The organism is Streptomyces griseus, from assembly GCF_001715295.1.
In the GTDB taxonomy this organism is placed as follows: Bacteria; Actinomycetota; Actinomycetes; order Streptomycetales; family Streptomycetaceae; genus Streptomyces; species Streptomyces griseus_G.
Window position 1 is genome coordinate 2137803 of record NZ_MDKB01000002.1, and the last position, 53164, is coordinate 2190966.

Sequence of the window (53164 nt, forward strand, 5' to 3'; positions counted from 1 at the left end):
TTCTACGGTTCCTGGGCCGACCTGTTCGGGCGGCAGCAGGACCTGGGCACGGTCACCGACCACGGGGCGGGCGCCCCCGGGAGTACGGCGGCCCGGATCGGCAGCGTGCGGCCGGATGTACCGGGGGGCGGCAGGCCCGCGACCGGCGGCCGGATCGAGAAGGTCGTCGTCTCGGGCCACAGGTCCGGGATCGACTCCGCCGCCTACGTCTATCTGCCGCCGGAGTACTTCCAGCCGGCCCACGCCGGGCGCACCTTTCCCGCGGTCGTCGTGCTCACCGGCTACCCGGGTACGGCCGAGAACCTCTTCAAGGGGCTGCGCTATCCGCAGACCGCCCGCGCGCTGGTGAAGGCCGGCAGGGCGCAGCCGATGATCCTGGTGATGCTGAGGCCGACGGTGGCGCCGCCCCGGGACACCGAGTGCGTGGACGTCCCGGGCGGTCCGCAGACCGAGACCTTCCTCGCGCGGGACCTGCCCCAGGCGGTCTCACGGACCTACCGGGCCGGCAGCCGCCCCGGTGACTGGGGGATCATCGGGAACTCGACCGGTGGCTACTGCGCCCTGAAGATCGGGATGCACCACCCGGACGGATTCGCGGCGAGCGCGGGACTCTCGGCCTACTACAAGGCGGCCGAGGACCCGACGACCGGCGACCTCTTCCACGGTGACCGGGCCGCGCGCCACCGGGCGGACCTGCTGTGGACCCTGGCGCACCGGCCGCCGGCCGCCTCGTCCTTCCTGGTCACGACGTCCCGGCAGGGTGAGGGGAACCTCGCGGCGACCCGGGAGTTCATCGCCCGGGTGAAGGCTCCCGCCAGGGTCTCCTCGATCGTGCTCGACAGCGGCGGGCACAACTTCAACACCTGGCGGCGGGAGATCCCTCCGGCGCTCGAGTGGATGAGCAGCAGGCTCGGCGGGCGCTGAACGCGGGGACCACGCGGTACGGTTCCGGGCCCGTCGGCGCCGTGCCCCGGGGCCTCCGTGGCCCGCAGGCTGTGCCCGGGAGCCGTCCCGGGCCCGTAGGAAGGCGCCCGGAGACACCGAAGCCGAATTCCGCGTCCGCGGGAGCCGGCCCGGGCCCGTCGGTAGGCGGCCCGGGCCCCCGGGAGCCGCCTCAGGGACGCCGACGGCCGAACCCCGGCGTCCCCGGGAGCCGGCCGCCCCGCTCTCAGCGGGAGTCGACCGTCGTGACCGTTTCCACCGCGACCTCCGCCCGCGGGACGTCCTGCGCGTCCGCGTCGATCGAGCGGCGCAGGGCCTCGTGGAGGCGTGCCGGGGTGAGGACGCCGAGGAAGCGTCCGGCGCCCCCCTCGTCGATGACGGCGATCCATCCCGCGTCGTGCTGGAGCATCGTGGCGAAGGCCTGCTTGAGCGGGGCGCCGAGCGGGAGCCAGGCCTCCATCCGCCGGGCGTGCTCGCGAACCGTTCCCCCGGCCGCCGCCGGCCCGGTGCCGCCCGCGGGTATCCAGCCGTGCAGGTTGTCCTCGCCGTCCAGCACCACCGCCCAGCGGGCCCCCTCGGCCCGCAGCCGCTCGGTCGCCCGTGCCAGGGGGTCGTCGAGGTGCACGACCGGCGGCTGGTCCAGGTCGCTCTCCTCGATGGGTGTGACGGAGAGCCGCTTCAGGCCGCGGTCGGCCCCGACGAAGTCCGCCACGTACGGTGTGGCGGGGGCGCCGAGCACGGTGGCGGGCGAGTCGAACTGCTCGATGCGGCCCTGGCCGTACACGGCGATGCGGTCACCGAGCCGGACGGCCTCCTCGATGTCGTGCGTGACGAACAACACGGTCTTGCGCACCTGGGCCTGCAGTCTCAGGAATTCGTTCTGGAGTTTTTCCCGGACGACGGGGTCGACCGCTCCGAAAGGCTCGTCCATCAGCAGGACGGGCGGATCCGCTGCCAGCGCCCGGGCCACGCCCACCCGTTGGCGCTGACCGCCCGAGAGCTGTTCCGGATAGCGGTCGCCATGAACGGAGGGGTCCAGTCCGACCAGGTCGAGCAGTTCGGCGGCGCGCTCACGCCCCTTCGCCCTTTTCCAGCCCAGGAGATGGGGCACCGTCGCCGTGTTCTCCAGCACGGTCCGGTGCGGGAAGAGTCCCACCTGCTGGATCACATAGCCGATACGGCGGCGGAGTTGTACGGGGTCGATGGAGGATATGTCGTCCCCGTCGAGCGATATCCGGCCCTCGGTCGGTTCGATCAGGCGGTTCACCATCTTCATGGTGGTCGTCTTGCCGCAGCCGGAAGGTCCGACGAGTGTGACCAGTTCCCCCTCCGCGACCTCGAAGGAAAGGCCGTCGACGGCGGTCGTGCCGTCCGCGTACCGCTTGGTGACGTGCTCGAAACGGATCATGGTTCCCCATTGTGACGCGGGTTCTGTGAAGGACGTGTTGCCGGAATACGACAGCCTCGGCGATTGTCAGTGGTCGAGGATAGGGTCGCCGGTGATCGGATCCGCTGCGGAGCGGCCGCGGTGAACGGGGGGTGAGGGGCGGATGGCCGAGCGGAACTGCCTGGTGGCGAACGACTGGATCTGTGGAGAATATCTGCGCTCCCGGAGCCAGGAGCTGACCGATGCGACGGTCCAGCACATCTGGATCACGGCGCTTTCGGTGCTGATCGGGCTCGCGGTCGCCTTTCCGCTCGCGCTGCTCGCACGCCGCGGACGGCATTTCGCCGGACCGGTGCTCGGGCTGACCACCGTGCTCTACACCGTGCCGTCGCTGGCGATGTTCTCGCTCCTCCTGCCGCTCTTCGGGCTCTCCGCCGCACTGGTCGTCACCGGCCTCGTGCTCTATTCGCTGACCATTCTCGTGCGGAACATCCTGGCGGGCCTCGAAGCGGTCCCCCAGGAGGCCAGGGAAGCCGCGCAGGGCATGGGTTACGGTCCCGGCAGGCTGCTCTGGGAGGTCGAACTCCCGCTGGCGCTGCCTGCTCTGATGGCGGGACTGCGGATCGCCACGGTCTCGACGGTCGCGCTGACCACGGTCGGTTCCCTCGTCGGGAAGGGCGGTCTCGGCAATCTCATCGAGGACGCGCTGCCCAGCTTCTTCAAGGCCCAGGTGCTCACCGCGTCCGTGCTCTGCGTAGTGCTCGCGGTGGTGGCGGATCTGCTGCTCCTCGGTCTGCAGCGCCTGCTCACGCCCTGGACCCGGATACGGACACCCGCCGCGCAGGCGGGCCTCGCGACGACGGAGGCGGGCTGACCCATGGGAGTCATCGGGGACGCCTGGACCTGGCTCGTCACCGGCGCCAACTGGACCGGGGACGACGGGGCCACGCACCGGCTCGCCGAGCACCTGTTCGTCAGCGGGGTCGCCCTCGCGGCGGCCTGCGCCCTCGCGCTGCCGCTCGCCCTGTACCTGGGACACATCGGCAAGGGGGGTGCGCTCGCGGTCAACATCTCGAATGTGGGGCGGGCCGTCCCCGTCTTCGCGGTACTGGCCCTCTTCATGATGACCCCCCTGCGTAACTCCGGTTATCTGCCGACGGTCATCGCGCTGGTGCTGTTCGCCGTGCCCCCGCTGCTGACCAACGCCTACGTCGGCATGACGCAGGTCGACAGAGCGGTGGTGGAGGCCGCACGGGGTATGGGGATGTCGGGCGGGCAGCTCTTCCTGCGGGTCGAGCTCCCGCTGGCCTACCCGATGATCATGACCGGTCTGCGTTCCGCCGCCGTCCAGGTCGTCGCCACGGCCTCGATCGCGGCGATGGTCGGTCTCGGCGGCCTCGGCCGGATCATCACCGCCGGATTCAACACCTATGACACCGCCCAGGTCTTCGCGGGAGCCGTCCTGGTCGCCCTGCTGGCCCTGGTGGTCGAAGGCGTACTCGTGGCGCTGGACCGGCTGCTGGCGCCCGGAGGCCGGCGCCGGACCGCGTGAGGACCGGGCTTTCGACGTGCACACACCTTTTTCTCGCGGACGGAGAACATCATGAGCAGGACCTCGCGCATAGCGGGTGCGGTCGTCGGAGCGGTCGCGCTGGCAGGCTCGCTCGCCGCCTGCGGCGGCGACAGCCTGGAGAGCGGGAAGAGCGGCGCGGACGCCGGTGCGGACGCCGGCTCCACGAAGGGTTCGCTGGTGGTGGGAGCCGCCGCCTTCACCGAGTCCAAGGTGCTCGCCGAGCTCTACGCCCAGCTCCTGGACGACGCCGGATACAGCACCTCGGTCACCACGGTGAAGAACCGCGAACTGTACGAACCCTCCCTGGAGAAGGGTGAGATAGACGTCGTCCCCGAATACGCGGCGACCATCGCCGAATTCCTCAACGCCAAGGTCAACGGGGCGAAGAAGGCGGAGGCCGCGCCGGTCGCCTCCGGTGACGCCGCGGCCACCGTGGCGGCGCTGGAGAAGCTCGCCACGCCGCTCGGCCTGAAGGTCCTTCCGGCAGGCAAGGCGGTCGACCAGAACGCCTTCGCGGTGAGCGGGGAATTCGCCTCGAAGAACAACCTCAAGACGCTTTCCGACCTCGGCCGGTCGAAGCTGAAGGTGAAGATCGCGGCGGGTGACGAGTGCGAGGTGCGCCCCTTCTGCGCCCCGGGCCTGAAGAAGACGTACGGAATCGACGTCACCGGCATCGACCCCAAGGGTGTCGGAACCCCGCAGTCCAAGCAGGCGGTCAAGGACGGGAAGGACCAGTTGGTCCTCACGACCACCACGGACGCGGTGCTGGACAGCTACGGGCTGGTGTTCCTGGAGGACGACAAGAAGCTGCAGAACGCCGACAACGTCCTGCCCGTGCTCAACGCGAAGGACGCGGGTTCTCCGGAGATCGCCGCGGCGCTCGGGAAGCTCACCGACGTACTCACCACCGAGGACCTCGCGGAACTCAACCTCAAGGTCGACGCGGAGCGCGTCAAGCCCGCCGACGCGGCCAGGGATTATCTGCGGTCCAAGGGGCTGGTCAAGAAGTAGGAGAACGCGGCGAAGGGGCTTCCGAAGGACCTGAACGCCTTTCGGCGGATCGGTCCGGAGGAAGGCGCGGCGGGTCCGGCAAGATCCACTGTGCGCGTCCTGGGTAACCGCCCGGGAACAGATTGCCGGGCGGCCTCCCAACTGACCGGCGAGCACGGTAAATTTCGGGCCATGTCACGTGGACGCCACCGCCATTCGCCGCCCCTCCACAGAATCCTGCCGCCCTCCGTGGTGGCCGGGGTGTCGGTCGTCTGTGCCGCCGGAGCCTGGCTCCTCGCGGACCCCGTGCCCCTCCGGGGACTCGTGGCGGTCACCGCCGTCGCCGCGCTCTCCGGTGCGTACCTGATGCGCAGCTGGGACCGTGCCGCGGGGCTCCGCGTCGCGGAACTGACCCGGGCGAGGGCCGGCGACGAGTGGAAGGCCGAGGAGCGCATAGCCGAGCTCGAGACCGATCTCGAGGAGTCACGGGCACTGCGCACCCGGCTGGAGACGAAACTGCGCCGCAAGCGCGTGGAACTCGCCGGTCTCCGCGGTGAACACGCCGCCCTGCTCCGCCGCTACGCCAACGCCGAGACCGAGCGGGCCAGCGCCCTGGAGGGCCGCAGGCAGCTCGCCATCGAAGCGTCCACCCCGCGCGAGCTGCCCGCCGCACGGTCCACACCGACACCGGGCGCCTACCTCAGGGCCGCGCAGGCCCTCCAGGACCTGACCCGCAACGCCGCCCTCCAGGAGGCCCGCCGCACGGCCGCACCGGCCAGAGGGCGGGACCTGCCCGAGCGGACCGCGGAAGGGGACCCGGAGGGCGAGGGCCCGAGGGGGAACCACCCGGCGGTCGCCGGAGCGGGTGACCACCGGCACCGCCGTCCCTCCGCGGCCCTGCCCGCACTCCAGCCGTCGCCCACCCCCGTCCGCTTGCCCCGGGCCGTTCCGGCGGCCTCGGCCGTCGTCCCCTCCGCCGCGCGCCGCCACCTCGTCCCGCAGGGGAGCTTCGACTTCTTCGGCACCCAGAAGGCGAACGCCACCGCGCTCGAGTCCGTGCAGAACGAGGACCTCGCGGACGTGGTGGGCCAGGAGGCCCTGGCGGCGCACCGTACGGGCGCGGCCGAGAACCGTGCTGTCGGCAAGGTCATCGACCTGACCGCCCACGACGAGACCGAACAACTGGACGTCGTGCGGCTGCGCAGCGCGATCTCGTGACCACCGTGGCCGAGGGGACCGGCTACTTGTCGATGTCGCCGACGACGAAGAAGAGCGACCCCAGGATCGCGACCATGTCGGCGACCAGGGTGCCGGGCAGGAGCTCGGTGAGCGCCTGGATGTTGTTGTACGAGGCGGAGCGCAGCTTCAGCCGGTAGGGGGTCTTCTCGCCCGTGGAGACCAGGTAGTAGCCGTTGATGCCGAGCGGGTTCTCGGTCCAGGCGTAGGTGTGGCCCTCCGGAGCCTTGAGGACCTTGGGCAGCCGCTGGTTGACGGGCCCGGGCGCGAGAGCGGCCAGCCGGTCCAGGCAGGCGTCGGCCAGGTCCAGCGCGTTGTGCGTCTGTTCCAGCAGGCATTCGAAGCGGGCCAGGCAGTCGCCCTCGGTCCGGGTGACGACCTTCAGCGTGTCCCGCAGTTCCCCGTACGCCAGGTAGGGCTCGTCGCGCCGCAGGTCGAAGTCGACGCCGGAGGCACGTGCGATCGGCCCGGACACCCCGTAGGCGTGCACGGCTTCGGCGGACAGGACACCCACCCCGCGGGTGCGGCCCCGGAAGATCTCGTTGCCGAGGACCAGCCGGTCGTAGACGTCCATGCGGGAGCGGACGGAGGCCACGGCGTCCCGGGCCCGGCCGAGCCAGCCCGCGGGCAGGTCCTCCTTGAGGCCGCCGACCCGGTTGAACATGTAGTGCATCCGGCCGCCGGAGACCTCCTCCATGACGGCCTGCAGCTCCTCGCGCTCCCGGAACGCGTAGAAGACGGGGGTGATCCCGCCGAGTTCGAGGGGGTAGGAGCCGAGGAACATGAGGTGGTTCAGCACCCGGTTCAGCTCCGCCAGCAGCGTCCTCGTCCAGACGGCGCGCTCCGGGACCTCCATGCCGAGCATGCGCTCGACGGCCATGACGACCCCGAGCTCGTTGGAGAAGGCCGACAACCAGTCGTGACGGTTGGCGAGCATGATGATCTGCCGGTAGTCGCGGGCCTCGAAGAGCTTCTCGGCCCCGCGGTGCATGTAACCGATGACCGGTTCCGCCTGCTGGACGCGCTCGCCGTCGAGAACGAGCCGGAGCCGGAGCACCCCGTGCGTGGAGGGGTGCTGCGGACCGATGTTGAGCACCATGTCGGTGCTCTCTGCCGCGCCGCCGATGCCGACCGTCGTCTCCGTCATGCGGGACAGTATCCCTCCTCGGTCCGAGGCCGGGCGGCGGAGCCCGGCCTCACCCGGTGCCGGAGCCAGCCGAAGTCGCCGAGCCCGCCGCGCGCCGTGAGTTCCGCCGCCTCGCCCGCCGAGGCGAGGGCCCGCACATAGCCGGCCGGATCGGACGACGCCCGCGCGAGGGGCGGCCGTTCGCCGCTGACCCCCAGCTCCCGCAGCGCGGACCGCTGGTCGAGGAGCTCGTGCTCCCCGCCGGCCGCCGCCGCGCAGGCGTCCAGCGCCACGTGCGAGGTGAGGTCGCAGCTCCCGTCGGGCACGGGGCGCACCTCGCGCCCCGCCCGGAACCCGGTCAGTGTCCCGAACGGCGGCCGGGCTCCCCGCCCATGGGCGTAGTCCACGGCGACCGCGACCCCGCCGTCGAGCGAGCCGACCGCCCGCGCCCACGCCTCGTCGCGCGGCCTGCCGATCTCCGCCCGCTCACCCGGCCGCGACAGCGGCCACCACCGGTCCAGCCACCGCGCGTCCGCACCGGTCACCGGGTCGCCCAGCCGTTCCGCGCCGTCCGCGCGCCTGACGAGCACGTAACGGGCGACCCCGTCCTCGTCCGCCTCGGCGACGTCGGTGGGGACGTTGTCCAGCCACTCGTTGGCGAACAGCAGGCCCTGAGTGCCCCGGGGCGGCTCGGCACACCACTCGATGCCCGGATCCAGCCCCGGGGGGCGGGGCGCCACCTCCACGGCGTACGCCCGCACGGTGAGTCCCGGGGTGGCGGGCCGCTCCCCGAGCGCCGCCAGGACCCCGGTCAGCAGCTCACCTCTGCCCGCTCCGACGTCCACGAGGTCGACCGCGTCGGTCCCGAGCAGGCCGGCCGTCCTGACCAGCAGTCGCGCGACGGCCGCGGCGAACAGCGGGGAGGCGTGCACCGAGGTGCGGAAATGGCCCGCCGGACCTTCGGGGCGCCGGTAGAAGCCCTTTTGCCCGTACAAGGCGGTCTCTGCCGCTTCCCGCCAGCCACACCACTCATACGTCACGTAGGCAAGTCTCCACCTTGGGGAGTACGGTCCCAGGACCCGGATCGGCCCTTCGGCTGACCCGGGCACCGATCAGCCGTCCCTACGCTGGGTAACGTGCAGCGCCTCTACGATTTCATCCGCAGACACCCGACGGGCGTCGACACCTTCTGGGCTGTCGTCCTCCTCGGGATCTCCGGCATGTCCATCGTGCAGGACCAGACCGGTGGTGGACGGGAGCGCGTGGCCGCCGTACCCATCGCCGTCGGCCTGTGCGTGGTGGTGGCACTGCGCCGCCGGGCGCCCGAGCGGACGCTCCTCCTGGCGATCCTGATGGGCGCCGCCCAGCTGGTGTTCGGCGTACGGCCGAATGCGGCGGACTTCGCCCTGCTGGTGATCACCTACACCGTGGCCACCGTCGGGGAGCGCTGGGCCTCCCGGCTGGCCCTGGGGTGCAGCCTGGTCGCGGCCGGGCTGTCCACGCTGCGCTGGCCGCAGGAGATCTCCTCCAGCGGCTGGGCGGAGTCCGTGTTCGTCGTCGTCGTCATGACGGTGCCGTTCGTCCTGGCGTGGGTGCTGGGCGACTCGATACGCACCAGGCGCGCCTACTTCAGCCAGCTGGAGGAGCGCGCCGCGCGGCTGGAGCGCGAGCGGGAGGCCCAGTCCAAGGTCGCCGTGGCCGCCGAGCGCGCGAGGATCGCACGCGAGCTGCACGACGTCGTCGCCCACAACGTCTCGGTGATGGTCGTCCAGGCGGACGGCGCCGCCTACGTCATGGACGCCTCCCCCGATCAGGCCCGGCAGGCGCTGGAGACGATCTCCGTCACCGGCCGCCAGGCGCTCGCCGAGATGCGCCGGCTTCTCGGGGTGCTGCGGACCGGCGACTCCCAGGAGAGCGGGGAGTACGTGCCCCAGCCCGATGTCGAACAGATCGAGGACCTGGTGGGCCAGGTCAGGCGGGCAGGCCTCACGGTCGACTTCAAGATCGAGGGGACCCCGCGCCCGCTGCCGAGCGGGGTCGAGCTGACCGCGTACCGCATCGTCCAGGAGGCCCTGACCAACACCCGTAAACACGGTGGCCCGGACGCCGGGGCGAGCGTGCGGCTGGTCTACTTCGACGACGGACTCGGGCTGCTGGTCGAGGACGACGGCCGGGGCGCCGCGCACGAGCTCTACGCGGACGGCGGGGCCGACGGCGCCGGTCAGGGGATGATCGGCATGCGGGAGCGGGTCGGCATGGTCGGCGGCACGCTCGACGCGGGGCCGCGCCCGGGCGGCGGCTTCCGGATCAGCGCCCTCCTCCCGCTCAAGGCGGCCGGCCAGTGACCATGCCAGCGACAGAAGGACAGGACCCCTCATGGCGATCCGCGTGATGCTCGTCGACGACCAGGTGCTGCTGCGCACCGGCTTCCGGATGGTGCTCGCCGCGCAGCCGGACATGGAGGTCGTCGCGGAGGCGGGCGACGGGGCGGAGGCGATCGAGGTCCTGCGGGCCACCGCCGTCGACGTGGTGCTGATGGATGTCCGCATGCCCCGCCTGGACGGCGTCGAGGCGACCCGGCGCATCTGCGCGCAGCCCGATCCGCCCAAGGTGCTGATCCTGACCACGTTCGACCTCGACGAGTACGCGTTCTCGGGACTCAAGGCGGGCGCCAGCGGTTTCATGCTCAAGGACGTGCCGCCCGGCGAGCTGCTCTCCGCGATCCGTTCCGTGCACAGCGGCGATGCCGTCGTCGCCCCGTCCACCACCCGCCGGCTGCTCGACAGGTTCTCCCCGATGCTGCCGAGCAGCGGCAAGGAGCCGCAGCACAAGCACGTCGGCAAGCTGACCGAGCGGGAGCGCGAGGTCATGATGCTGGTCGCCCAGGGCTTGTCCAACGGCGAGATCGCCGCCCGCCTGGTGCTGTCGGAAGCGACCGTGAAGACGCACGTCGGCCGCATCCTCACCAAACTGGCCCTGCGCGACCGCGTACAGGTCGTGGTGCTCGCGTACGAGACCGGCCTGGTCAGGGCGGGCGGCCAGGCGAGCTGACGGGCACGGTCCCCGGGCCGGGCCGCCGGTGCTCCGGCGGCCCGGGCGGCGTACGGACCGGGGCGCGGCTGCCCGGCAGCGGGGTGTGCGCTCCCGGGCACGTGGAGACCGGTCCGGGACCGCCCGCTGCGGCGCCGGCCGACAGGAACCCGGGCGGACCTCGGGCCTGTCCCTCGGGACCGGGCCCGCCGGCGGTCAGCGCAGGACGCCCTCCAGGAAGTCACTGCCCAGGCGGGCCACGACGGTCAGGTCCAGCGAGTGCAGGACGTACCGGCCGCGCCGCCGCGTGGTGACCAGGCCGGCCTTCTTGAGCACCGAGAGATGGCGGGAGACCTCGGGCGGGGTGATGCCGTGCGATTCGGCGAGCTCCCCCGTGGAGTACGGGGAACGGGCCAGGTTGCGGCAGAGGCGCATCCGCATGGGGTGGGCCAGGGCCTCCATCCGCAGCTGGAGCAGTTCGACGGAGGCGGGGGAGGGCAGCTCGGGCGCGTGCACCGGGTAGTGGATCACCGGCCGCCAGCCAGGGGCGTGCAGCACCATCAGATGGGGCCATCCGAAGCTGGTCGGGACGAGCGTGAGCCCCGCGTCCGCCGCGGAGCCGGAGGCGTCGGCGCGGCCGACGGTCAGCTTGTCGACGCTGATCCTGCCCGCGTCCTCGTCCAGGGTGAGGGCCGCGGACACCGCGCTCATCGCGGCGGCGACGCCCTTGCGCCGTAGCAGGTCGGTCTTGTGGCGGGCGTCGGCGGCCAGCTGGACCTGGACGCGCTGCCAGGTGGCGGCGAAGAAGGCCTGGTCGCAGTCCTCGAAGAGACGGCGGATCCAGCCGCGTACGGCGGCGGGGTCGCGGAGCAGCTCCCGGGTGAACTCCGTCTGCTTGGGACCTCGGGCCGCAGCCAGGTCCAGCGCGCGGGCGCGCATGCCGGCGTCGGTGAGCGGGGACGGCCCCCCGGCTCCGTACTGGCTCGCGCAGGTGAACTCCAGGGCGGCGGAGACGAACCGCTCGTCGTCGAGCTTGTCGAGGATGTCCAGGTCCTCGGCGAGGGTGGAGCCGGTCCTGCCGTCCCCGCCGCGGACACCGGCGAACGGCATGAAGACGTCGGAGAAGGTGTTCCGCCAGAGGAACTCCGCCTCGTGCAGCCGGTCCGCCAGGTCCGGCTCCAGAGCGGCGGCCGTCGCGGTGGCCCAGCCGTGCAGGCCCGGATGGTGCCCCGGCTCGGAGAGCGCGTGCAGAGCCAGCCCCAGCTCGGCGAGGGGCGAGATCTCGAAGACGATGTGCTCGGGGGGCAGGCCGGCGATGTCGATGTGGACGCTCACCCCTCCATGGTGGGGCCTGGCCGAGCGGGTTCCGCCGCCGTTTGACGGCGGCCGTCAATCCACGGGCCGGTCCGGTGCGGACGGGTTCACGCTGGGCCCATGGACATCGTTCAGCAGCACATGCTCGACAGCTACCGCGCCGTGCGGCACGGTGAGGTGCCACCCCCGCTCCCCGGCCGCCATGACCGGGACGTCCTGCGGGAGCTGCGCAGGAGATTCCGTACCTGGTCCGAACGCCCGCGCGACGGGGACTGAACCGGGGACCGCCCGGGAGCGGGCAGGGCGCCGGGCCGGGGGCAGTCCGGCCGCGAGGGAACACCGCTGGGCGGCCAGGCGGGGGCGCCTGGGCCCGGACGCGGGCAGGGCGGGCCGCAACCGGGGCCGGCGGGGGCACGGCCGGCCCCGCGTGCCACGGCCGAGCCCCGGGACAGGCCTCAGCTCAGCCCAGCAGTCCCACGAAGGCCGCCACCGCGGCCCGGACGTCCAGCGCCGTCCACTCCAGCCCCGGCCCCGCCACCGTGACCTCCGTGCAGGAAATCCCGGGCGGTCCGGCGAACCACCGCCGGAAGAGGGCCACACCCGTCTCCTCGGCCTGCCGCACGGACGCCTCGTCCAGCACCTCGGCGCCGTACGGAAGCCACACCTGGAACTGATGCGTGTGCGGGGGCTCCGGGTGCACCCGGGACCAGGGCACGGAGGACTCCGCGAAGCCCTCCGCGAGCGCCCCCGCCACCACCTTCGCGTGCGCCACGTACGACGGCAGCCTCGGCAGCTCCCGCTCCAGGCCCAGCAGCGCGGAGAGCGCCGCCGGGTACTGCTGGAAGACCTGGCCGCCGTACCGGTGGCGCCAGACCCGCGCCTCGTCGACCAGGGTCTCGGGGCCTGCGAGCGCCGCCCCGGAGAGCCCGTCCAGGGACTTGTAGAACGACACGTACACACTGTCGGCGAGGGCCGCGATCTCCGGCAGCCCGCGCCCGAGGTGCGGCACGCACTCCCACAGTCTCGCTCCGTCCAGGTGCACCACCGCGTCGCGTTCCCGCGCGGCGGCCACGACCGCCTCCAGCTCCTCCCAGGACGGCAGGACGAAGCCCGCGTCGCGCAGCGGCAGCTCCAGCATCAGCGTGCCGAACGGCTCGGGGAGGTCGCGGACCTCGTCCGCCGTGGGCAGTCGCGGTCCGGACGCCGGATGCACCGTGCGCAGCCCGCTCACCGAGGCGAGCGCGCCCCGCTCGTGCACCTCCGGGTGGGAGAGCGGGTGCAGGGCGACCACGGGGCTGCCCGTGCGCCCCGCCCAGCAGCGCAACGCCACCTGCTGGGCCATCGTGCCCGTCGGGAAGAAGGCCGCGGCCTCCATCCCCAGCAGCCGCGCCGTCCGCCGCTCCAGCTCGGCGACGACCCCGTCGCCGTACACGTCCGTCCACCCGCTCAGGTCGTGGACCGCCCCGGCGTCGGCGGCCAGCGCGGCGAGCCGCTCGCCCAGCGTCCGGTCGGCCGACGGGCGGGCCAGCGTCCTCGTGGACCGTTGCCAGGCGGCCAGCCTGCGGTTCCGCTGCTTCTGCTCATCGCTGACTGCCATGGGACGATCATCGCGCGGCCGGCTGCCGTTCACCGCACCGGTTCCCGCCCTCCGGAAGTTACCCACAGGCTGTGGATGACCGGGGGTGCCGGGAAACCCTGGCGTAGCATGCAGAGGAATCGTCCGGTACCCCCCGCGGACTGGAACGGAAGGCCATCGCCGCGTGAACGCATCAGTTTCCAAGGAAGCCCTCGACGCGAGGGACCGCCCCGCACGCCTCACCGTCGGCGTCGTCGGCGCGGGACGTGTCGGCCCCGCCCTCGCCGCCTCGCTGCAACTCGCCGGGCACCGCCCCGTCGCGGTCTCGGGCGTCTCCGACGCGTCCCGGCGCCGAGCCGCAGCGCTCCTTCCCGACGTGCCCCTGGTCCCCCCGGCCGACGTCCTCGCCCGTGCCGAGCTCGTGCTGCTGACCGTGCCCGACGACGCTCTGCCCGGCCTGGTCGAGGGCCTCGCCGAGACGGGCGCCGTCCGGCAGGGCCAGCTGATCGCCCACACCTCGGGCCGGTACGGGGCCCGGGTCCTCGACCCCGCCCTGCGGGCCGGGGCCCTCCCGCTCGCCCTGCATCCGGCGATGACCTTCACCGGCAGCTCCGTCGACGTCCAGCGGCTGGCGGGCTGCTCCTTCGGGGTCACCGCGCCCGAGGAGCTCAGGCTCGCCGCCGAGGCCCTCGTCATCGAGATGGGCGGCGAACCCGAGTGGATCGCGGAGGAGGCCCGTCCGCTCTACCACGCGGCGCTCGCCCTCGGCGCCAACCACCTGGTCACCCTGGTCGCCCAGTCCCTGGAGCTGCTCGGAAAGGCAGGCGTGGCCTCGCCCGACCGGATGCTCGGACCGCTGCTCGGCGCGGCACTCGACAACGCCCTGCGCTCCGGGGACGCGGCACTGACCGGCCCGGTCGCCCGGGGCGACGCGGGCACGGTGGCCGCGCACATACACGAGCTGCGTGCCCACGCCCCGCAGGCGGTGGCCGGCTACCTCGCCATGGCCCGCACCACGGCCGACCGGGCCCTGGCCCACGGCCTGCTCAAGCCGGAGTCGGCGGAGGACCTTCTCGGCGTCCTCTCCGACCGCGCCGGCGCGGGGAACGGCACCGACGGAACAGACGGAACCGGCGAGCCCGGTCCGGGGGAGATTCGATGACCACCGCACCCGCCGCCCTGCTGCGCACCGTCGGGGAGCTGCGCGCGCTCCCCCGTCCCGACGGCGCGCAGCGCGCCGTCGTCATGACGATGGGCGCGCTCCACGACGGCCACGCCAGCCTGATCCGTACGGCGCGCGCCGCCGCCGGTCCCGGCGGACAGGTCGTCGTCACCGTCTTCGTCAATCCGCTCCAGTTCGGTGAGGCCGCCGACCTCGACCGCTACCCCCGCACCTTGGAGGCCGACCTCGCCGTCGCCTCCGAGGCGGGCGCCGACGCGGTCTTCGCCCCCGGCGCCGACGAGGTCTACCCCGGCGGCGAACCCCAGGTCAGGATCACCGCCGGCCCGATGGGCGAGCGGCTGGAGGGCGCGTCAAGGCCCGGGCACTTCGACGGCATGCTCACGGTGGTCGCCAAGCTGCTGCACCTCACCCGGCCCGACGCCGCGTTCTACGGCCAGAAGGACGCCCAGCAGCTGGCGCTGATCCGCCGCATGGTCCGCGACCTCGACTTCGGCATCGACATCGTCGCCGTACCGACGGTCCGGGACCCGGACGGCCTGGCGCTGTCCAGCCGCAACCGGTTCCTCTCCACCGAGGAACGCCGCACGGCGCTCGCCCTGTCCCGGGCCCTCTTCGCGGCCCGCGACCGGCTGGCGGCCCAGCAGGCGCTGCACGCGCGGGCCACGGCCGTTCCGGGCCACGAGGGCAGGGCCGCCGCCCTCGACCGCATCGGGGAGGGCCGCGCGGCCGCCGACTCGCAGGCGGTGGCACGGGCGAGGCCCGCCGTGGGACCCGCCGACGTGCGCGCCGCCGCACAGGCCGTGCTCGACGAGGCGGCCCGGGAAGCGGTGCCGCTCGCCCTCGACTACCTCGCGCTCGTGGACCCGTCGGACTTCACCGAGATCCCCGACGACCGCGACGAGGGGGAGGCGGTCCTCGCCGTCGCGGCCCGCGTGGGCGCCACCCGCCTGATCGACAACATCCCCCTGACCCTCGGAGCCCTCACGTGACCGGAATACGGCTGACCGCCCCCGCCCCGGGCTGGTCCATCGACGCGGACGTCGTCGTGGTCGGCTCCGGCGTGGCCGGTCTCACCACCGCGCTGCGCTGCGCCGCCGCGGGCCTCGCCACCGTGGTCGTCACCAAGGCGCGCCTCGACGACGGATCGACCCGCTGGGCCCAGGGCGGCATCGCCGCGGCGCTCGGCGAAGGCGACACCCCCGAGCAGCACCTGGACGACACGCTCGTCGCCGGGGTGGGACTGTGCGACGAGGCGGCCGTCCGCACCCTCGTCACCGAGGGCCCCGGCGCCGTCCGCCGGCTGATCGAGACCGGCGCGCACTTCGACACCACCGACAACGGCGCCATCGCCCTGACCCGCGAGGGCGGCCACCACCGACGCCGCATCGCGCACGCGGGCGGGGACGCGACCGGCGCGGAGATCTCCCGCGCCCTGGTCGAGGCAGTCCGCTCGGCCGCACTGCACACCGTCGAGAACGCCCTCGTCCTCGACCTGCTCACCGACGCCGAAGGCCGTGCGGCCGGTGTCACCCTGCACGTCATGGGCGAGGGCCAGCACGACGGTGTCGGCGCGGTCCGCGCCCCGGCGGTGGTCCTGGCCACCGGAGGCATGGGCCAGGTCTTCTCCGCCACGACCAATCCGCCGGTCTCCACGGGCGACGGGGTGGCCCTCGCGCTCCGCGCGGGAGCGGAGGTCTCCGACCTCGAGTTCGTCCAGTTCCACCCGACGGTCCTGTTCCTCGGCGCCGGCTCCGAGGGCCAGCAGCCCCTGGTGTCGGAGGCGGTACGGGGCGAGGGCGCGCATCTCGTCGACGCCTCCGGCACACGCTTCATGCTGGGCCGGCACGAGCTGGCGGAGCTGGCCCCGCGTGACATCGTCGCGAAGGCCATCACCAGCCAGATGCACCTGCTCGGCGCCGAGCACATGTACCTCGACGCGCGTCACTTCGGTGCCGCGATGTGGGAGGAGCGCTTTCCGACGATCCTTGCCGCGTGCCGCTCCCACGGCATCGACCCGGTCACGGAGCCGATCCCGGTGGCCCCCGCCGCGCACTACGCCTCGGGAGGCGTCCGCACCGACCTCAGGGGCCGGACGACCGTCCCCGGGCTGTACGCCTGCGGCGAGGTCGCCTGCACGGGTGTGCACGGCGCGAACCGGCTGGCGTCCAACTCCCTCCTGGAAGGGCTCGTCTTCGCCGAGCGCATCGCGGCCGACATCGTGGCCGGCGGACCCCGTGACCGGCCGCTGCCGGAGGAGGTGCCCGACGCTGCCACGGAGACCGTCCCGCTGCTCACCGCGGAGTCCCGGACCCGCATCCAGCGGATCATGGCCAGGGGCGCCGGAGTCATCCGCTCGGCGGACGGCCTGGCCGCCGCGGCCGAGGAGCTGGAGGCGCTCCAGCGGACGTCCGCCGTCCCCGGTGCCGGGGAGGACGCCGCGAAGGACGTCGTGCCCGGTGTGGAGGCGTGGGAGGCCACCAACCTCCTCCTGGTCTCGCGGGTCCTGGTCGCCGCCGCCCGGGAGCGTGAGGAGACGCGCGGCTGCCACTGGCGCGAGGACCGGCCCGACCGCGACGACGAGGCATGGCGCCGTCACCTCGTCGTCCACCTCGCCCCGGACCTGCGGCCGGTCGTCCGCCGGACCCGGAATGCCGCGTTCCCGCCCGTGGAGCCCGGGAACTCAGCAGACTTCGCAGGACCCACCAGCCTCCGGCACCACCCCGCCGACGTCCCAGAGGAGCAGTCACCGTGAGCACGCCCGAAGAGAACCCGCGCCCCACACCCGTGGACGTACCGTTGATCCACATCGGCGCACCCGCCGAGTCCGGCGGCTGCGGCGACGACTGCGGCTGCGGTGACGGCTACGACCCGGACGGGCTGGAGTGCGGACTGGATCCCGCCCTGGCCCAGCTCCTGGCGGAGGCCGGACTGGACCCCGTCCAGGTCGAGGACATCGCCCACGTCGCGATCGAGGAGGACCTGGACGGCGGGGTCGACGTCACCACCGTCGCGACCGTCGCCGAGGACGCCGTCGCCACCGGCGACTTCACCGCCCGCGAGAACGGCGTCGTGGCGGGCCTGCGCGTCGCCGAGGCCGTGCTGTCCATCGTCTGCACGGACGAGTTCGAGGTCGAGCGCCACGTCGAGGACGGCGACCGCGTCGTCGCCGGCCAGAAGCTGCTCACCGTCACCACCCGGACCCGCGACCTCCTCACCGGCGAGCGCAGCGCCCTGAACCTGCTCTGCAGGCTCTCCGGGATCGCGACCGCGACCCGGGCCTGGGCGGACGTGCTCGACGGCACGAAGGCCGAGGTCCGCGACACCCGTAAGACCACTCCGGGGCTGCGCGCCCTGGAGAAGTACGCGGTGCGCTGCGGCGGGGGTGTCAACCACCGCATGTCGCTCGTGGACGCGGCCTTGGTCAAGGACAACCACGTGATCGCGGCGGGCGGGGTCGCCGAGGCGTTCAAGCGGGTCAGGGAGGCCTTCCCGGAGCTGCCGATCGAGGTCGAGGTCGACACCCTGGAGCAGGTCCGCGAGGTGCTCGACGCGGGGGCCGACCTGATCCTGCTGGACAACTTCACCCCGACCGGGACCGCGGAGGCGGTCGCGCTCGTCGGCGGCCGCGCGGTGCTGGAGTCCTCCGGCCGGCTGACCCTCGACTCCGCCCGTGCGTACGCCGAGGCGGGCGTCGACTACCTGGCCGTCGGCGCGCTCACGCACTCCTCGCCGATCCTCGACATCGGCCTGGACTTCCGCGACGCCCCGGCCCCGACCGACGGGGCCGACGCCTGATGCTGCTCACCATCGACGTCGGCAACTCACACACGGTCCTCGGTCTGTTCGACGGCGAGGAGATCGTCGAGCACTGGCGGATCTCCACCGACTCCCGCCGCACCGCCGACGAGCTGGCGGTGCTCCTCCAGGGCCTGATGGGCATGCACCCGCTGCTCGGGGTCGAACTGGGTGACGGCATCGAGGGCATCGCCATCTGCTCGACCGTCCCCGCGGTGCTGCACGAGCTCCGCGAGGTCACCCGTCGCTACTACGGCGACGTCCCCGCCGTCCTCGTGGAGCCGGGCGTCAAGACGGGTGTGCCGGTGCTGACGGACAACCCGAAGGAGGTCGGCGCGGACCGCATCATCAACGCGGTCGCCGCCGTCGAGCTCTACGGCGGCCCGGCCATCGTCGTGGACCTCGGCACGGCCACCACCTTCGACGCGGTGTCGGCTCGTGGCGAGTACACGGGTGGGGTGATCGCGCCCGGGATCGAGATCTCGGTCGAGGCGCTCGGTGTGAAGGGCGCCCAGCTCCGCAAGATCGAGCTCGCCAGGCCCCGCAGCGTGATCGGGAAGAACACCGTCGAGGCCATGCAGTCCGGCATCGTGTACGGCTTCGCCGGGCAGATCGACGGCGTGGTCGAGCGCATGAAGAAGGAGCTGGCGGCCGATCCCGACGAGGTCACCGTCATCGCGACCGGGGGCCTTGCTCCGATGGTGTTGGGTGAGTCCTCCGTCATCGACGAGCACGAGCCCTGGCTGACGCTCATCGGCCTGCGCCTGGTGTACGAGCGCAACATCGCCCGGATGTAGCGCGGGCCTGCGGTCACCTGCGGGAACGCCTCGGCGGCGCGGTACGGAACGGCGCGCCGCCGAGTGACCAGCTAAGCGGATTTTGTCCATTTAGCACGTATTGTTGCGCTATGCCCACGCCCTACGGATCACGCGGCGGCATGGCGTTCGGCGCGGACGAGCTGCGGGTGCTCCGACGCGCTCTCGCCCATGCCCTCCACCCCACGCCCCTGCCGGAAGAGGATGTCCAGGACTGCCTGCGGCTCGCGGGCGCGGTGGACGAGGCGGTGAGCGAGGCGGGACGGCTGCGCGCGTTCCTCCTCGCCGACCTCGCCCGCTACCGCGAAGCACTCCCCGGATCGCTCAGTGGCTATCTGGAGCTCCTCCAGGACGCCCTCGCCGCCGGCTACGACCCCCGCCCCGACGATCTCGCGGCCCTGCGTGCCCTGCGTGCCGGACCGGTCGCCGCGGCGCTCCTGGAGCGCTGCCAGGTGCTGGCCGAACGCTCGGTGCGCGCACGCCTGGCCGGCCGCGCCGTTCCGGCGACGGCGCCCGCGCCCCGCAGCCGGCTGCTGGCCCTGCCCGGCGGCCTCGCGGCGGCCAAGGAGCCCGAACGCCCCAAGGAGCCGGCCAGGCCCGCGACGCCGGGTCGCCCTGCGACCCCGGGTGAGCGTCCGATGCCCAAGCCGTCCGAGGTCTTCCCGCCCCGCCGCCGCCCCGCACCCGCGCCCCCGCCCGAGGAGCGCGCCGTGTCCTGAGGGCTTCCCGCACTTCACCGCGGGCGCGCGACGACAGCTGCGGCACCTCGCCGCGTTGCCGGAACGTCCCCATGCATTCCGTATGCGGACGTCCCTCCGCCGTGCGATGCCCCGCATCCGACGCCGCGCGCTGATCCGCCGGGAATCGCGGGACAGCCCTTGGGGGTGCCGGGCGGGGCCGGAATGCCGGACTCGCTACTCTGGACGGCATGGACTACGTATCCGCGCTCGTGCCACCCGTGGTGATGGCCGCCTTCTTCATCGGTCTCGTCGTGACGATCATCAAGAGCCAGGGCGGCCCGAACAAGGCCAAGGAGGACGCCGCCGTGGACGCGGCGATCGCCCGGGCGGAGTCGGCGCGGCAGGCGCCGCGGCCCGGGGGTGCCTGAACCGGATCCACGTACGAAGGGCGCACGGCTTCCCCGGGAGCCGTGCGCCCTTTTGCCGTCCGGAAAGCGCATCATTCCGGACATCTAGCACTAAGGTGACGCTGTGCCGCGCCAATTGGGAGAGCTGGAAGACGCCGTGATGACACGGGTCTGGCAATGGAACCGTCCGGTCACCGTGCGGGAAGTCCTGGAGGACCTTCAGCGGGAGCGGTCCATCGCGTACACGACCGTCATGACGGTAATGGACAATCTCCATCAGAAGGGCTGGGTCCGCCGGGAAGTGGACGGCCGGGCATATCGATATACGGCTGTCTCCACCCGTGCCGCGTACTCCGCCGCACTGATGAACGAAGCGTGGTCGCGCAGTGACAACCCGGCTGCCGCGCTGGTCGCCTTCTTCGGCATGATGTCGGCCGAGCAGCGTGAGGCTCTCCAGGACGCGATGCGCATCGTCGCACCCACCTTCCCTGAACCGCCTCCGGACCCGGCCCACGGGGGCCCTCCGGCCGATGGGACGCCACCGGAGGCCGGGCGATAGCGTCTGGGTATGTCCTCAGAGCTGCCGCAAACCGAGCCGGATACCGAGCTGGATACAGATTTTCATACCGACCCGTCGGTAAAAAGGCCCGCCATCACTGTACGGCGGGCCAGGACCAGCGACGTGGCGTCCGTCCGCGATCTCCTTGACGGGTACGTCTCCGAAGGCATCCTGCTCGACAAAGCGACGGTCACTCTTTACGAGGACATCCAGGAGTTCTGGGTCGCCGAACGCGACGAGGACGCCCGGGTCATCGGCTGCGGCGCCCTGCACGTGATGTGGGAAGACCTCGCCGAAGTGCGCACTCTCGCCGTCGACCACGGCATCAAGGGGGCGGGAGTCGGCCATCAGGTTCTGGACAAGCTCTTGCAGACCGCGCGCTGGCTCGGCGTCCGGCGGGTTTTCTGTCTCACCTTCGAAGTCGACTTCTTTGCGAAGCACGGCTTCACCGAGATCGGCGAGACGCCCGTCGACGGAGATGTCTACAGCGAGCTGCTGCGTTCCTATGACGAGGGCGTGGCGGAGTTCCTGGGTCTCGAACGGGTGAAGCCGAACACCTTGGGCAACAGCCGGATGCTTCTGCACCTGTGAAGGGTGGAAGGTACCCGAACCCTATGTCCGAATCGCGCATGTTTCCCGTGTTCTTGCACTCCCGAACCTCTCCCGGGGGTTTGTGTTTTCCGGGGAAAAGCGGTTTCCTTTCCGCGTACTGCATTTTCGATGAAAGGAAATCCGGTGGCACAGAAGGTTCAGGTCCTTCTTGTTGATGACCTCGACGGTGGCGAGGCGGACGAGACCGTGACGTTCGCTCTGGACGGCAAGACCTACGAGATCGACCTCACCACGACCAACGCGGACAAGCTCCGTGGTCTTCTCGAGCCGTACACCAGGAGTGGCCGTCGCACCGGTGGCCGCGCGGCGACCGGCCGTGGCAAGGGCCGCGCGGTTTCCGGCGGCAACAAGGACACTGCGGAGATCCGTAAGTGGGCGCGCGAGAACGGCCACAATGTGAATGACCGCGGCCGTGTCCCGGCCGAGATCCGTGAGGCTTACGAGAAGGCCAACGGCTGATCTGCCGCGCGATCGGCCGGCAGGTGCGTCCGGGCGCGCGTCAGCCGGGCCCGGTGGCACTCCGTGGCCGCCGCGTCCAGCAGCCGTACGAGATCGGGAGTATCCCCACCCCTGCTCCCGAGGCCGGCCAGGGCCGGGAGCAGTGGTTCCACCTCCTGCCGTGGTGCGGGGGGCCGCAGCCAGAACGCGGCCCCCGGCCGGGCGGCCGCACCGCCGGGCGGCACGGGTGCGGTCATGCGCCCGCCGGCGCCGATGACGGTCAGATCGAGTGCGATGCCGCCCCAATCCAGCCAGTCGAGCAGCCCGGGCAGCTCGTCGGCGCTGCCGACGGCCACCAGGAGACGCATCCGTGGCCCGTCCAACGCCACGGGGCCGGTGCGCCCCACGCGGCGCAGCGCCGCGTGCCCGGCCTCCGCCGGCAGGTCCAGCACGTCGAAGCGCACTCCCGTCAGCAGCATCGCGGGAGGCCCGCCCGCGGTCGCCCAGTCGAGCTCGCGTGCGTACCACTGCGCGCGGTCGTCGGATTCCGGCGACGAGCGAGGAGGCGGGACGAGGGGAGCCATGCACGGTGAACCCCCGCACCGTCCGCGAGGTTACGCACCGTCGCCTCGCTGTCGCCCACCGTCCCCGTCATGGGGGCGTACAGGAGCGTGCGTCCGCGCTAGGTTGTTCGCCCGTAGCGGAGGGAACGGTAGTGCGCCGCATGGACCGTCGGGGTGTGCGGGTAGGACATCCCTAGTGGGAAGGGGCGACACGGCAGGCAAAACGTCTCACGTTCGCCATCGGCGTACTGGCGAAAGGGCTATCTGCCTGGCCTGCGGGAACATCGTCTCGCAGGATCGGGTTGGAGCAGTTGTCGGCGTTCGGGGCAGGAGGCCATCGCGGGTGTCGGCAGTTGAAATGAGCGGTCCCTGCTTGCGGGACTAAGCTGCGGAAGGACAGGGAGGGGACCGACCCCTTACTGCCTGACCGCTCTGAGGAGCGATTAACGATGTTCGAGAGGTTCACCGACCGCGCGCGGCGGGTTGTCGTCCTGGCTCAGGAAGAAGCCCGGATGCTCAACCACAACTACATCGGCACCGAGCACATCCTCCTGGGCCTGATCCACGAGGGTGAGGGTGTCGCCGCTAAGGCCCTGGAGAGCCTCGGGATTTCGCTCGAGGCGGTCCGCCAGCAGGTGGAGGAGATCATCGGTCAGGGCCAGCAGGCCCCGTCCGGGCACATCCCCTTCACTCCCCGGGCGAAGAAGGTCCTGGAGCTGTCGCTCCGCGAGGCCCTTCAGCTCGGCCACAACTACATCGGCACGGAGCACATCCTGCTCGGCCTGATCCGTGAGGGCGAGGGCGTCGCCGCCCAGGTCCTCGTGAAGCTGGGCGCCGACCTGAACCGGGTGCGGCAGCAGGTCATCCAGCTGCTCTCCGGGTACTCGGGAGGCAAGGAGGCGGCCACCGCCGGCGGCCCCGCCGAGGGCACGCCCTCCACGTCCCTGGTGCTCGACCAGTTCGGCCGGAATCTCACCCAGGCCGCTCGTGAGTCCAAGCTCGACCCGGTCATCGGGCGCGAGAAGGAGATCGAGCGGGTCATGCAGGTGCTCTCCCGCCGTACGAAGAACAACCCGGTCCTCATCGGCGAGCCCGGCGTCGGCAAGACGGCGGTCGTCGAGGGCCTGGCCCAGGCCATCGTCAAGGGCGAGGTCCCCGAGACGCTCAAGGACAAGCACCTCTACACGCTGGACCTCGGCGCACTCGTCGCCGGTTCCCGCTACCGCGGTGACTTCGAGGAGCGCCTGAAGAAGGTCCTCAAGGAGATCCGCACCCGCGGCGACATCATCCTGTTCATCGACGAGCTCCACACCCTGGTGGGTGCGGGTGCCGCCGAGGGCGCGATCGACGCGGCGAGCATCCTCAAGCCCATGCTGGCGCGAGGCGAGCTCCAGACCATCGGTGCCACGACGCTCGACGAGTACCGCAAGCACCTGGAGAAGGACGCCGCTCTCGAGCGCCGCTTCCAGCCCATCCAGGTCGCGGAGCCGTCGCTGCCGCACACCATCGAGATCCTCAAGGGTCTGCGCGACCGTTACGAGGCCCACCACCGGGTCTCCATCACGGACGAGGCGCTGGTCCAGGCCGCGACCCTGGCCGACCGGTACATCTCGGACCGCTTCCTGCCGGACAAGGCGATCGACCTGATCGACGAGGCCGGTTCCCGGATGCGCATCCGCCGGATGACCGCGCCGCCGGACCTCCGCGAGTTCGACGAGAAGATCGCGGGTGTCCGCCGCGACAAGGAGTCGGCGATCGACTCCCAGGACTTCGAGAAGGCGGCGTCGCTCCGGGACAAGGAGAAGCAGCTGCTGGCGGCGAAGGCCAAGCGGGAGAAGGAGTGGAAGGCCGGCGACATGGACGTCGTCGCCGAGGTCGACGGCGAGCTCATCGCCGAAGTCCTCGCCACGGCCACCGGTATCCCGGTCTTCAAGCTGACGGAGGAGGAGTCCTCGCGTCTGCTGCGCATGGAGGACGAGCTCCACAAGCGCGTCATCGGGCAGAAGGACGCCATCAAGGCCCTCTCGCAGGCGATCCGCCGTACGCGAGCCGGTCTGAAGGACCCGAAGCGCCCCGGTGGTTCGTTCATCTTCGCCGGCCCGTCCGGTGTCGGTAAGACGGAGCTCTCCAAGACGCTCGCCGAATTCCTTTTCGGCGACGAGGACGCGCTGATCTCCCTCGACATGTCGGAGTTCAGCGAGAAGCACACGGTTTCCCGCCTCTTCGGATCGCCTCCCGGCTACGTGGGCTACGAAGAGGGCGGCCAGCTCACCGAGAAGGTGCGCCGCAAGCCGTTCTCCGTCGTTCTCTTCGACGAGGTCGAGAAGGCCCACCCCGACATCTTCAATTCCCTGCTCCAGATTCTGGAGGACGGTCGCCTGACCGACTCCCAGGGCCGGGTCGTGGACTTCAAGAACACGGTCATCATCATGACGACCAACCTCGGGACCCGGGACATCTCCAAGGGCTTCAACCTGGGCTTCGCCGCCCAGGGTGACGTGAAGACGAACTACGAGCGGATGAAGGTCAAGGTCAACGAAGAGCTGAAGCAGCACTTCCGGCCCGAGTTCCTCAACCGTGTCGACGACACGGTCGTCTTCCACCAGCTCACCGAGGAAGACATCATCCAGATCGTCGACCTCATGATCGACAAGGTGGACGAGCGTCTCAAGGACCGCGACATGGGCATCGAGCTCAGCGCCGAGGCCAAGTCGCTCCTCGCGAAGAAGGGCTACGACCCCGTGATGGGCGCCCGGCCGCTGCGTCGGACGATCCAGCGCGAGATCGAGGACATCCTCTCCGAGAAGATTCTCTTCGGCGAGCTGCGCCCCGGTCACATCGTGGTCGTGGGTACGGAGGGCGAGGGCGACGAGAAGAAGTTCTCGTTCCGCGGTGAGGAGAAGTCGGCACTGCCCGACGTCCCGCCGATCGAGCAGGCTGCGGGCGGCGGCCCGAACCTGTCGAAGGAAGCGTAAGGCGCGCCGTAGCGCCTGAGCGTCGAAGGGGCTGCCCCGGACCGGTCACGGTCCGGGGCAGCCCCTTTTCCCGTGGGCCTGGCGTGCCGTGCCCAGCGGAGCCGGCCGGCCCGCCCTGCCTCGGGGCGGTCCGCCCAGTCACCGTGCGCCGGTGTGCCCATCCGCCCATCCGCCCATCCGCCGGTTACGCCGGGCGTAGGCCGGGCGGGCGGTGGGAGTGGGTCGACGGTGGGAGGGCCGGGCTCCGGCGGGTGAAGCGGGGCTCCAGTGCCTTCTCCGCCCGCCGCTGCCTTGATACGGCGTGGGCAAGCCCGAGAGGCGACGTTCGGCGGTCCGGCCCGCGTCACCGTCCGAGGGCCGTGCCCGTCGAGCCGAACGGCTCTGCGCGCAGCGCCACCCGGCCACACAAGAGCTGAGGAACTCCCGACCGCCGGCGACGAGGCACGAGGTACGACGTACGCGGTGCCTGCTACGCGCCTCGCGCTGCTGCTCGTCCTCGCCCGTCCGGCCTGCTCCTCGCCTGTCCGGCTTTCCGGGCGGCCACGGTGGCGCGTGAGGCAGCAGGTGGGCTGCCCGTGGGGGTGCCCGGTGGGTGGCCCGTGGTGGCGCTGCCGGACGCGCGCCCGGGGGACCGAGGTCGGATTCCCGGACGCGCGGCCTCGCGTTGCTGCTCGTCCTCGTCCGTGCGCCCTTCAGGCGCCCTACCGGTGGGGATCGGCAGGGCCGAGCCCCCCTTGCGGGGGTCCGGTGCACGGCTACGGGTTCGCCGCCCCGGCGCGCGCCTGGGGGCCGAGGTCGGGTTTCCGGAGGCGCCCCAAGGTGTGGGGCCCGGGCGTGGCCTGGGCCTGGGCGGGTCAACAGCGGCGCGTGGCCCGACAGGCCTGAGCCGGCCTTGCGGGGCCCGGTGCGCGGCTATGAGGTGCGCCCGTCCCGGTGCGGGCCCGGGGCTCTTGAGGCGTGGGCCCCGACCCCCTGACGCGTACCCGGACAGCCGGGGACAGCCGGTCGGCACTGCGGTGCGCGTGGGGCCGGCACCTCCAAACCGCCCTGGTGCCCGGAGAACGGCCCGGGCCCGGACGCGGGCGGGAGAAGGGGAGAACACCGGGGTCCCGGCGGTGCGGGCTGAAGGCTCGGGGGACGCGGTCCGAACGTGGGCGTGAGGCCCCGAGGGGCGTGGGCCCTGCAACACCCTGTCCGCGTCGGCCACCCACACCCGTACCCGCTGAGGGAGGTCCGCCTGTGCGGTCGGCTCCTGGGGCCGAAGGTCCCGAAACGGACAGCCTTCGGACCTACCGGCGGTGACAAGGCGCACAGGCGATTTCGGGCCTACTAGCGCGCATAGGAGAAAAATCCTTGATCGTTCAATGGTCCAGCGCGTGACCTAGCCCAGGAGGATGCGTCCGCTTCGGGAGTATCTGTCCGAAAAGGTGCGCACTGTTCCCCCAGTACCCCTTAAGGTGGCCTTTCGTCTGAGGGTGTACCTGGTTCGAGGAGCCTGGTGCGACCGTGTTCGGCGCAGGTTTCGCGTGGCTGCTGCGGCGCATTCCCGTGGCACCTTCTACGGCTTTTCATCGTAGATGGGGTGTTTGAGTGTTTCCGGGGGTGCGGGTTACCAAGGTGGAGCAAGCCCGGCCGGAGCGCCGGGTCCAGTCACCCCGGAGGTTCTCCCCGCATGTCGAAGCGCGTTACGTTCCAGCCTTCCCGCCGCCCGTCCATGCCCCGTGTGAGCGGTGCCGTCGTGGCCGCAGGCCTGGGTGTGTCGATGGTGTTCGGCGCGGGCGCTGCGTTCGCGTCCGGCACGACGGGTACCGCGGGCACCGCGGCCCTCGCCGGTTCCGTCACTGCCGACTCCGTCGCCCAGCAGGCGAACGCCCAGAGCAAGGCCGCTGCCGCCGCCAAGAAGGCGTCGGCGGACACGGCCGAGAAGAAGAAGGCCGACGCCAAGAAGAAGGCCGACGCCGCTAAGAAGAAGGCCGCCTCCTGGGAGGCGCCGGTCGAGAAGTACGTGCTGAGCGCCACCTACGGCACCGGCGGTTCCCGCTGGGCCCACAAGCACTCCGGTCAGGACTTCGCCGTCCCGATCGGCACCAAGGTCGAGGCCGCGCACTCCGGCACGGTCGTCAAGGCCGGCCCGAACGGAGGCGGCGACGGTCCCGCGTACGGCAACGCCATCGTGATCAAGCACTCCAACGGCAAGTACTCGCAGTACGCCCACCTGTCGAAGATCCAGGTGAAGATCGGTGACCACGTGAAGACGGGCGAGCGGATCGGCCTGTCCGGCAACACCGGGAACTCCAGTGGCCCGCACCTGCACTTCGAGATCCGCACGACCCCGAACTACGGTTCGGCGATCAACCCGGTCTCGTTCCTGAACTCCGTGCACGTCTCCATCTGACGCGTCCGGCGTCCGCCCTACGTGGCAGGCCCGGCAGGGTCCTGATCGTGGGCACGGGTCACCAGCTCGACGGCGACCTCGAGAGCAGCCTTGCGCTTCTCCTCGGGGTCGCCTTCGGCGTCCTTGAGGGCGAGCATCCCGGCGTGCATGGCGAACAGGGCCGTGAAGCAGCGGACCTGGTCCGTGAGGGGGGCGTCGGGTTCCTTGAGCAGGTCCACCAGTGCGATGGCGCGGTGCTTGATGGTGTGGCCGATGCTCAGGTCGCGGACCGTCGCCTGGTTCTCCTGCATGAAACGGAAGAGCGGGGCGGCCGCACTGAGCGCCTCGCTGTAGCGGACCAGGATCTCCTTCTTCGTCTCCAGGGTGCGCGGCTGCTCCTTGCCCCACTCGAGGAGATCCTCGATGGGCCGGTTCAGGTCCTCGAAGATGCTGTTGAGGATGTCTTCCTTGGTCTTGAAGTGGTAGTACAGCGCCGCCTTGGTGACCTCCAGGTGCTCTGCGATCTCGCGGAGCGAGGTCTTCTCGTACCCCCGCTCGGCGAAGAGCTCCAGGGCGACGTCCTGAATGCGCTGGCGGGTGTTGCCCCGGCGCGGCTGCGGCGTGCGGCCCATGCGACTCTCCCAAGAACTTACTTGACGCCCGGCTAGTACGGGTCTACTTTCCTCAGTGTAGCCAACTAGCCGGACGGCAAGTAAGTGTCGGTCCGGGGGCGGAACGAGTAGCAGGGGACCAGGGGAGCGGACGGCATGACGGAACTGACGAAAGCGACGGCGGGCGGGGAACCGGAACCACAGGAACGCAGCGTCCGGGTGGTGGTCCTCGCGCTGATGATCGCGATGCTGCTGGCCATGCTCGACAACCTGATCGTCGGTACCGCGATGCCCACCATCGTCGGCGATCTGGGCGGTATGGAGCATCTGTCCTGGGTGGTCACCGCCTACACCCTGGCCACCGCCGCCTCCACCCCCATCTGGGGCAAGCTCGGCGACATGTACGGACGCAAGGGCATCTTCCTCACGTCCATCGTGATCTTCCTGATCGGTTCGGTGCTGAGCGGAATGGCTCAGGACATGAGCCAGCTGATCGGTTTCCGTGCCGTCCAGGGACTCGGCGCCGGCGGCCTCATGGTGGGCGTCATGGCGATCATCGGTGACCTGGTCCCGCCCCGCGAGCGGGGGAAGTACCAGGGCATGATGGCCGGTGTGATGGCCATCGCCATGATCGGCGGACCGCTGGTCGGCGGCACCATCACCGACCACCTGGGCTGGCGCTGGAGCTTCTACATCAACCTGCCGCTCGGCGCGGTCGCACTGGCCATGGTCACCGTGGTGCTGCACCTGCCCCGCAAGGAGCGCAGGAAGGCGAAGGTCGACTATCTGGGCGCCGTACTGCTCACCGTCGGCATCACCGCGATCGTGCTGGTCACCACCTGGGGCGGCACGGAGTACGCGTGGGACTCGGCCGTGATCATGGAGCTCGTCGCCCTCGGCGTGGCCTCCCTCGTAGGCTTCCTCTTCGTCGAGACGAGGGCCGTCGAGCCGATCATGCCGCTGCACATCTTCCGCAGCCGCAACTTCACCCTCATGTCCGTGGTCGGCTTCATGGCGGGCTTCGTGATGTTCGGCGCGGTGCTCTTCCTGCCGCTCTTCCAGCAGTCGGTCCAGGGAGCGTCCGCGACCAACTCCGGACTGCTGCTCCTGCCGATGCTGCTCGCCATGATGGTCGTCTCGCTGATCGCCGGCCGGATCACCACCAGCACCGGCAAGTACAAGATCTTCCCGATCGTGGGCAGCGTCCTGATGATCGCGGGCCTGTTCCTCCTGGCCACGATGGACACCGCTACCACGCGCTTCACCTCCGGTGTCTACATGGCCGTGCTCGGCGCGGGCATGGGCTTCCTGATGCAGATCACGATGCTGGTCGCCCAGAACAGTGTCGAGCTCAAGGACATGGGTGTCGCCTCGTCCACGACCACGCTCTTCCGGACACTCGGCAGCTCCTTCGGAGTCGCGATCATGGGCGCCCTGTTCACCGGCCGGGTGCAGGACGAGATGACGGCACGCGGAGGCGGGGGAGCCACGGCGAACTCCGCCCAGCTGGACGCCGCGAGCCTGGCGAAGCTACCGCGCGCGATGCGCGAGGCGTACGAGTACGCGGTGGCCTCCGGCACCCACCTGGCCTTCCTGGTGGGCGGCTCGGTCGCGGTGATCGCCCTGCTGGCGTCGCTCTTCGTCAAGGAGGTACCGCTCCGGGGCGGCGCGAAGCCGGAGGCGGCCTCCGACGACGGCGCCGGTACGGCACAGCCGCAGGCCGCGGATGCCAAGGAGGCTCAGGCCGTCTGAGCAGGCGTACGGACCGGGCGTCCACGCCCACGGCGGAAGAGGGGCCCCGGAGGCGGACGAAGCCTCCGGGGCCCCTTCCGTTTCCGCACCCATGCCCTCTCCCGGACGCGATGAGCCGGAAACCGGGAGTATGTGCCGGGTGCCGGGTGCCGGGTGCCGGGTGCCGGGTGCCGGGTGCCGGGTGCCGTGACGGGGCTCGCGAACCGTGTCGGCCGGCCGCCGCACGCCCCCTCACCCCGTGGCCCGCCGGTCAGCGCCTCAGCCGTCCATCCCCTCCCGCAGGACGGGGAAGCTCCCCGTGTTCGTCGGCGCGTGCTCGGGCAGCCAGAGCACGGCGACCGCCCCGCCCGTACCCTCCGCGGCCCCGGCCGGAGCCGCGTTGCGGAAGGTCAGCCGGGCGCCCAGGACCCGTGCCTGGCCGGCGGCGATGGTCAGCCCCAGGCCGTGACCGTGCCCGGCCCGGTCGCTGCTTCCCGTACGGAACCGGCTCGGCCCCTCCCGCAGCAGCGACTCCGGGAAACCGGGCCCGTGATCGCGTATCCGCACGACCCGGCCCTCGACCGTGACCTCGACCGGACCGGCCCCGTGCTTGGCGGCGTTGCCGAGCAGATTGCCCAGGATGCGCTCCAGGCGCCGGGGATCCGTGGAGACCCACGACTCGTGGACCACCCGTACCGTGATCCCCGGATCCAGCGCCGCGATCCGCCGGCTGACGAACTCGCCCAGCGGCAGCTCCTGCAGCTCGGCCCGCTCCGAGGCACTGTCCAGCCTGGCCACCTCGAGCACGTCCTCGACCAGGGTGCGCATCGCCTGTGCCCGGTCCCGTACGAGTTCCGTGGGCCGTCCGGGGGGCAGCAGCTCGGCTGCGGTGAGCAGCCCCGTCACCGGGGTGCGCAGTTCGTGGGCGATGTCCGCGGTCACCCGGCGCTCGGCCTCGATCCGCTCGTTCAGCGCGTCCGTGAGTGCGTCGACGGCCCGCGCCAGCTCGTCCGTCTCGTCCCGGACGACGCCGCCGACGGCGTCCCGTACCCGTACGTCCGTATTGCCCTGGGCGACCTTGCCGGCCGCCGCCGCGGCCTTGCGCAGCCGGCGGGACAGCTGGCCGCCGATCAGGACCCCCAGGGCGCAACCGCCGAACACGACGGAGACGGAGCCGATGATCAGAGCCCGGTCGAGGTCGCCCGTGATCGTGGCGCTCCGGTCGGCGAACGGGGTGTGCAGGGACAGGACGTCGCCGTTGGCCAGCGGTACGGCCGCCCAGACGTCGGGCACCCCGCCCGCGTACTCGTCGACGTGGGTGGCACGCCTGTTCTGCCGCATCTGTGCGCGCAGGCTCGGCGGCAGGGCCGGGTCGTTGAGCTTGGCACCGAATTTGGGGGCCGGCTTGAGGGTGCTCGACGCCTCGTACAGCCGCTGGGCGAACAGCAGCCGCTCCAGTTGGACCTCGCGGGCGTTGTCCAGCATCGAGACGCGGGCGGCGTTGTGGACCACGAGGCTCAGTGCCACGGCGATGAGCGCACCGACGGCGGCGATCGCGATGCTTATCTTCCAGCGGACCCCGGTCCGCAAGGCCAGCCGCTTCATGCGCGGAGTTTGTAGCCGAAGCCGCGGACCGTCTCGATCCGGTCCTGGCCGATCTTGGCCCGCAGCCGCTGGACGTGGACGTCGACGACCCGGGTGTCCCCTCCCCAGCCGTAGTCCCAGACCCGTTCCAGGAGCCTGTCCCGGGAGAGCACGGTGCCGGGCGCCGAGGAGAACTCCAGCAGGAGCCGCATCTCGGTCGGCGTCAGGCCCACCTGGGCACCTCCTCTGCGGACCTCCATGCCCTCGGTGTCGATCCGCAGGTCGCCGAAGACCAGCACCCCGCCGGTCTCGTCCGGTGCCCCGCCGGACACCGTGCGGGGTTGGCCCGCCTGTCCCGAGGCGTGGCCGAAGCGGCGCAGTACGGCGCGGATGCGGGCGACGAGCACCGCTCCGTCGAACGGCTTGGTGACGTAGTCGTCGGCCCCGGCCTCCAGGCCGAGTACGACGTCGATGGAGTCGGCCCGGGCCGACAGCATGATCACGGGAACGGTGGACTCGTCGCGTATGCGGCGGCACAGGCTCACCCCGTCCAGGCCGGGCACCATCACGTCGAGCAGGGCGATGTCCGGCCGGTCCGCCCGGAAGGCCTCCAGGCCCTGCAGGCCGTCGGGCATCGCGGTGACCGTGAAGCCCACCCGCTCCAGTGCGAGCTGGGTGGCCTCGCGGATGACGTCGTCGTCCTCGACGAAGAGGACGTGGGTCTCGGCCATACGTGCGGCTCTCAGTTCTCCGGCTGGTCCTGTGTCGTGTTTCGGCGCCCGGTCGGCGCCGTCCGCCCGGCGGGGGACGGCGCTGTTTCCGGAAGACGCCCTAGTTCTGCGTCTTCTCCGGCCCGGGAACGGCGCCCTCCCCGGCGCCCACGGCACGGTTGAAGTCGTTGTGCACCCGGTCGGTCTCGGTGAACCGGCCGGCCGCCCAGTGGTACGTGATCACGTCCTCGCCGGAGGGGTAGGCCACCGCGTCCTTCGAGCCGTACACCTGCGTGGTCACCACCAGGTCACCCCGGTCGATGGTGCCGTACACCGCCGGGATCTCCGCGCTGAAGACGTTCTTGTACGAGCCGTCCCGGCCCTCCCGGTAGACGTAGGTACCGACTCCGACCGAATCACCGCAGGTCATCACGTTGACCACGACATCGGCCGTCGGCCCGTCGGTGAGCGATCCGTACGAGGTGTCGACCGGGTACTCGTCCCCCGTGCAGGGCTTCAGACCGTCCCTGAGCTGCCGGCTGACCTTCGGGTCGCCCTTGACGAGCTTCACGGCGTTGATCTTCGGGGACGGCTTCGTCGTTCCGGACGGCACCGTGTGGGAGGAGGTGACCCGGACGGCCGGCTGGCCGGCCGCCGGTCCCTCGTCCCGGGTGCCCGTACCACCGGTCGAGCAGCCGGCGCAGAACAGCCCGAAGGCGGCGAGCCCGGCGATCGCCGTGCCGCCCGCCGCCAGGCCGGCCCGGCGTCCGCCGCTTCTGACGGCCGCCGAACCGTCCGTGCCGTCACCGCTGCCCGTCAGGCCGTGCACCGCTCCCGCTCCCGCTCGTCATGGCGCCTCTTCCGCTGCGCCGGGATCCGTGCCGGAAGCGGCGCCGGTGTCCGCTCGGCCTCGCGGCTCCGGGCGGCACGGTCCTCCAGTTCCAGGCGCAGCCGCGCCAGCGCGCGGTGCAGCGTGCTCTTCACCGTACCCGCCGACATGCCGAGCGCCGCGGCCGTCTCCTCCGTGCTCATCTGCTCCCAGTGTCGCAGCACGACGACACTGCGCTGCTTCGGAGCCAGGACGCCCAGGACGTCCATGAGCAGGGCGCGGTCGGCGCGCTGCTCCGAGCCGTCGTCGATGCTCGCGTCCGGGAGCTGCTCGGTGGGGACCTCGTCGAGCTTGCGGGCCCGCCACCACTCCGTACGCGTGTTGATCATGACGCGGCGCAGATAGGCGTCGGCGAGGGACTTGTCGGCGATGCCGTCCCAGCGGCGGTAGGTACGCGCCAGGGCGGTCTGCAACAGGTCCTGCGCGTCCACGGGATCGGGGACGAGCCGGCGGGCACTGCGCAGGAGTGCGTCCTGCCTGCTGCGTACGTAGTCCTCGAATGCGAGCACTTGGCCCTGCTCCGCCACAACCGCCTCCGTCACCGTGAAATCCCCGTGGTCGCGCTGCCGGCAGGTGGTCCGGTCGCCGGCGTCGACGACGTTACGGAGGGCTTGTCACGAGGGTGTGCGGAGCAGCCGTACACGGACGCACGGCTGTCCATCGGTTGTGTAACAGCCGCTGGACAGCCCGGTCCGCCGGGAGGTGCCGCCTCAGGTCAGGGGGAGCCGGTACCGGCCGTTCGCCAGCGGCTCGACCAGGCCGTCGGCGACCAGCCCGTCCAGGGCGCGGGCCCGCTGCACGGGCTCCTCCCACACCGCGTCCAGCGCCGACTGCGGCACGGGAACGACGGAGTCGCGCAGAACGGAGAGCAGGCGACCGCGCACCTGCCGGTCCGTACCGGCGTACGTCTGTCCGCGGCGCGCGGGCCCCTGGTGGGCGGGCTTCCCGGCCAGCCGCCAGGCGCACTGCCCGGAGATCGGGCAGCGGGTGCAGTCCTCGTTCTTCGCGGTGCAGACGAGCGCGCCGAGCTCCATCGTGGCGGCCGCCCACCGGGCCGCGCGTTCCTCCTCCTCGGGGAGCAGGGCACGGGCGAGCTTGCGCTCGGCCGCCGTGGTCGCGTTGGGCGGGTACTGGATGCCGGAGGCGGCCCGGGCGAAGACCCGGCGGACGTTCGTGTCCAGGACGGCGTGGCGCTGCCCGTACGCGAACGAGGCCACCGCCGCCGCCGTGTACTCGCCGATCCCGGGCAGAGCGAGCAGCTGACCGTGCTCGCGCGGTACGTCGCCGCCGTGCCGTTCCGTTATCGCCTGCGCGGCCCCGTGCAGGCGCAGCGCGCGGCGGGGGTAACCGAGCCGGCCCCAGGCGCGGACCGCTTCGCCCGGCGCGTCGGCGGCGAGGTCGGCGGGGCGTGGCCAGCGGGCCATCCACTGTTCGTAGACCGGCAGGACCCGGCTGACGGGTGTCTGCTGCAGCATGAACTCGCTCACCATCACGCCCCAGGCGCCCGCTTCGGGGCGGCGCCAGGGCAGATCGCGGGCGTGCTGCTCGAACCACCCGATGACGGGGTCGTGGAGGGAGGCGGGGGGCGTGTGTGTCGCAGTCGTGGCAGTCATCGCACCTACGATCCTGGCACGGAAGACGGGACATCGGGCACGGCCGCGGAGGTGTCGGCCCTGCGGAGGGCTCACGGGGTGATAACGCCACCCGTTCTGACCCCTCGGCGGCGGACCGGCAGGGCCTGAGTGGGGCAAAGCGGACGGAAGTGAAGTGAACGGCCGCGCCGTGATGATGATCCGGAAAACTTGTCGATCAGAGCGGCGGTTGGGGACCGGAGTTGGCCCCGAACTCTCGTAGAGTTCTGACCGTGGGATCTATGCGCAATCCGGTCGGGCCACTTCCCTCCAGCATCTACTGGCGACGGAGGGCAGTAGCCGTGCTGGTGATCGCGCTGCTCGCGGCCGTGACCGTGTGGGCCGTCACCTCGGCCGGCGGTGACCGGAGGAAGGACGACGCGAAGTCGGGCGACTCGGGTCCCGCCCCCTCCATCACCCCCGGTCCCTCCAGCTCCGGTCCGGTCGTCGGCCAACCGCCCGGCGGGCGCGACGAGTCGGGGGATTCCGGTGGTGGCGGCGCCGGTACGGACCCGGGTGCCGGAGGTGGCGACGGCGGCACCGGAGCGGGGAGCGCGGCAGGCTCCGGTACGACGGGAGCGGGCGGCTCCACCGCGGCGGGCGCGGGCTCAGCGGGATCAGTCGCGGGCGGAACCGGAACCGGAACGCCGGCCGTGCAGGTGCCGGCCGGCTCGGCCCTCCCGAACTGCGCTGCCTCCGCACTTCAGTTGGGCCTCCGGACGGACAACAGTTACGGCCCCGACGACAAGCCCGAGTTCCGGCTGACCGTGCGGAACACCTCGGCCACCGACTGCAAGGCCGACTTCGGCCCGAAGAGCGCGGTGCTGACGGTCACCGAGGCCGGAGGTGAGGACGAGCAGGTGTGGTCCTCCGAGGACTGCCCGGCGGCGGCCGGACCGGTGTTCCTGAAGATCCCGGCGGGTGCGACGGTCGTCCACACCGTGACGTGGGACCGCAGGACGAGCACTCCGAAGTGCGCGACCCCGGCTGTGGCGAAGGCGTCGCCGGGCACGTACCTCCTGGAGGCACAGGTCCCCGGCGAACCGCTCCGGCGCGTGTCGTTCGTCCTCGCCAGGGACTGACACCGGGCGCATCGAGCACCGACACCGAGCGCGTCACGTCCTGACACCGGGAGCAAAGGGCTGCCACCGGACGGGAGCTCGGCCCCGGGATACCGGGACGGACCGGTCGGCGTCAGCGCGCGGGTCGTCCGGTGAGCGGGACCACGGCCGGTGGCCGAGGCCCGTGTCCGGCGGCGCGGGACACCGTCCGGTGCGCAGGGTGGACACGCGGCCGCCGGGTGGCTCCGGTCCCGCCCCGGCCCGATGCGGCGGGGATTCCTAGACGTACCGCTCGAGGATCGACGACTCGGCGAGCCGCGAGAGACCCTCGCGCACGCTCCGGGCCCTGGCCTCGCCGACGCCGTCCACGGTCTGGAGGTCGTCCACGCTGGCGGCGAGCAGCTTCTGCAGGCCGCCGAAGTGCTCCACCAGACGCTCGATGATGGCCCCGGGCAGCCGGGGCACCTTCGCCAGCAGCCGGTATCCCCGCGGCGACACCGCCGAGTCCAGCGTCTCCGGGGAGCCGCTGTAGCCCAGCGCCCGTGCGACCACCGGGAGTTCGAGCAGTTCCGTATGCGTGAGCGTGTCCAGCTCGGTCAGCGCCTCCGCGACCGTACGGGACCGCTTCGCGGTCGGCTCGGGGACGTAGTCGCGCACGACCAGCTCCCGCTCGGGCTCCACGCCCGCGATCAGTTCGTCCAGCTGGAGCGAGAGGAGCCTGCCGTCGGTGCCCAGCTCCACGACGTACTCGGCGATCTCCGTGGCGATCCGGCGCACCATCTCCAGCCGCTGCGCGACCGCCGTCACGTCCCGGACGGTCACCAGGTCCTCGATCTCCAGGGCGGAGAGGGTCCCGGCGACCTCGTCCAGACGGAGCTTGTACCGCTCCAGCGTCGCGAGCGCCTGGTTGGCGCGGGACAGGATCGCGGAGGACTCCTCCAGGACCCGGCGCTCCCCGTCCACGTACAGGGCGATGAGACGCATCGACTGGGAGACCGAGACGACCGGGAAGCCGCACGCCTTGGATACGCGGTCGGCCGTGCGGTGGCGGGTGCCCGTCTCCTCGGTGGGGATGGAGGCGTCCGGGACCAGCTGTACGCCGGCCCGCAGGATCTTGGTCATGTCCTTGTCGAGGATCAGCGCGCCGTCCAGCTTGCACAGCTCGCGCAACCGCGTCGCGGTGAACTCCACGTCCAGCACGAAACCGCCGGTGCACATGGATTCCACCGTCTTGTCCATGCCGAGGACGATCAGCCCGCCGGTGTTGCCGCGGAGGATGCGCTCCAGGCCGTCGCGGAGGGCCATTCCGGGCGCGACCGCGCTCAACGAGGCGCGCATCAACGCCTCGTTACCGGTGCCTTGGCCGGACTTTCCGGGCGAGGTTGCCCGGTCGTTGGCTGCCACTGCACTCCTCCGGTCACAGGTTTGCGGTGCCCTTACGTCCCTCATACCGTGTGTACGGGCGGGCGAGACCAGGGCAAAGTCTACCGGCGTGCGCCGTCCTCCTGTGGTCCGTCCGGGCGAGACCGGCGGGGCAGGACTCTGAGGGCGTCGCCCATGTCGGCGACTTCCGTGACTTTCATACCGGACGGTACCTGTCCCGGGTCCCTCGGGACGAGGGCGTGCTTGAACCCGAGACGGTGGGCCTCGGCCAGTCTCCGCTGGACCCCCGTCACCCTCCTGACCTCGCCCGCCAGGCCCACTTCGCCGATCGCGACGAGATTCTTCGGCAGGGGTGTGTCGCTGGCCGCACTGGCCAGCGCAAGCGCGATGGCCAGGTCCGCGGCGGGCTCGGTGAGCTTCACGCCCCCCACCGTCGCGCTGTAGATGTCCCGCTTGCCGAGCGCGCTGATCCGGCCCCGTTGTTCCAGGACGGCGAGCATCATCGAGACCCGGGAGGTCTCCAGGCCCGAGGTGGTGCGCCGGGGGGAGGGAATCTGCGAATCCACCGTCAGCGCCTGCACCTCGGCGACGAGGGGACGCTTGCCCTCCAGCGTGACGGTCAGGCAGGTGCCCGGGACCGGCTCGTCGCGGCGGGTGAGGAAGAGCCCGGAGGGATCGGCGAGGCCGGTGATGCCCTCGTCGTGCAGCTCGAAGCAGCCCACCTCGTCGGTGGCGCCGTACCTGTTCTTGACGCCCCGCACGAGCCGGAGGCGGGCGTGCCGGTCCCCCTCGAAGGACAGCACGACGTCGACGAGGTGCTCCAGCAACCGCGGCCCGGCGATGGCGCCGTCCTTGGTGACGTGGCCGACCAGGAGCGTCGACATGCCGCGCTCCTTCGACGCCCGGATGAGCGCGCCCGCGACCTCGCGGACCTGTGCCATGCCCCCGGGCGCCCCGTCGATCTCCGGGGAGGCGACGGTCTGCACGGAGTCCAGGACGAGCAGGGACGGCTCGACCGCGTCCAGGTGCCCGAGGACGGCGGACAGGTCGGTCTCGGCAGCCAGGTACAGATGGTCGTTGATCGCCCGGATCCGGTCCGCCCGCATCCGCACCTGGCTCGCGGACTCCTCGGCCGTGACGTAGAGGGTGCGGTGCTCGTCGCTCGCCGCCTTGGCGGCCACGTCGAGCAGGAGGGTCGACTTGCCGACGCCGGGCTCGCCCGCGAGCAGCACGACGGCGCCGGGCACGAGCCCGCCGCCCAGGACGCGGTCCAGCTCGCCGACACCGGTCGAGCGGGCCGTGGCCTGCCGGCTGTCCACCTGGCCGATCGGCAGGGCGGCGGTGGAGACCCGGCCGGCCGCGGTGGTGCGGACGGCGGGAGCGCCGCCGAACTCCTCGACCGTCCCCCAGGCCTGGCACTCGGGGCAACGGCCGAGCCACTTGGCGGTCGTCCAGCCGCATTCGGTGCAGCGGTAGGACGGCCGGTCCTTCGCGGATTTCGTACGGGCAGCCATGGCGTCACCGTATAGGGGCGGTCCGACAGTCCGGTCCGCCGGTGCGAAAGCCGAACGTATGCCCGATACGGCTCATCCTGTGGAATATGGGATTCCTGTCCCATATCACGGGATACGTTCACTCGTAAGCAGTAATTACGCAGAAGGGGCACCAGGGCGCCGCCGATTTCTGCCTACGGTCGCCAGGTGACGAGCAGCAGGCTGGAGATCCCCGGACACACCACCGGCGCACACCGCGCGCAGCGACGTGCGCCCCACCCGTCGGCACAGCGCACGCCCGCACGTTACGAGCCGTACCTCGACGGCCTGTTCACCTACTGCCTCTCCGTGCTGTGCGACCACGAGGCGGCCACCGACGCGCTCGGCTCGGCCCTCGCGATCGCGGAACGGCAGGACGGCCGGTGCCCCGCGGCCGAGGAGGAACGTAAATCCTGGCTGTACGCCCTGGCCAGGTGGACGTGCCTGCGCGCTCTCACCGAGCGGCAGCGGGGCCGGCAGGCCCATCGCCGTACGACCGCTCCGCCGCCCCCCGTGCCCGCTCCCACCGCCGGGATCCGCCCCGCCGGCGACACGGCGGCAGGCCCCGGGAGCGCGGAGTCGCCCGCGGCGGAAGCCCGTCGGCGTGAACTCGCGCGGCTGGCCTGGCCGGAGGCCGCGGGCACCACCCCGGAGCAGCGGGAGGCGCTGGAGCTGGCCGTCCGTCACGGGCTCCCACCGCGCGCGGTCGCGGCCGTGCTCGGCCTCGACCCCGCCGGGGCCCGCGAGCTGCTGGCCGCCGCGGCGTGCGAGGTGGAGCGCACCCGTGCCGCCCTCGCCGTCGTCGAGCGGGGTGACTGCGCCACCGTCGCCCGGCTCGTCGGCAGCCACCGGGTGCTTCTCTCCGCGGCCCTGCGCCGTGAGCTCGTCCGGCACGTCGACGACTGTCCGCGGTGCCGTCGGGCCGCCGAGCGGGCGGGTGCGGCCGGACCCTGGCCCGGTGCGAGCGTCACCCCGGCCGCCGCGCTGGCGGTCGTGGAGGCTCCGCGCCCCTCCGTGCGGGTCGCCCTGGCCCATGCCAGGCGGACCAGGCCGGGTGCTCCACGCTTCGGCCGGACGGGTTTCCCCCTCGATCCGAAGGACCGTGCCGCCCGCCGGGACCGGCTGCGCGCGCGGGTCGTGACGACGACGGTCGTGGCGACGGTGGTCGCCGCCCCGGTGATCGCCCTCTGGGCCGCCTACCGGGGGGCGCCGCTGACGGGGGAAGGGCGCGACGGGTCCTCGGTCAGCGCGACGGAGAGGGACGGGGAAGCGGGATCCGGCGGCACTCCCTACGAGGAGTACGAGAACGCGGGCAACGCCGGCCCCGAAGGCGACGGGTGGTTCCCCGGCGACGCCCGGCGGCCGGACGTCTCGGCGGAGGTCCTGAGTGTGCCGGCCGGTCCTGAGGGCTCCGGCACGCTGGAGGTGTCGGCCCACTCCTCCGGAGGCCTGACGGCCATCACCCTGGAGGTGGCCGGAGGTGAACCGGTCGCCTGGTCGGCCAGGACGGACGTCCCCTGGCTGAGCCTCAGCCGCTCGTCCGGCACGCTCGCCCCCGGGCGGAGCGTCACCCTGTACGTCAGCGTCGACCGGACGGCCGAGCCGGAGGGCCCCTGGAGCGCGCGCGTCCGGTTCACCCCCTCCGGGTCCGTGGTGGCGATCACGGGGTCCGGCGTACCGGCCCCGGCCCCCGGAAAGCCGGGGCCGGCTCCGGATCCCTCGTCCGGGGGTTCCCCCGGCCCGTCCGGCCCCCCCGCTCCCTCCTCACCGCCCCCGCCGTCCGGTCCGTCGGACCCCCCGGAGCCGACGGAACCCACCGCCCCGCCGGACCCCACGGACCCGACACCCCCCGCGACAGATCCCCCGGCCACCGATCCGCCCGGATCACCCGGGCCCATTCCGTCCCCCACCGGCACGTCACCCGAACCACCGCCGTCCGGGCCGGCGACGGAGGCGGGCGGGACGACGCAGCCGCCCGGCTGACGGCGCGCGGATCGACGACCCGTCCGGCGGCAAGGACAGCGGTGCCCGTCTGCGGGTGGTGCCCACCCGTGCCCGTTGCCGCCCGCGGGGCCGTGCCCGCCCGCAGACCCGTGCCCGGACCCTCGGGGAACCACGGCCCGGACCGCCGGTCCGGGCCGGGCGGCTCACACGGGGTCGGCCGGATGCGGGGCCATCGGCAGCAGTGAGGAGAGCCGCTGCTCGCACAGTTCGACCAGCCGGTCGTACGCCTCCGCTCCCATCAGCTCGGTGAGCTCGGGGCGGTAGGAGACGTAGACCGGGTCCCCCGCCCCGTGCGCGGAGGTCGCCGACGTGCACCACCAGTGCAGGTCGTGTCCGCCCGGCCCCCAGCCCCGTCGGTCGTACTCGCCGATCGACACCTGGAGCACGCGCGTGTCGTCGGGCCGGTCGATCCACTCGTACGTCCGCCGGACCGGCAGCTGCCAGCACACGTCAGGCTTGGTCTCCAGCGGTTCCTTGCCCTCCCGCAGGGCCAGGATGTGGAGGGAGCAGCCCGCGCCGCCCGGGAACCCCGGCCGGTTCTGGAAGATGCAGGAGCCCTCCCAGCGCCGGGTCTGGCGTTCGCCGTCCTCGTCGACGCCGACCCAGCCCGTCTTCGTGCCGACGTCGTGGAACTGCCACAGCTCCGGTGTGAGCCGCGCGACATGGCCGGCCACCCGCTTCTCGTCGTCCTCGTCCGAGAAGTGCGCGCCCAGCGTGCAGCACCCGTCGTCCGCGCGGCCCGCCTGGATGCCCTGGCAGCCGCTGCCGAAGACGCAGGTCCACCGCGACGTCAGCCAGGTCAGATCGCAGCGGAAGACCTGCTCGTCGTCGGCGGGGTCGGGGAATTCGACCCAGGCCCGAGCGAAGTCGAGTCCCTTCTCGTCGGGCTCGTCCGGCCCGGGTGTCTCCGGCTGCGGCATCTCCTGCTTCGTTCTCTGCTTCTTCGTGACTTTGTCCGGCTTCGCCTTTTTCGTCTTTGGCACGCGCCCAGAGTAAGGCCGGGCGGCAACCGGCGGGCGGGAGAAGGCCCGTGCCGAACCCCACGGCGCCGCCTCGCCCTGCCGGTCGGTCCGGACCCCGTGCCGCAGTAGCGTTCCGGGTATGAGACTCGGAGTCCTCGACGTGGGGTCGAACACGGTTCATCTGCTGGTGGTCGACGCGCACCCCGGCGCCCGACCGTTGCCCGCGCATTCGCACAAGGCGGAGCTTCGGCTGGCCCAGCTCCTCGACCGGGACGGCGCCATCGGCCCGAGGGGTGTCGACCGTCTCGTCTCGACGGTCGCCGACGCGCTCCAGGCCGCCGAGGACAAGGGGTGTGAGGACGTACTGGCCTTCGCCACCTCCGCCGTGCGCGAGGCCTGCAACGCCGACGAGGTGCTGGCCAGGGTCAGGGACGAGACCGGGGTGGCCCTCGCCGTCCTCAGCGGCGAGGAGGAGGCCCGGCTCACCTTCCTCGCCGCCCGCCGCTGGTTCGGCTGGTCGGCGGGCAAGCTCCTGGTCCTGGACATCGGCGGCGGGTCGCTGGAAGCCGGGTACGGGCTGGACGAGGAGCCCGACGCCGCGGTTTCGCTGCCGCTCGGGGCAGGCCGTCTCACGGCGGGCTGGCTGCCGGGCGATCCACCGGACCCGTCGGACATCCGGGCGCTGCGCCGCCATGTCCGCACCGGCATCGCGCGTACGGTCGGCGAGTTCGCCAGACTGGGGCCGCCCGACCACGTCGTGGGGACCTCCAAGACCTTCAAGCAGCTCGCCAGGATCGCCGGTGCCGCACGCTCCGCGGACGGGCTGTACGTGCAGCGCACCCTCACCCGCAAGGCGCTGGAGGAGTGGGTGCCCAAGCTGTCGGCGATGACCGTCGAGCAGCGCGGGCGCCTGCCCGGGGTCGCCGAGGGGCGGGCCGGGCAGCTGCTGGCCGGGGCGCTGGTCGCCGAGGCGGCGATGGACCTGTTCGCGGTCGAGGAGCTGGAGATCTGCCCCTGGGCGCTGCGCGAGGGAGTCATCCTGCGCCGCCTGGACCACCTGCCCCAGGGACAGGTCTCCCTCATCTGAGGGGCGTCCGGACCGCCATGGCCCTGGTCACTTTCGGCCGGGGAACCCCTGGTGCGCCCCACGGCTGCCCGTACCCTGTCAACGTGGCAGAACCAGTGGTGCGCATCCCGGATGCGAAGGTCGCCCTGTCGACGGCTTCCGTCTATCCGGAGTCGACGGCGACGGCCTTCGAGATCGCCGCGCGCCTGGGTTACGACGGCGTCGAGGTCATGGTGTGGACCGATCCCGTCAGCCAGGACATCGAGGCGCTGAGGCGGCTCTCGGACTACCACGGGGTCCCGGTCCTCGCCGTTCACGCGCCCTGCCTGCTGATCACGCAGCGGGTCTGGTCCACGGACCCGTGGGTCAAGCTCCAGCGGGCCAGGGCCGCGGCGGAGAAGCTCGGGGCGTCGACCGTGGTCGTCCACCCGCCCTTCCGCTGGCAGCGCAACTACGCCCGCGACTTCGTCAACGGAATCTGGCGGATGGCGGACGAGACCGACGTGAGGTTCGCCGTGGAGAACATGTACCCGTGGCGCTACCGGGACCGCGAGATGCTCGCGTACGCCCCCGCGTGGGACGTCACCCAGGACGATTACCGCCACTTCACCGTGGACCTCTCGCACACCTCGACCGCGCGCACCGACGGCCTGGCCATGGTGGACCGGATGGGCGACCGGCTGGCCCACGTCCACCTCGCCGACGGCAAGGGCTCGGGCAAGGACGAGCACCTGGTGCCGGGCCGCGGTGACCAGCCGTGCGCCGAACTGCTGGAGCGGCTGGCCGGTACGGCCTTCGACGGCCATGTGGTCATCGAGGTCAACACACGCCGCGCCATGTCATCGGCCGAACGCGAGGCCGACCTCGCGGAGGCGCTGGCCTTCACCCGGCTGCACCTGGCGTCGTCGGTGCGGGCCCCCCGCCCGTGACGGCGGACGCCACGGACGGCCCGGCCCCCCGGCGCCGGGGCCGCCCCGCACGCGCACCGGGAACCGCGGGCCCCGACTCCAGGACCCGGATTCTGGAGTCGGCCCGGGCCGAGTTCGCCGACCGGGGCTACGACCGGACGTCGATGCGGGGCATCGCCAAGGCGGCGGGGGTCGACGCCGCCCTGGTCCACCACTACTTCGGTACGAAGGACGAGGTCTTCGCCGCGGCCGTCGAACTCTCCTTCGAGCCCGCAGCCGTCATCCCGGCGATCCTGGGCGGGCCCTCCGAGGACGTCGGCGAGCGGCTGGCCCGGTATTTCATCGGGGTCTGGGAGAACCCGGTCTCCCGGGCGCCTCTGCTGGCCGTCCTGCGCTCCGCGCTCACGAACGAAGCGGCGGCCACCGTGCTGCGCGGATTCGTGCTGCGCCGGCTGCTGGAGCGCATCGCAGCGGACCTCGACGTACCCGACCCCACCTTCCGCGCGGAACTCGCGGCCTCCCACATGATCGGCATCGCGATCCTTCGGTACGTCATCCGGGCGGAACCGCTGGCGTCGGCCGACCCGGAGAAGATCATCGCGTTGGTGGCCCCCGCGCTCCAGCGGTATCTGGCCGGCGAATGACCGCCGTCCCGCCTGTGTGACCGCTGTGCCGGTCGCTTCACAACGATGTCGCGACTCGGTATCAGGCGCCGTCGTGGCCGGATATCGATGGTTGGCTGTCCGGGACCCGCGAGCCGGACAGCACGTGGTGAAGACGATGGTGGGAGACGAACCGTGACGACTCGGCACATACGCAAGCCGGACGGGTACGCCGCCGACGGCGCCCTGACCCGCCGAAGGCTGCTGAGGATGGCCGGCGTGGGCCTGGGCGTCGCCGTGGCGGGAACGGTGACCGCGGCCTGCGGTCCCGAGGAGGCCGGTGCCTCCGGCGGCACGGAGAAGCCGAAGCCCGGCGGGGGCGAGAAGGGCGGCGGGGACGCGTTCACGACTCCGCCGGCCGGGCGCGCCCCCCGTGCCCTGTGGCAGGAGCCCGCCGGGGTGGGCTCCCTCGGCAGCGACGAGGTGCTGGCGGTCGTGGGGGACGTGGTGCTGATCGCCGACGACCCCTTGACGGCGCGGGACCTCGCCACCGGCGAGAAGCTGTGGTCGCTGCCGGGTGCCGCCCAGCCGGGTGCGCGGCTGATCATGGGTGGGGACACGCTCTATCTGGCCAGTGGCACGTACGACGGCGACCTCGTGGGTCTCGATCCGGCCACCGGCAAGGAGACATGGCGCAGCCGCCTCGACGGAGCGTACGCCCAGCCCCGGCCCATCGGCGCTGACACCGAACGCGTGTACGTGCTGGCGGGCATTCTGGAGAAGGACCTCAGCTCCCGGCGGAACGTGATCGCCGCCGTCGACATCCGTACGGGCAAGGCCGTCTGGAACGAGCAGCGGGACGCCGGGACCGAGGAGTACGGCATCACCCCCACGGTGCTGGGCGACCGCCTCGTCTACACCGACCACCGCGAGAACCTGACCGTCCGCGACACCGCGACCGGACGGCAGCTGTGGACGAAGAAGATCAGCAGGTCCAACTGGGACAGGATCGCCGCCCACGACGGTGCGGTGTACGTCGCCGACGGCCGGCACCTGCGCTCGTTCGCCCTCGACGACGGTGCCGAGCGCTGGGCCCTGGAGACCGAGGAGTTCGGCACGTTCAACGGCCCGACCGTTCTCGAGGGCGTGCTCTACGCCTCGGACAGCGTCCACGCCCTCTGGGCCGTCGATCCCGCCACCGGCAAGCGGCGGTGGCACAACGCCGATCTGGGCGAGTTCTCGGTCCCGCTGCAGTTCGCCCAGGTCGGGGACACTCTGTACGCGGCGACGGAGTTCGACGAGAACGGCGGCGTCCAGGCCTACGACGTGCGCAGCGGCACCCTCCGCTGGACGTACAACGACGGCTCGGGGTCGGTAGACCCGTGGTACGTGGTCGCCGGCGGCAAACGGCTGGCCGCGCTCCACGGGCGACGCGTGCTGGCGCTCCCCGCGGTGTGACCGCGCGGCGGCAGGGAACGGGCGGGGCTCCGGCCCTGCCCGCCCGCTGAGCATCCGGTCCCGCATTCCGGACAGGATGTCCAGATCTTGGCACGAGAGGCGTACGCTCGGAGGCAGTCTTTTCTGTCGAAGGAGCGAGCGACGATGCCCCAGCTGAGGTCCCGCACTGTCACCCACGGCCGCAACATGGCGGGCGCCCGCGCCCTTATGCGCGCGTCCGGTGTAGCGAGCGAGGACATCGGCAAGCCGATCGTCGCGGTGGCCAACTCCTTCACGGAGTTCGTCCCCGGTCACACCCACCTGGCCCCGGTCGGCCGGATCGTCTCCGAGGCGATCAAGGCGGCGGGCGCGGTGCCCCGCGAGTTCAACACCATCGCGGTGGACGACGGCATCGCCATGGGGCACCAGGGCATGCTCTACAGCCTGCCCTCCCGCGACCTCATCGCGGACAGTGTCGAGTACATGGTGGAGGCCCACTGCGCCGACGCCCTGATCTGCATCTCCAACTGCGACAAGATCACCCCGGGCATGCTGATGGCCGCCATGCGCCTGAACATCCCCACGGTCTTCGTCTCCGGCGGCCCGATGGAGGCCGGCAAGGCCACCCTCGTCGACGGCACGGTCCGCAAGCTCGACCTGGTCAACGCGATCAGCGACGCGGTCGACGAGAGCATCTCCGACGAGGACATCCTCCGCATCGAGGAGAACGCCTGCCCCACCTGCGGCAGCTGCTCCGGCATGTTCACCGCCAACTCGATGAACTGCCTGACGGAGGTCCTCGGCCTCTCCCTCCCCGGCAACGGCTCGGTCCTCGCCACCCACACCGCCCGCAAGGCGCTGTACGAGGAGGCCGGCCGCACGGTCGTCGAGATCACCAGGCGCTACTACGAGCAGGACGACGAGACGGTCCTGCCGCGCTCCATCGGCACCCGCGCCGCGTTCGACAACGCCATGGCTCTCGACATCGCCATGGGCGGTTCCACCAACACGATCCTGCACCTGCTCGCCGCCGCGCAGGAGGCCGAGCTGGACTACGACCTCGACGACATCAACGAGGTCTCGCGCCGCGTCCCCTGTCTGTCGAAGGTCGCCCCCAACGTCGCCCCCGGCGGTACGTACTACATGGAGGACGTCCACCGGGCGGGAGGCATCCCCGCCCTCCTCGGCGAGCTGCACCGGGGCGGTCTCCTCAACGAGGACGTGCACGCGGTCCACTCCGACACCCTCGCCGAGTGGCTGAAGAACTGGGACATCCGCGGCGGCTCCCCGTCGCCTGAGGCCGTCGAGCTCTGGCACGCGGCCCCCGGCTGCGTCCGCTCCGCGACCGCCTTCTCGCAGTCCGAGCGCTGGGACACCCTCGACCTGGACGCGGCCGGAGGCTGCATCCGCGACCTGGAGCACGCGTACTCCAAGGACGGCGGCCTGGCCGTCCTCAAGGGCAACCTCGCCGAGGACGGCTGCGTCGTGAAGACGGCGGGCGTCGACGAGTCGATCTGGACCTTCGAGGGCCCCGCGGTCGTCTGCGAGTCGCAGGAGGACGCCGTCGACAAGATCCTCCGCAAGGAGATCAAGGAGGGTGACGTCGTCGTCATCCGTTACGAGGGCCCGCGCGGTGGCCCGGGCATGCAGGAGATGCTCTACCCGACGTCGTTCCTGAAGGGCCGCGGCCTCGGCAAGGCCTGCGCGCTCGTCACCGACGGCCGTTTCTCCGGTGGCACGTCGGGCCTGTCCATCGGGCACGCCTCGCCCGAGGCGGCGTCCGGTGGCACGATCGCGCTGGTCGAGGACGGTGACCGGATCCGCATCGACATCCCGAACCGGTCCATCGAGCTCCTCGTTCCCGACGCGGAGCTCGCCACCCGCCGTGCGGCCCTGAACGGCGTCTACGCGCCGAAGAACCGCGAGCGCACGATCTCGGCGGCCCTGCGCGCCTACGCGGCGATGGCCACCAGCGCCGACCGCGGCGCGGTCCGCGACGTCTCCGGACTCCGCTGACGCCCGACCTCCGGACGGCCCCGCCCCCCGGCCCCACGGGTGGGTGGGGCGTCCCTCACGCCGGCGGTGACCCAGCGCGGCGTGGGTGCCGCGGGGGAGCAAGCAGGGTGCCGGGCTCGCCGGGGACCGCAGCGAGGCCCGCCACCGCAGGAAGGTGGCCGGCCCCGCGGGGCATCGCCGCTTCTCCGAGCCAGGCAGCCGGAGCCGCCGGCGCACGCGCCAGGTGCCCGAACGCACCGGCGCCCGGCGCCGCGGCGGTCCCGAAACCGGCGGCCGCGAGATCCCGGAGCCGACGACGTCGGGGAAGACCGTCTCCGCACGGCAGTGACGGCGGCTCGCCCGCGCCACGCCCGACACGACCACCTCCCGCCCGGGGATAATCGACCCCGTGAGCGAGAACAGCGAAGCGTCCGGCATGACCGCAGGCAGCGGCACGGCACCGGGGCCGCAGCCCGAACCTCTCCGTTTCTTCGGTACGACCTGGGTCGACCACGACGGTGGCTACGGGCTGCGCCGGGCAGGGGCCACCGCAGGGTCCCTCGTGGCGACGGTGGCGTCGTGCTTCGTGCTCCGCTTCGCGTACCAGGGGCTGGAGATCGCCGAGGTCGGAGACTTCGTCGGCATGCTCGTCGTGCTGATGTTCGCCGTGTGCAGTGCCATCGCGTTCCGCAAGACCTGGGAGGGCTTCGGCCGCCGCCCTGCGGACCCGTCCGGCGAGGACCGGCTGCGCGGCCTCAAGTCGATCGGCTTCATCGGCTCGCTGCTCGCCTACTTCTTTCGCTCCTTCACCGAGGCGCCGGGCGAGAAGCTCCGGCGTAGGGAGTACGAGACGGCACTGGCCCAGTACGCCAGGCGCCGCGCGACCCGCACGGGCAACCCGGCGGCCCGCAAGAACATCAAGGGCAAGCGCCCCGGTCGCAGGTAGACGAACCCGGGCCTGCGCGCCGTCCGGCCCCGCCCCTCCGCCGTCCGCTGCCTGATTCCGGCTTGGCCCGGCTGCCCGGGGAGTACCCGGCGCCACCGGCCCGTCCCGCCGGAGCGGGACGGAGGTGGGGGGACCGGTCCGCTGTCCTGTTCTCGTCCTGTCGTCCTGTCGTCCTGCCGTGTCGTCCTGCTCCGGCTTCGTGCGTCCGGCCGGCCGCTTCCCGTGCGTTGTGCCTGGTTTCGCTGCGTACCCTGACGCCGTTCGCCCAGCGGGCCCCGCGTCCCTTCCCGTCGCGCCGCCCGCCCGGCCACCTGTTCGCCCGCCCCGGCTCCCGGCCTCCCGGACCTCCGGCCCCTGGCTGTCCGGCTCCCCGCCCGTCCGTCTCGCGCCCGTCCGGCCTCCTAGGCCCCCGACCCCCGACCCCCGACCGTCCCACTCCCCGCCCACCTGCCCACCGGAACGCCCGCCGCGTCCGCCCGCGGCGTTCGTCCGGCCATCCGGGCCCGGACGGTGGCAGACCGCTGGGCCCCGGGCGCCCTCTCCGCCGTTCGTCGCCACCTCGGCGTTCCGGTCCCCTGCCGTCTCCCTCACCCGGCTCGGAACCGGCTCGGACCCGGGCATGGACACATACCGGCCCTGCGGCGCACTGCCTCCCTGCCCGCACCCCGACTCGCGGACCCGCGCCCACCACCCCCGGGCCGCCCGCGTACGCGCCCGTGTGCGCAACCCCGTGTCCGTCGCCTGCGGCGCGGGGTTCTTCATGGCGTCCGGCCCGAGAGGTCACGCCCGGCCTCCCGTCCCGCGGACGCCGATCCCTTGACGCAGGGCCTGCCGCAGGATCATATTCATCGCATGATGAATTACTCGGATGCCGCAGAGGCGGGAGCCGTCGAGGCGCGCGCGCTCACCGTCGTACGGGGTGACCGCACCGTCCTGCGCGGCCTCGACTTCACCGTCGCGCCGGGCAGGATCACCGGCCTCCTCGGTCCCTCGGGCTGCGGCAAGTCCACGCTCATGCGGGCGGTGGTGGGCACCCAGGCCGACGTCACCGGAACCGTCGACGTCCTGGGCAGTCCTGCCGGCCATCCCGGCCTGCGCCCCCGGGTCGGCTACGTCACCCAGGCCCCCTCGGTCTACTCCGACCTCACGGTCCGGCAGAACCTCGACTACTTCGCCGCCGTACTGCGACCCGGGCGCGGTCACGCGGCGTCCCGCCGGGAGGCAGTCATCCGCGCCGTCCGGGACGTCGACCTCGCCTCGCACGCGGATGTCCTCGCCGGGCACCTCTCCGGCGGCCAGCACAGCCGCGTCTCCCTCGCCGTCGCCCTGCTGGGTACGCCCGAACTGCTGGTACTCGACGAGCCGACGGTCGGCCTCGACCCCGTACTCCGCCGGGACCTGTGGAACCTCTTCCATGCCCTCGCCGCCGAGCGGGGCACCACGATCCTCGTCTCGTCGCACGTGATGGACGAGGCAGAACGGTGCCACCGGCTGCTGCTCATGCGCGAGGGCGAGATCCTCGCCGACGACACCCCCGACGCGCTGCGTACCCGGACCGGCTCCGCCACCGTCGAGGGAGCCTTCCTCCACCTCGTCGACGAGGCCAACACCATCCGCGAGGAGCCGACCCGATGACCACCGTCGCCACCGCCGTGAGCCCCGCCCGCACTCTGGCCACCGCCGCCCGCGTCCTGCGCCAGCTCCGTCACGACCCCCGCACCGTGGCGCTGCTGCTGATCGTCCCCGTCCTGATGATCACGCTGCTCCGCTATGTCTTCGACGCCGACCCGCGGACCTTCGACTCCGTCGGCGCCTCACTGCTGGGGATCTTCCCGCTGATCACCATGTTCCTGGTGACCTCCATCGCGACCCTCCGCGAACGCACCTCGGGCACCCTCGAACGGCTGCTCGCCATGCCCGTGCGCAAGGGTGACCTGATCGGCGGGTACGCGCTCGCGTTCGGTACCGTCGCCGTCGTCCAGTCGCTCCTGGCAACCGCCATGTCGGTGTGGGTCCTCGGCCTGGACGTCATCGGATCACCCTGGCTCCTCCTGCTGGTCGCCGTGCTCGACGCGCTCCTGGGCACCGCACTCGGCCTGTTCGTCTCGGCCTTCGCCGCCTCCGAGTTCCAGGCGGTCCAGTTCATGCCGGCCGTGATCTTCCCGCAGTTGCTCCTGTGCGGCCTGTTCACGCCACGCGACCGGATGCACCCGGTCCTCGAAGCCATCTCGAACGTCCTGCCGATGTCCTACGCCGTCGACGGCATGAACCAGGTCCTGACCCACACGGCCGCCACCGCCGACTTCTACCGCGACGTCCTGATCGTCGCCGGCTCTGCCCTGCTCGTCCTCTGTCTCGGAGCGGCCACCCTCCGACGCCGCACCGGCTGACGGGCCGGTGCGAGGATGGCGGCAACGACGAGTACAGCCCCCCGGAGGATGAACCGCATGACCCAGACAGTCGCAGTCCTCGGTACAGGGAAAATCGGCGAGGCACTGCTCAGCGGCATGATCCGGGCGGGCTGGCGCGCACCCGACCTGCTGGTCACCACCCGCCGCTCCGAACGGGCCGAGGAGCTCCGCACCCGCTACGGCGTCGAGTCCGTCAGCAACGCGGAGGCGGCGAAGTCCGCCGACATCCTCATCCTCGCGGTCAAGCCCCAGGACATGGGCCGGCTCCTGGACGAACTCGCCCCGCACGTCGCCGCCGACCGCCTCGTCATCAGCGCGGCCGCCGGCATCACGACCGCCTTCATCGAGGACCGCCTCACCGCGGGGACCCCGGTGGTACGCGTCATGCCGAACACGCCCGTCCTCGTGGACGAGGGCATGTCCGTCATCTCGGCGGGCAGCCACGCCACCGCCGAGCACCTCGCCCACGCCGACGCCATCTTCGGCGGTGTCGGCAAGACGCTCCGCGTCCCGGAATCACAGCAGGACGCGGCGACCGCGCTCTCCGGCTCCGGGCCCGCCTACTTCTACTTCCTCGTGGAGGCCATGACCGACGCGGGGATCCTGCTCGGCCTTCCCCGGGCGCAGGCCCACGATTTGATCGTCCAGGCCGCCATCGGTGCCGCGATCATGCTCCGGGACAGCGGCGAACACCCGGTGAAACTCCGCGAGGCTGTCACGAGCCCCGCAGGCACCACTATCAGCGCCATCAGGGAGCTCGAGAACCACGGCGTGCGGGCCGCCCTCATCGCCGCTCTGGAGGCGGCCCGCGACCGCAGCCGTGAACTGGCCTCCGGCAACGGGTGACCACTGCGCCGCCGGGCCACCACTCTTCCCGGCCCGCCACGCCCGCGAATCCACCGCCGTGCAGGAACACGGCGGTGGATTCGCGTCACCCCGCTGCGCAGAACGTCCTCCGGGGGCCTCGCCCCCACCCGCCCGCACGCCGTCGAGCCGGCCGACCTGATCGTGGTCCCCGGCCTCGACGCCCCGCCCCGACCCTCGGAGAACTGCGGCGCGCCCACTCCCGGCGGAGTTCCGTCGCCCCGCTCTGCGGCGGCGCCTACACCCTCGCCCCGGGCGGTACGTCCGGACGGCTGCCGGGCCGTCACCCACCCGGGCCTGACGGTCTGCCGCACGCCCGGCTTCGCTGAGCAGTGCGGTGCGGTGCGGGCCCCGCTCTTCGGCCACGAAGACTCCGTCCGGCCATCGGCGGGTACGTCGCCCCGGCCACAGGCCTCTGCCTCCAGCCGGTCCGTACGGCACACGGAGACGCAACGGCGGCGACGTTCACCCGTTCGACGCTCACCGCCTCGTCCTGTACGGGCACACGGACACAGGCCGTCGGGACACCCCCACCGCGCGGTCCGACCGGTATCTGGACTCCCGCAGCCGTACGCACGCAGGCGCTCGCCCATCCGGCGGAACCCACACGATGGAGGGGCTCGCCGCGCACACCGGGACGTCGGCCCGAACCGTCGCCCACACACACCCGGGACACGCCGGGGACGGCCCGCTGCGCCGGCTCATCGCCCCGTAGGTGACCGCGGCACGGAAGCCGCCGGAGCGGACGGGCCTGCCCCTCCCGCAGGTGGCCCGCCGAAAGGGCGCCGGCAGCGGGATCTCCAGGCGTCGGGACGTCGGGACGCTCCCGGGCGGAGGCCGCGCGACCGCCGACCGGCCTTCCGCGCGGCCGACAGTCGCCCCGAACACACCGGGGTTGACACGGCCCGGACTGCTCCGTAGTGTGCTCCGAGTTGTCCGACGTGAGCGCCGACCCCGGTCGGTCCCCGGACAACCATTCCGCAGTAACCACGCAAAACGCGCGACATCTGTCGCACGTCTTTCTGTGCGCATGTGCGAGATGGGGAATCAGCGTTCGAAGGTGGCCCGATTAGCTTCGGGGCCGGGGATTCCGCTAAAGTCTCACTCGTCGGAACGGCCCAACGGCCGGGAAGGCGAAACCCGCTGACTGGGAATCAGGCCCGAAAGGATCTGATAGAGTCGGAATCGCCGGAAAGGGAAACGCGAAAGCGAGGAACTGGAAAGCAGCCCGCTTCGACCGGGAATCGGACACGAAAGAGTCT

At 72.0% G+C, this 53164-nt stretch carries 47 protein-coding genes (1 of these 47 running past the window's edge); 32 read left to right on the forward strand and 15 right to left on the reverse strand.

What is annotated here, in order from left to right; genetic code table 11:
• On the forward strand, positions 1-924 hold the 3' portion of the coding sequence (locus tag BA175_RS16060; protein ID WP_069171943.1) for an alpha/beta hydrolase. Its footprint begins 195 nt before the window's first position; the window shows 924 of its 1119 coding nt (coding positions 196-1119); its start codon lies beyond the left edge, outside the window; the stop codon is at positions 922-924.
• 244 nt (positions 925-1168) lie between these two features.
• Here BA175_RS16060 and BA175_RS16065 read toward each other — a convergent pair whose 3' ends face one another.
• Positions 1169-2350: an ABC transporter ATP-binding protein gene (locus BA175_RS16065; RefSeq protein ID WP_069171944.1), complete on the reverse strand. Its 1182-nt coding sequence runs from the start codon at positions 2348-2350 to the stop codon at positions 1169-1171.
• Between the two features lie 142 nt (positions 2351-2492).
• Here BA175_RS16065 and BA175_RS16070 point away from each other — a divergent pair, with 142 nt between their 5' ends.
• The 4 genes from BA175_RS16070 (at position 2493) to BA175_RS16085 (ending at position 6110) form a co-directional block, all read left to right on the forward strand.
• Positions 2493-3203, forward strand: coding sequence for an ABC transporter permease (locus BA175_RS16070; protein ID WP_069171945.1), 711 nt, complete (start codon positions 2493-2495; stop codon positions 3201-3203).
• 3 nt (positions 3204-3206) lie between these two features.
• On the forward strand, positions 3207-3881 hold the full coding sequence (locus BA175_RS16075; RefSeq protein ID WP_069171946.1) for an ABC transporter permease: 675 nt from the start codon (positions 3207-3209) through the stop codon (positions 3879-3881).
• Between the two features lie 51 nt (positions 3882-3932).
• A complete protein-coding gene (locus tag BA175_RS16080; protein ID WP_069171947.1) occupies positions 3933-4913 on the forward strand; it encodes an ABC transporter substrate-binding protein in 981 nt (326 codons plus the stop codon).
• Between the two features lie 171 nt (positions 4914-5084).
• On the forward strand, positions 5085-6110 hold the full coding sequence (locus BA175_RS16085) for a hypothetical protein (protein ID WP_069171948.1): 1026 nt from the start codon (positions 5085-5087) through the stop codon (positions 6108-6110).
• Positions 6111-6132: 22 nt separating this feature from the next.
• On the opposite strand, the gene BA175_RS16090 is transcribed toward BA175_RS16085, so the two are convergent.
• Complete coding sequence (locus BA175_RS16090) at positions 6133-7275, reverse strand: NADH-quinone oxidoreductase subunit D (RefSeq protein ID WP_069171949.1); 1143 nt, start codon at positions 7273-7275, stop codon at positions 6133-6135.
• Positions 7272-8294 carry an SAM-dependent methyltransferase gene (locus BA175_RS16095; RefSeq protein ID WP_069171950.1) on the reverse strand — a complete coding sequence of 341 codons (1023 nt, stop codon included), beginning with the start codon at positions 8292-8294 and terminating at the stop codon, positions 7272-7274. Before BA175_RS16095 ends, BA175_RS16090 begins: the two co-directional genes overlap by 4 nt.
• Before the next feature lie 96 nt (positions 8295-8390).
• Between BA175_RS16095 and BA175_RS16100 the strand changes: the two genes are divergently transcribed.
• Both BA175_RS16100 and BA175_RS16105 read left to right on the forward strand, forming a co-directional pair.
• Positions 8391-9599, forward strand: coding sequence for a sensor histidine kinase (locus tag BA175_RS16100; protein ID WP_069171951.1), 1209 nt, complete (start codon positions 8391-8393; stop codon positions 9597-9599).
• Between the two features lie 31 nt (positions 9600-9630).
• Positions 9631-10305 (forward strand): response regulator transcription factor, encoded by a 675-nt coding sequence (locus BA175_RS16105; protein WP_069171952.1) that lies wholly within the window; start codon positions 9631-9633, stop codon positions 10303-10305.
• Positions 10306-10500: 195 nt separating this feature from the next.
• Here BA175_RS16105 and BA175_RS16110 read toward each other — a convergent pair whose 3' ends face one another.
• A complete protein-coding gene (locus tag BA175_RS16110; RefSeq protein WP_069171953.1) occupies positions 10501-11619 on the reverse strand; it encodes a DUF5937 family protein in 1119 nt (372 codons plus the stop codon).
• 99 nt (positions 11620-11718) lie between these two features.
• Between BA175_RS16110 and BA175_RS31180 the strand changes: the two genes are divergently transcribed.
• A complete protein-coding gene (locus BA175_RS31180; protein ID WP_175420833.1) occupies positions 11719-11874 on the forward strand; it encodes a hypothetical protein in 156 nt (51 codons plus the stop codon).
• A 184-nt stretch (positions 11875-12058) separates the two neighbouring features.
• Here BA175_RS31180 and BA175_RS16115 read toward each other — a convergent pair whose 3' ends face one another.
• Complete coding sequence (locus BA175_RS16115; protein ID WP_069171954.1) at positions 12059-13195, reverse strand: threonine aldolase family protein; 1137 nt, start codon at positions 13193-13195, stop codon at positions 12059-12061.
• A gap of 163 nt (positions 13196-13358) precedes the next feature.
• Here BA175_RS16115 and BA175_RS16120 point away from each other — a divergent pair, with 163 nt between their 5' ends.
• The 10 genes from BA175_RS16120 (at position 13359) to BA175_RS16165 (ending at position 21684) form a co-directional block, all read left to right on the forward strand.
• A complete protein-coding gene (locus tag BA175_RS16120) occupies positions 13359-14336 on the forward strand; it encodes a Rossmann-like and DUF2520 domain-containing protein (RefSeq protein ID WP_069171955.1) in 978 nt (325 codons plus the stop codon).
• Positions 14333-15346, forward strand: coding sequence for a pantoate--beta-alanine ligase (panC, locus tag BA175_RS16125; RefSeq protein ID WP_069171956.1), 1014 nt, complete (start codon positions 14333-14335; stop codon positions 15344-15346). The genes BA175_RS16120 and panC overlap by 4 nt, the downstream gene beginning before the upstream one ends.
• Positions 15343-17109, forward strand: coding sequence for an L-aspartate oxidase (locus tag BA175_RS16130; protein WP_069171957.1), 1767 nt, complete (start codon positions 15343-15345; stop codon positions 17107-17109). Before panC ends, BA175_RS16130 begins: the two co-directional genes overlap by 4 nt.
• The gene (gene nadC / locus BA175_RS16135) at positions 17106-18152 is read left to right on the forward strand and encodes a carboxylating nicotinate-nucleotide diphosphorylase (protein ID WP_069171958.1); all 1047 of its coding nucleotides are present in this window, start codon (positions 17106-17108) and stop codon (positions 18150-18152) included. The genes BA175_RS16130 and nadC overlap by 4 nt, the downstream gene beginning before the upstream one ends.
• Entirely contained in the window at positions 18152-18949 is a 798-nt protein-coding gene (locus BA175_RS16140) for a type III pantothenate kinase (RefSeq protein ID WP_069171959.1), read from the forward strand. The genes nadC and BA175_RS16140 overlap by 1 nt, the downstream gene beginning before the upstream one ends.
• A gap of 140 nt (positions 18950-19089) precedes the next feature.
• Positions 19090-19686 (forward strand): hypothetical protein, encoded by a 597-nt coding sequence (locus BA175_RS16145; protein WP_069171960.1) that lies wholly within the window; start codon positions 19090-19092, stop codon positions 19684-19686.
• A 209-nt stretch (positions 19687-19895) separates the two neighbouring features.
• The gene (locus BA175_RS16150; protein WP_069171961.1) at positions 19896-20075 is read left to right on the forward strand and encodes a hypothetical protein; all 180 of its coding nucleotides are present in this window, start codon (positions 19896-19898) and stop codon (positions 20073-20075) included.
• 103 nt (positions 20076-20178) lie between these two features.
• On the forward strand, positions 20179-20613 hold the full coding sequence (locus BA175_RS16155) for a BlaI/MecI/CopY family transcriptional regulator (protein WP_069171962.1): 435 nt from the start codon (positions 20179-20181) through the stop codon (positions 20611-20613).
• A 9-nt stretch (positions 20614-20622) separates the two neighbouring features.
• Positions 20623-21204, forward strand: coding sequence for an amino-acid N-acetyltransferase (locus tag BA175_RS16160; protein WP_302622492.1), 582 nt, complete (start codon positions 20623-20625; stop codon positions 21202-21204).
• 144 nt (positions 21205-21348) lie between these two features.
• A complete protein-coding gene (locus tag BA175_RS16165) occupies positions 21349-21684 on the forward strand; it encodes a histone-like nucleoid-structuring protein Lsr2 (RefSeq protein ID WP_069171964.1) in 336 nt (111 codons plus the stop codon).
• On the opposite strand, the gene BA175_RS16170 is transcribed toward BA175_RS16165, so the two are convergent.
• Entirely contained in the window at positions 21663-22247 is a 585-nt protein-coding gene (locus BA175_RS16170; RefSeq protein ID WP_069171965.1) for an SCO3374 family protein, read from the reverse strand. The two genes, BA175_RS16165 and BA175_RS16170, sit on opposite strands and share 22 nt — an antisense overlap.
• A gap of 428 nt (positions 22248-22675) precedes the next feature.
• Here BA175_RS16170 and BA175_RS16175 point away from each other — a divergent pair, with 428 nt between their 5' ends.
• Entirely contained in the window at positions 22676-25201 is a 2526-nt protein-coding gene (locus tag BA175_RS16175; RefSeq protein ID WP_069171966.1) for an ATP-dependent Clp protease ATP-binding subunit, read from the forward strand.
• A 1672-nt stretch (positions 25202-26873) separates the two neighbouring features.
• On the forward strand, positions 26874-27596 hold the full coding sequence (locus BA175_RS16180; RefSeq protein ID WP_069171967.1) for a M23 family metallopeptidase: 723 nt from the start codon (positions 26874-26876) through the stop codon (positions 27594-27596).
• Between the two features lie 17 nt (positions 27597-27613).
• On the opposite strand, the gene BA175_RS16185 is transcribed toward BA175_RS16180, so the two are convergent.
• Complete coding sequence (locus tag BA175_RS16185; protein ID WP_069171968.1) at positions 27614-28207, reverse strand: TetR/AcrR family transcriptional regulator; 594 nt, start codon at positions 28205-28207, stop codon at positions 27614-27616.
• Positions 28208-28342: 135 nt separating this feature from the next.
• Here BA175_RS16185 and BA175_RS16190 point away from each other — a divergent pair, with 135 nt between their 5' ends.
• The gene (locus BA175_RS16190) at positions 28343-29938 is read left to right on the forward strand and encodes an MDR family MFS transporter (protein ID WP_069171969.1); all 1596 of its coding nucleotides are present in this window, start codon (positions 28343-28345) and stop codon (positions 29936-29938) included.
• A gap of 258 nt (positions 29939-30196) precedes the next feature.
• Here the strand turns inward: BA175_RS16190 and cseC are convergent, their stop codons facing one another.
• The 5 genes from cseC to BA175_RS16215 all read right to left on the reverse strand — a co-directional run bounded on the left by cseC (position 30197) and on the right by BA175_RS16215 (position 34713).
• The gene (gene cseC, locus BA175_RS16195; RefSeq protein ID WP_069171970.1) at positions 30197-31522 is read right to left on the reverse strand and encodes a two-component system sensor histidine kinase CseC; all 1326 of its coding nucleotides are present in this window, start codon (positions 31520-31522) and stop codon (positions 30197-30199) included.
• Positions 31519-32232, reverse strand: coding sequence for a two-component system response regulator CseB (gene cseB, locus BA175_RS16200; RefSeq protein ID WP_069171971.1), 714 nt, complete (start codon positions 32230-32232; stop codon positions 31519-31521). Before cseB ends, cseC begins: the two co-directional genes overlap by 4 nt.
• Positions 32233-32332: 100 nt before the next feature.
• Positions 32333-33040: a hypothetical protein gene (locus BA175_RS16205; RefSeq protein WP_069171972.1), complete on the reverse strand. Its 708-nt coding sequence runs from the start codon at positions 33038-33040 to the stop codon at positions 32333-32335.
• Positions 33028-33627: a SigE family RNA polymerase sigma factor gene (locus BA175_RS16210; protein ID WP_069171973.1), complete on the reverse strand. Its 600-nt coding sequence runs from the start codon at positions 33625-33627 to the stop codon at positions 33028-33030. The genes BA175_RS16205 and BA175_RS16210 overlap by 13 nt, the downstream gene beginning before the upstream one ends.
• A gap of 183 nt (positions 33628-33810) precedes the next feature.
• Complete coding sequence (locus tag BA175_RS16215; protein WP_069171974.1) at positions 33811-34713, reverse strand: A/G-specific adenine glycosylase; 903 nt, start codon at positions 34711-34713, stop codon at positions 33811-33813.
• 260 nt (positions 34714-34973) lie between these two features.
• Here BA175_RS16215 and BA175_RS16220 point away from each other — a divergent pair, with 260 nt between their 5' ends.
• Positions 34974-35813, forward strand: a complete 840-nt coding sequence (locus BA175_RS16220) for a hypothetical protein (protein WP_217493223.1) — start codon at positions 34974-34976, stop codon at positions 35811-35813.
• Positions 35814-36071: 258 nt separating this feature from the next.
• Here BA175_RS16220 and disA read toward each other — a convergent pair whose 3' ends face one another.
• Together disA and radA are read right to left on the reverse strand one after the other, a co-directional pair.
• Positions 36072-37196 (reverse strand): DNA integrity scanning diadenylate cyclase DisA, encoded by a 1125-nt coding sequence (disA, locus tag BA175_RS16225; RefSeq protein WP_069171976.1) that lies wholly within the window; start codon positions 37194-37196, stop codon positions 36072-36074.
• 80 nt (positions 37197-37276) lie between these two features.
• On the reverse strand, positions 37277-38689 hold the full coding sequence (gene radA / locus BA175_RS16230) for a DNA repair protein RadA (RefSeq protein ID WP_069171977.1): 1413 nt from the start codon (positions 38687-38689) through the stop codon (positions 37277-37279).
• A gap of 186 nt (positions 38690-38875) precedes the next feature.
• On the opposite strand from radA, the gene BA175_RS16235 reads away from it, so the two are divergent.
• Positions 38876-40690: a BACON domain-containing protein gene (locus BA175_RS16235; protein ID WP_069171978.1), complete on the forward strand. Its 1815-nt coding sequence runs from the start codon at positions 38876-38878 to the stop codon at positions 40688-40690.
• A gap of 164 nt (positions 40691-40854) precedes the next feature.
• On the opposite strand, the gene BA175_RS16240 is transcribed toward BA175_RS16235, so the two are convergent.
• On the reverse strand, positions 40855-41694 hold the full coding sequence (locus BA175_RS16240) for a hypothetical protein (protein ID WP_069171979.1): 840 nt from the start codon (positions 41692-41694) through the stop codon (positions 40855-40857).
• Between the two features lie 118 nt (positions 41695-41812).
• Here BA175_RS16240 and BA175_RS16245 point away from each other — a divergent pair, with 118 nt between their 5' ends.
• From BA175_RS16245 to proC, 9 genes are all read left to right on the forward strand, one after another.
• Entirely contained in the window at positions 41813-42760 is a 948-nt protein-coding gene (locus tag BA175_RS16245) for a Ppx/GppA phosphatase family protein (RefSeq protein WP_069171980.1), read from the forward strand.
• A gap of 98 nt (positions 42761-42858) precedes the next feature.
• Positions 42859-43668, forward strand: coding sequence for a sugar phosphate isomerase/epimerase family protein (locus BA175_RS16250; protein ID WP_069172154.1), 810 nt, complete (start codon positions 42859-42861; stop codon positions 43666-43668).
• Positions 43665-44291 carry a TetR/AcrR family transcriptional regulator gene (locus BA175_RS16255; protein WP_069171981.1) on the forward strand — a complete coding sequence of 209 codons (627 nt, stop codon included), beginning with the start codon at positions 43665-43667 and terminating at the stop codon, positions 44289-44291. Before BA175_RS16250 ends, BA175_RS16255 begins: the two co-directional genes overlap by 4 nt.
• A 153-nt stretch (positions 44292-44444) precedes the next feature.
• Positions 44445-45707: an outer membrane protein assembly factor BamB family protein gene (locus BA175_RS16260; RefSeq protein ID WP_069171982.1), complete on the forward strand. Its 1263-nt coding sequence runs from the start codon at positions 44445-44447 to the stop codon at positions 45705-45707.
• A gap of 144 nt (positions 45708-45851) precedes the next feature.
• Positions 45852-47702 (forward strand): dihydroxy-acid dehydratase, encoded by a 1851-nt coding sequence (gene ilvD / locus BA175_RS16265; protein ID WP_069171983.1) that lies wholly within the window; start codon positions 45852-45854, stop codon positions 47700-47702.
• A gap of 388 nt (positions 47703-48090) precedes the next feature.
• Positions 48091-48627, forward strand: coding sequence for a hypothetical protein (locus tag BA175_RS16275; RefSeq protein WP_069171985.1), 537 nt, complete (start codon positions 48091-48093; stop codon positions 48625-48627).
• Positions 48628-49479: 852 nt separating this feature from the next.
• Positions 49480-50262 (forward strand): ABC transporter ATP-binding protein, encoded by a 783-nt coding sequence (locus BA175_RS16280; RefSeq protein WP_069171986.1) that lies wholly within the window; start codon positions 49480-49482, stop codon positions 50260-50262.
• Positions 50259-51017, forward strand: a complete 759-nt coding sequence (locus tag BA175_RS16285; protein ID WP_069171987.1) for an ABC transporter permease — start codon at positions 50259-50261, stop codon at positions 51015-51017. Before BA175_RS16280 ends, BA175_RS16285 begins: the two co-directional genes overlap by 4 nt.
• Positions 51018-51074: 57 nt before the next feature.
• The gene (proC, locus tag BA175_RS16290) at positions 51075-51884 is read left to right on the forward strand and encodes a pyrroline-5-carboxylate reductase (RefSeq protein ID WP_069171988.1); all 810 of its coding nucleotides are present in this window, start codon (positions 51075-51077) and stop codon (positions 51882-51884) included.
• Positions 51885-53164 lie beyond the last annotated feature (1280 nt).

What these genes read in the sequence shown, in the direction of transcription:
- BA175_RS16090 (WP_069171949.1), bottom strand. Translation starts at nt 7,275, where the DNA reads ATGACGGAGACGACGGTCGGCATCGGCGGCGCGGCAGAGAGCACCGAC.
- ilvD (WP_069171983.1), top strand. Translation starts at nt 45,852, where the DNA reads ATGCCCCAGCTGAGGTCCCGCACTGTCACCCACGGCCGCAACATGGCG.
- BA175_RS31180 (WP_175420833.1), top strand. Translation starts at nt 11,719, where the DNA reads ATGGACATCGTTCAGCAGCACATGCTCGACAGCTACCGCGCCGTGCGG.
- BA175_RS16180 (WP_069171967.1), top strand. Translation starts at nt 26,874, where the DNA reads ATGTCGAAGCGCGTTACGTTCCAGCCTTCCCGCCGCCCGTCCATGCCC.
- BA175_RS16075 (WP_069171946.1), top strand. Translation starts at nt 3,207, where the DNA reads ATGGGAGTCATCGGGGACGCCTGGACCTGGCTCGTCACCGGCGCCAAC.
- BA175_RS16280 (WP_069171986.1), top strand. Translation starts at nt 49,480, where the DNA reads ATGATGAATTACTCGGATGCCGCAGAGGCGGGAGCCGTCGAGGCGCGC.
- BA175_RS16245 (WP_069171980.1), top strand. Translation starts at nt 41,813, where the DNA reads ATGAGACTCGGAGTCCTCGACGTGGGGTCGAACACGGTTCATCTGCTG.
- BA175_RS16105 (WP_069171952.1), top strand. Translation starts at nt 9,631, where the DNA reads ATGGCGATCCGCGTGATGCTCGTCGACGACCAGGTGCTGCTGCGCACC.
- panC (WP_069171956.1), top strand. Translation starts at nt 14,333, where the DNA reads ATGACCACCGCACCCGCCGCCCTGCTGCGCACCGTCGGGGAGCTGCGC.
- proC (WP_069171988.1), top strand. Translation starts at nt 51,075, where the DNA reads ATGACCCAGACAGTCGCAGTCCTCGGTACAGGGAAAATCGGCGAGGCA.
- BA175_RS16185 (WP_069171968.1), bottom strand. Translation starts at nt 28,207, where the DNA reads ATGGGCCGCACGCCGCAGCCGCGCCGGGGCAACACCCGCCAGCGCATT.
- BA175_RS16285 (WP_069171987.1), top strand. Translation starts at nt 50,259, where the DNA reads ATGACCACCGTCGCCACCGCCGTGAGCCCCGCCCGCACTCTGGCCACC.
- BA175_RS16170 (WP_069171965.1), bottom strand. Translation starts at nt 22,247, where the DNA reads ATGGCTCCCCTCGTCCCGCCTCCTCGCTCGTCGCCGGAATCCGACGAC.
- BA175_RS16150 (WP_069171961.1), top strand. Translation starts at nt 19,896, where the DNA reads ATGGACTACGTATCCGCGCTCGTGCCACCCGTGGTGATGGCCGCCTTC.
- BA175_RS16085 (WP_069171948.1), top strand. Translation starts at nt 5,085, where the DNA reads ATGTCACGTGGACGCCACCGCCATTCGCCGCCCCTCCACAGAATCCTG.
- cseB (WP_069171971.1), bottom strand. Translation starts at nt 32,232, where the DNA reads ATGGCCGAGACCCACGTCCTCTTCGTCGAGGACGACGACGTCATCCGC.
- radA (WP_069171977.1), bottom strand. Translation starts at nt 38,689, where the DNA reads ATGGCTGCCCGTACGAAATCCGCGAAGGACCGGCCGTCCTACCGCTGC.
- BA175_RS16140 (WP_069171959.1), top strand. Translation starts at nt 18,152, where the DNA reads ATGCTGCTCACCATCGACGTCGGCAACTCACACACGGTCCTCGGTCTG.
- BA175_RS16070 (WP_069171945.1), top strand. Translation starts at nt 2,493, where the DNA reads ATGGCCGAGCGGAACTGCCTGGTGGCGAACGACTGGATCTGTGGAGAA.
- BA175_RS16065 (WP_069171944.1), bottom strand. Translation starts at nt 2,350, where the DNA reads ATGATCCGTTTCGAGCACGTCACCAAGCGGTACGCGGACGGCACGACC.
- BA175_RS16220 (WP_217493223.1), top strand. Translation starts at nt 34,974, where the DNA reads ATGCGCAATCCGGTCGGGCCACTTCCCTCCAGCATCTACTGGCGACGG.
- BA175_RS16190 (WP_069171969.1), top strand. Translation starts at nt 28,343, where the DNA reads ATGACGGAACTGACGAAAGCGACGGCGGGCGGGGAACCGGAACCACAG.
- BA175_RS16215 (WP_069171974.1), bottom strand. Translation starts at nt 34,713, where the DNA reads ATGACTGCCACGACTGCGACACACACGCCCCCCGCCTCCCTCCACGAC.
- cseC (WP_069171970.1), bottom strand. Translation starts at nt 31,522, where the DNA reads ATGAAGCGGCTGGCCTTGCGGACCGGGGTCCGCTGGAAGATAAGCATC.
- BA175_RS16080 (WP_069171947.1), top strand. Translation starts at nt 3,933, where the DNA reads ATGAGCAGGACCTCGCGCATAGCGGGTGCGGTCGTCGGAGCGGTCGCG.
- BA175_RS16160 (WP_302622492.1), top strand. Translation starts at nt 20,623, where the DNA reads ATGTCCTCAGAGCTGCCGCAAACCGAGCCGGATACCGAGCTGGATACA.
- BA175_RS16115 (WP_069171954.1), bottom strand. Translation starts at nt 13,195, where the DNA reads ATGGCAGTCAGCGATGAGCAGAAGCAGCGGAACCGCAGGCTGGCCGCC.
- BA175_RS16145 (WP_069171960.1), top strand. Translation starts at nt 19,090, where the DNA reads ATGGCGTTCGGCGCGGACGAGCTGCGGGTGCTCCGACGCGCTCTCGCC.
- BA175_RS16175 (WP_069171966.1), top strand. Translation starts at nt 22,676, where the DNA reads ATGTTCGAGAGGTTCACCGACCGCGCGCGGCGGGTTGTCGTCCTGGCT.